This is a genomic window from Brevundimonas variabilis (assembly GCF_014199945.1).
Classification (GTDB): domain Bacteria; phylum Pseudomonadota; class Alphaproteobacteria; order Caulobacterales; family Caulobacteraceae; genus Brevundimonas; species Brevundimonas variabilis.
Map to the genome: position 1 here is coordinate 677,434 of NZ_JACHOR010000001.1, position 54,672 is coordinate 732,105.

The following is a 54,672-nucleotide window of genomic DNA, read 5'->3' on the forward strand; positions in this document are numbered from 1 at the left end:
TCCTCATAGGCTTCCTGGTAGGCGTCGACGGCATAGGCCAGCCCCCGGTCCTCGCGGGCGCTCTGGAACAGGCGAGAGGCCATGCCGCCCCCGAGGATTTCCGTGAACAGCCGCAGGCTCGACAGGCGCGGGTCCGTGGCCGACAGCGACGGCATCTGGAAGACCACATTGGCCTGTTCGATCCGGCGCGCCAGTTTCGCATCGCCACCCACGAATGTGGCAGGCTGCGCGGCATCGGCCGGCATGGCCACAGCGTCGCCGAACCAGCGCTCACTCAGGGCCAGCAACTCGTCCTCGTCGACCGAGCCGGAGACCGCGACCACCATCCGGTCCGGCGAATACAGGCGCGCGCGCCAGGCCTCGATAGAGGCGCGGTCGACCGGCTTCAGGCTCTCGACCGATCCCAGGATCGGCCGTCCCAGGGGCTGGCCGGTAAAGGCCCGGGTCTGGGCCATTTCGAAGACATGGTCGTCGGGGGTGTCGAAGGCCTCGGCGATCTCCTGGGCCACGACGTCCTTCTCGCGCTCGATCTCCGCGGGATCGAGCCGCGGCCGGAAGACGAGGTCGGAAACGACCTGCATCGCCAGCGGCAGCGACCCGTCGAGCGCGCGGACTTCATAGCTGGTACGCTCATAGCCGGTGGCGGCATTGATCGATCCGCCTTCGGCTTCGATCCGCTCGACGATATCGCGCGCACCCATGTCGCCCGCACCCTTGAACACCAGATGTTCCAGCAGGTGCGACCAGCCCGACTGGGCCTCGGTTTCCCATCGCGCCCCGCCACGCACGGCCACCGTCAGCGCCAGGGTGCGCAGACCGGGCATGGGATCGCAGACGACGCGGACGCCATTGGACAGGGTATGGAGACGCGCGGTCAGGGGATGTCCTTCTTCCCGGGGGCCGTACTGCCGGATCGTGAACTCGAACGGCTGCGGCCGAGCATCGCCACATAGACACCGACCAGGGCCAGCGCCAGTCCGAACCAGGTCAGCGCATAGCCCAGATGGTTGTTGGAAAAGCTGGCGGGTGGAGCAGACGGCCGCAGCGCGGCGAACCCGGGATTGGTCGAGACGGTGGCAAAGATCATCACGGGGCCCGCCGGTCCGGGCGCACCCAGTGCCTTGGCCATGGCGGCGGGCTCGGGCGCGTAGAAGGTCTTGCCGTCCGACGCCGGCGTCAGCCAGCTTGCGGCCGGGACCTGGCGAAGCTCACCCTCGATGGCCAGGGGGGTGTCCGAGACAGCCACCGGTGGACGCTCCGTGACATCATCGGCAACAAAACCCCGGTCGACCAGCAGAGGCGTCTTGATGCCCTCACTACGGCAGAGGGAGTAGAGGCGCACGCCCCCGTCGCCGTCGACGATAGAGCGCATCTCGACGAAAGGCGCGCTGGCCAGGCCGGCGCACTCCACGGTGATGCGACGAAACTCCAGGCTGGTACCGTCGCCATAGATGTCGAGGAGAGGGACGCGGGGCTGTGTCGCGGCGACGCCCGACCCGGCGATCAGACCGTTCTTCCAGGCCAGCCGCTGCAGCTGCCAGCTGCCGAGGCCGATCAGGACGGCCACGGCCGGGACCACCACCAGCGTGAGCCCCCACGGAAACCGTTTCATGGCTGATCCCTCTGATTGCGGAACTGGAGGGCCATCATCAGCCCCTTGCCCGGTCGCATGAGCCCCAGCGACAGAGCGGCGACCAGCGGGATCCAGACGATGAAATGCAGCCACATCGGGGGGCTGAAGGCGATCTCGACGTAGAGGGCGGAGAACCCCACCAGAAAGCCCGCGATCTGCATGATGAAGGTGGCCGGACCATCCCCTGTCTCGATGGTCATGCGGTCAAAGCCGCAGACCGGGCAGATCGGGATCACCTTGAGAAAGCCGGTGAACAGCGCGCCCTTGCCGCAGTTGGGACAGCGCGAACGCAGACCGGCCCGGATCGGATCGATCCGGACCGGCTCGGGCGGCTTGATCAGGGACTCTGGCACCCCGGCGAAAGCCGGGATCAGCCGAAGACGACGTAGACGAAGGCGAACAGGAACAGCCAGACCACGTCCACGAAATGCCAGTACCAGGCAGCCGCCTCGAACCCGAAATGCTTCTCGGGCGTGAACTGACCGGCCAGCAGGCGAACGAGGCAGACGATCAGGAAGATGGTGCCGAGCAGGACGTGGAAGCCGTGGAAGCCCGTGGCCATGAAGAAGATCGAACCATAGAGGCCCGAGTTGACGGCTTCCTCGTTAAAGAACAGATTTTCATGGACAATGTGGTAGTATTCGTAGGCCTGAACCGCCGTGAAGAGCAGACCCAGCGCAACCGTAATGCCAAGCGCCAGCTTGGCACCGGCGCGGTCGTTCACCTGCAGGGCATGGTGAGCCCAGGTCACCGTGGTTCCCGAAAGCAGCAGAATGACGGTGTTCAGAAGCGGAAGCTGCCAGGCCGACAGGACCTCGATGCCCTTGGGTGGCCAGGTCGACCAGGCCGATGCCGTATCCGCCCACATCGAGATCTCGGGGATATTGGCCCGGGCCTCGTTGAAGACCGCCATCTCGAAGAAGATCCAGAAGAAGGCGGCGAAGAACATGACCTCGGAGGCGATGAACAGCACCATGCCGTAACGCAGGCCGATCGAAACCACAGGCGTATGATCGCCCGCACGGCTCTCCTTGATGACGTCAGCCCACCAGCCGAATGCCGAATACAGAACCCCGGCCAGGCCGGCGAAGAACAGCCAGCTTGTCCCCTCGGGCAGGCCGAAGAGACCCTTCATCCACATCACCGCACCCACCATCATGACGGTGGCAGCCGCGGAGGACACCAGAGGCCAGGGGCTGGGATCAACCAGATGATAGTCGTGATGCGGAGTGGCGTGGGCGTCGGCCATTCTTGGGTCTCTCAGGCGGTCAGGCGTATGGACGGGGCTATAGCGTCGCTCAACCCGCCGCGCCAGTGGCAGCAGCAGAGGGATCGAAGCCTTTGGTCGGATAGAAGGTGTAGCTCAGGGTGATTTCGGTCACGCCCTTGCTCTCGGCATCGGTGGCGATCTCGGGGGCCACGAAATACTGGACTGGAAACTGCTTGGTCTCGCCCGGCGCGATTGTCTGCCCCGCAAAGCAGAAGCACTGCAGTTTCTGGAAGTAGGGACCTGCCCGTTCAGGAACCACATTATAGGCAGCGGTTGCGCCGATCGGCTGGTCCGACGTGTTGGTCACGTCGAAATAGGCAATGCCGGTCTCGCCGATCCGGACCCTCTGACTGACCTGTTCTGCGCGAAAGGTCATCGGCAGGCCCCGCACATTGGTGTCGAAACGCACCAGAACCGTCTGGTCAAGAACCGTGTCAGGCGCGGCCTCTGCCTTGCGGACCGTGCCGTCGAAGCCGGTGACCTGGCAGAACAGCTGATACAGAGGGACGGCAGCAAAGGCGGCACCGGTCATGAACATGACCCCGCCGGCACAGGCCAGGGCGATCAGATTCTTGCGGTTCATGGCCGGGCCTCCTGAGGCGCCGTCGGCAGATCGAGCGCGGTCGAACGCGCGAGGTTCGCTTCCCGGGCCATCTCGGCATTGTGCTGCATGCGAAGGAAGGTCGTCGAGAAGATCATCACGATGAAGCCGACGAGCGCGAGGGCAATCCAGAGATTGCGTCGGCTGCGGGCGGTCATCTGCGTGTCGGTCAGGCGGTTCATCCAGGCAGTCCCATCAGGGTCAGGTTTTCGACCAGCAGGGCCGCGAACAGGGCCATCAGGTACAGGATCGAAAAGGCAAACAGGTTGCGAGCCGGTTTGGCCTGTGCCCGCACGTCATACAATGCGGCCTCTCGCCCCACAGCATCAGCCTTGTCCGGCTCGTCGCCTGCCCGCGACCCCCACAAACGGGCTGCAAGCGCAAGGAACGCCAGTCCACCGATGATCGAGACACTGAGATAGACCGCCCCTCCCATGCCCAACAGCCCGGGCAGGATCGCAACAGGGACGAGGATCAGGCTGTAGACAAGGATCTGCAAACGGGTCGATTTCGCCCCCTTGGCCACGGGCATCATGGGGATGCCGGCCTTGGCGTAGTCCCCGGTCGAGTACAGGGCCAGGGCCCAGCTGTGAGGCGGCGTCCAGAGGAAGATGATGGCGAACAGCAGCCAGGCTTCCCAGGGCGCTGTTCCGGTTGCGGCAGCCCAGCCGATCACCGGCGGAAAGGCTCCGGCAGCGCCGCCGATGACGATGTTCTGCGGCGTCCGGCGCTTCAGCATCATCGTGTAGAAGGCGGCATAATAAACGATCGTCAGGGCGAGGAGACCCGCCGCGATCCAGTTGGTGTTCATCCCCAGAAGCATGACCGAAAAGATCGACAGGATGACCCCGAACGTCAGGGCATCATCCTTGTTGACCCGACCCGCGGCGACCGGCCGCCCGCGGGTCCGCCGCATCAGGGCGTCCGTCTCGCCCTCCAGCGCCATGTTCAACGCCCCGGCGGCACCCGCCCCGACGGCGATGCACAGGATGGCAATGGCGGCGACGAACGGATTGATCTCGCCGGGTGCGACGACCAGCCCGGTCACGGCTGTGAAGATCACCAGCGACATCACGCGCGGCTTCAGCAGCTGGAAGAAGTCTTCCGGCTGGGCCAGCGTGACGGCGGAGGGGGCTGTGGACTGGTCGGTCATCGGGACTCGAATGCCGTTTGAGGCGGCAGGTTTCAAAAAAGGCCGAGGCCGCTCCTTCGTCGTCGAAAGAGCGGCCCCGGTTCGGTCTGGCGTCGCGCGTGACGCGTCTAGTGGTGCTCGGCCTTGACCACCGGCAGTTCGTTGAACTGGTGGTGGGGCGGCGGCGAGGACAGGGTCCACTCCAGCGTCGTGGCGCCTTCACCCCAGGGATTGGCCACGCCAACGCGACGACGGATCGCCGCCTCGGCCAGCATGACCAGGAAGACGACAACGCCGACCGCCGTGATCACATAACCCCACGAGGAGACCTGGTTCCAGAGGGTATAGGCCTCGGGATAGTCGATGTAGCGGCGCGGCATGCCCTGGAGGCCAAGGAAGTGCTGCGGGAAGAAGATCACGTTCACGCCGACGAACATGATCCAGAAGTGAGCGCAACCGAGGAACTCGTTGTACTTCACGCCGAACATCTTCTCGAACCAGTAGTAGAAGCCCGCAAAGATCGCGAACACGGCTCCCAGCGACAGCACGTAGTGGAAGTGGGCCACGACGTAATAGGTGTCGTGCAGGCTGTAATCGATGGCGGCATTGGCCAGGACCACGCCGGTCACGCCGCCGACGGTGAACAGGAAGATGAAGCCCATGGCCCAGAGCATGGGCGTCTTGAAGTCCAGCGAGCCGCCCCACATCGTGGCGATCCAGCTGAAGATCTTCACCCCGGTCGGGACGGCGATGATCATCGTCGCGGCCACGAAATAGGCGCGCAGGTTGATGGTCATGCCCACGGTGTACATGTGGTGAGCCCAGACGATGAAGCCGATGAAGCCGATCGCGACCATGGCGTAGGCCATCGCGAGGTAACCGAACACGGGCTTCTTCGAGAAGGTCGAGACGATGTGGCTGATGATGCCGAAGCCTGGAAGGATGAGGATGTACACTTCCGGGTGACCGAAGAACCAGAACAGGTGCTGGAACATCACGGGATCGCCACCGCCGGCCGGGTCGAAGAAGCTGGTGCCGAAGTTGCGGTCCGTCAGCAGCATGGTGATGGCACCGGCGAGGACGGGCAGGCTCAGAAGCAGCAGGAAGGCGGTGATCAGGACAGACCATGCAAACAGCGGCATGCGGTGCAGCGTCATGCCAGGTGCGCGCATGTTGAAGATGGTCGTGATGAAGTTGATGGCACCCAGAATGGACGATGCCCCGGCGACGTGCAGCGAGAAGATCGCCAGATCCATGGCGGGTCCGGTGTGGCCGACGGTCGAAAGCGGCGGATAGATCGTCCAGCCTCCCCCGAACCCTCTGCCCGGTCCGCCATCGACGAACATCGACAGGCAGAGCAGGATCCAGGCCGCAACCAGCAGCCAGAAGGAGATGTTGTTCATGCGCGGGAACGCCATGTCCGGCGCACCGATCATGATCGGCACGAACCAGTTACCGAAGCCGCCGATCATCGCGGGCATGACCATGAAGAAGATCATGATCAGGGCGTGGGCGGTCACGGTGACGTTGTAGCCGTGCTTGGAGGCCTCGACGATGCCGAGCTGTTCGATCAGCCCGCCTTCGACGAAATACTGGATGCCGGGGGCGGCCAGTTCGAGACGGATCAGGCCGGACAGGGCCCCGCCCACGATGCCCGCCATGATGGCGAACAACAGGTACAGGGTCCCGATGTCCTTGTGATTGGTGGACAGGAACCAGCGGGTAAAGAAGCCCGGCTTGTGGTCATGTCCGGCGTGGTGCCCGTGGGCGTCTGCGGTCGGTGCGTGTGCCATGATCTCTCGGACTCGCGGATTACTGGGCGACTGGCGCGGCGGCAGCCGGCGCAGGAGCGGGTTGGACGGTGGGCGAGGCGGCGGCGCCGGCGGGCGCAGCAGCAACCCCCTCGGCCGCGGCCGGAACGGCAGCGTCAGTGACGGTCGGGGCGCCGGTGGTGCCGGCAGCGACCTGGGCAGCGGTTCCGCCCGGAGCCTCGGCGGCCGTGGCCGGGGTCATGGAACCACCGCGGGAGGCGACCCACGCCGCAAACTCGGCCTGGGTCACGACGTTGATCTGGATGGGCATGAAGGCATGGTCCGAGCCGCACAGCTCGGAGCACTGGCCATAGAAGATCCCGGTGCGGTCTGCCTTGAACCAGGTTTCATTCACCCGACCCGGGATGGCGTCGGTCTTGAGCCCAAAGGCCGGCAGGGCGAAGGAGTGGATCACGTCCGACGCCGTCACCAGCACGCGAACGGTCTGGCCAACCGGAACCACCAGGGGCTCGTCAGCGGCCAGGCGGTAAGGAACGTTGCGCGCCCGGGCCTCGTCCTCCGGCAGCATGTTGGAGATGTATTCCGACACGCCCTGGTCCGGATACTCATAGGCCCAGTTCCACTGGTTGCCCGTCGCCTTAACCGTCAGGTCGGGCTCCGGCATGTCGTGGTAGGCGAACAGCAGGCGGAACGAAAACAGCGAAATCCCGACCAGAACCATCACCGGCAGCACGGTCCACACCACTTCGACGAGGGTGTTGTGGCTCCACTTGGCGGGGGTCGGGTTGGACTTCTTGTTGTACTTGATCACGCACCAGGCCAGCAGGCCGAGCACCAGCAGGCTGATGATGATGCACATCGGCAGCAGGATGGCGTTGTGGAACCAGATCGCATCCGCCTTGAGGGGCGAGGCGGCGGGTTGCAGGTCGATGCCACCCGGCGTCGGTTGCCCCATCAGGTCCTGGGCCCAGGTCGGGGTGGCGGCCGCAAGAGCCAGTGTCGCAGCGAGACCGGAAGCGCTGATGGCGCCTGCGACGGTTCTCAGGGCTCGGATGCCCAGTCCCATACTCAAATCCTCTAAAATCTAGCGGCGGCGGATGCCTGCGATCGATTTGCAAACAGACGGCGGGCACAGGGGGAGCCACCGTCTTTCTTGAGCCGGTCCATATCGGGTCGTTTCGCGCTTGCCAAGCGAAGAGGCCGCGCCGTGTCGCCGCACGAGCCGCGCATTCGGCCGCTTATCCCGCGTTCAGGCAAATTTTACGGCCTGTAGGCTAGGGTCCGGGCATGGATCGTCGCGCCCTTCTTGCCCTTGCCCCTGCCGCCGTCGGCTTGCTGGCCACAACCGCCAGCGCGAGCCCCACCGGGGGCGGCGGGGCGTCGGCCGCGACCTATGTGCGGTATCCGACCATCACGGCGACCTCGGCACGGCCGGGCGGGCGCCGCGGCGTCATGACGGTCGAGACCGGTGTCGATGTTCCGGACGAGGCCCTGCGTCTGCGCGCAGAACAGTCAGCGCCACGCCTGCGGGCCGCCTATGCCGTCGTGGTTCAGCGCAATGCCAGCCAGCTTTTGCCCGGCGTGCCCCCGAACGTCGACCAGATCTCGCGCGAGCTTCAGGCGGCGACGGACCGGGTTCTGGGCCGGACCGGGGCCCGACTGCTGCTCGGAACCATCATGATCGTCTGACGGCATCGGGACTGGCGCCGCATCGATCCCGCGTGAAAAGTCCGGGTCAACGGGCCTTTGACCGTCTGCAGTTCGGTGTCCGGAAGACCATCATGATCTCCAGTTCCGCCACAGGTGCCTGATCCCGCTGGCTTGGGACCAGCGGGCGCTCAAGCCCCCGCCTTCAGCGCGAACTGCCAGGCGGCGCTCGACAGGGGCTCGACCTGCGCCGCCATCGACCGCGCCTGCGGGCTGGCGGCGGTTCCGTCCCGGACCCGTCCCGCTATGCCCTGGCAGATGGCGGCCAGCCGGAACAGATTGTAAGCGAACAGCCAGTCCAGGTTCTGCGGTGCCCCGGTGCCCGACTTTTCCGCATATCGGGCGACCGTTTCCTCGATCGAGGGAATGCCCAGCGCGTCCAGATCGGCTCCGCCCAGCCCGTTCCTGAGGCTGGCCGGAATGACCCAGCCTATCAGCATGTAGGAGAAATCGGCCATCGGATCGCCAAGCGTCGACAGTTCCCAGTCCAGAACGGCGCGCGCCGCCGGCCCCTGCGGATCGATGATGATGTTGTCCAGGCGGAAATCGCCGTGGACGATCCGCGTCGGGCCGTCGGCGGGCAGGCTGGTGGGCAGAAAATCGATCAGCCGATCCATCGCCGCGATCGGGGCGGTTTCGGAGGCGCGATACTGTTTCGTCCAGCGGCCAACCTGGCGGGCGAAATAGTTTCCGGGCTTGCCATACTCCCCAAGGCCGATGGCGGCCGGATCGAAACGGTGCAGCGCAGCGAGGGTGTCGGTCTGGGCCTCGTAGATCGCGCGCCGTTCGGCCGGTTCAAGCCCAGGCAGTTTCAGGTCCCAGAACACCCGTCCCTCGACCTTGTCCATGACATAGAACATGGATCCGAGGACGGTCTCGTCTGTGCACAGGGCGTGCGGCCGGGCGACCGGGAAGCCCTGGGCGTACAGGGCCGAAATCACCGTGAACTCGCGATCCACGGCGTGGGCCGAGGGCAGCAGCACGCCGGGCGGCTTGCGCCGCAGCACATAGGCCGCTCCGGGCGTGGTCAGTTCATAGGTCGGGTTCGACTGCCCCCCCTTGAACTGGCGAACGGTGAGCGGACCGACGTATCCCGATACGTTCTGTCCCATCCAGCGATCGAGCGCAGCGGCGTCGAGCGCGTACCGGGGGTCGACCTCCCGCGTTCCGGAGAAGGTCGCCTGGGGATCGGCAGCAACGTCTGTCATCAGGAATCCATGGAGGTCTGGGCCTGACATCTTACGCGGATGGATCGCTTGCGGTTAAGTGGCAAGATGACCGACCGCACCGCTTCCTTCGAAGGCGTCCTCGATGCCGCCCGCCAGATCGAGGGCGTTGCCGTCCGCACCCCCCTGATCGAATGTCCGGCACTGAATGAGGCCATGGGCGGCCGGGTCCTGCTGAAGGCCGAGACGCTGCAGGTGGCTGGTGCGTTCAAATTCCGCGGGGCCTACAATCGCATCAGCCGGCTGACGCCCGAGGAGCGGACGCGGGGTGTTGTCGCCTATTCCTCCGGCAATCACGCCCAGGGCGTCGCCGCCGCTGCCCGGATGGTCGGCACAACGGCCGTGATCGTGATGCCGGCCGACAGCCCGGCCATCAAGGTCGCGGGGGTTCGGGCGTTCGGCGGCGAGGTCCGGCTCTATGACCGCTGGACCGAAAGTCGCGAGGGCATCGGCCGCCAGATCGCCGACGAAAAGGGCTCCATCCTCGTCCCCCCGTTCGACGACCCCTTTGTCATCGAGGGTCAGGGGACGTCAGGGCTGGAACTGCTGGACCAGGCCGAGGCCCTCGGGGCCGGGCCGATCGACCAGTTGCTGTGCTGTTGTTCCGGCGGCGGGCTGATGGCCGGGATCAACCTCGTGTTCGAGGCGCGGAGCCCGCAAACCGCCATGTGGGCGGTCGAGCCGATCGCCTTTGACGATACCGCCCGCTCGCTGGCGGCCGGCGAACGGGTCGGCCATCCGGTCGCAGCCCCCTCGATCTGCGATGCGCTGCAGACCCCCGTGCCGGGCGTGCTGACGTTTCCGATCAACCAGCGCGTCCTGTCCGGAGCGTTCGGGATCTCCGATCAGGAGGCCGCTGCGGCCGTCCGCTATGCGTTCCATACCCTGAAGCTGGTGATCGAACCGGGTGGGGCGGCGGCGCTGGCGGCGCTGTTGGCGGGCAAGGTCGAGACCCGGGGCCGGACCACCGCCGTCATCCTGTCGGGTGGCAATATCGATCCCGCCCTGTTCGCCGAAATCATCGAAGACCGCTTTATCGGAGCCACTGCATGACCCGACCCGCCGACCTCGCCGCACTGATCGGCACGGAGATGGGCGTCAGCCGCTGGTTCGAGATCGATCAGGCCCGGATCGACGCCTTTGCCGAGGTGACCGAGGACCGTCAGTTCATCCATGTGGACCCCGAGGCGGCCAAGGCGACGCCTTTCGGCGGAACCATCGCGCACGGGTTCCTGACGCTAAGCCTCGCCTCGGCCATGACCTATGACGCCGTGCCCCCGCTGGACGGGGTGGTGATGGGGGTCAACTATGGCTTCGACAAATTGCGGTTCCTGGCCCCGGTGCCGGTGGGATCAAGGATTCGAGGCCGGTTCAGGCTGCTGTCCGCCGAGGACAAGGGCGGTGGACGCTGGCTGCTCAAGCACGAACTGACGGTCGAGATCGAAGGCTCCGAAAAGCCGGCCCTGATCGCCGAATGGCTGGGGATGCAGATGGTGGGCGGCTGAACCGGCCCTGCCTGCCGAAGGTCAGTTTCCGGCGGCGCTGAGGATTCGACGATCGGTCTTGGCCTGGACCATGACCACCACCGCTTCGCCCTCGGCGATGTCATCGGGCAACGAGAACAGCATCGGCTTGCCGCCCCAGTCCCCGAGCCTGGCGATTTCACGGACCACATTCATGTGCCGCACCGTCTGGCCGCGGTTGTCGCCGCCCTCGACCTCCACCTCCTGGGTGCCCGGGCGATAGACCACGGCCCAGACCTCGGCCCCGCCACGCGGGGCCCGGCCGGACCCGACGCCGACGGCCTCGCCGCTATCGCGGAACTCGATCTGGGGCGGGAAGACCAGCCGCGCGGCCTCCTCGGTCACGGCCGACTGGACCTCGGGCGCGCGGGCACCCGAGACCTGACGCCGGCCGTCGATCACGATCTGGGGGGTGTAGACATTGCGAAGCCGCATCGCCGACCGGTAGGCGCGCTGTCGCTGGGCGAACTCGGGCTTGGCGAAGGTATCGGGCCAGCCCCGATAGTCCCAGTAGTCGACCGCATAGGTCAGGGCGATGACCCCGGGATCGCCGGCCAGGGCCTCGACCACCCGATTGGCCTCCGGGCAGGAACCGCAGCCCTGGGCCGTGAACAGTTCGACCACCACCGGCTCGGTCGGTGTGGCGCGCACAGGAGCCCTCGCACCGGCCGGCTGGGCCGTGGAGCCCACCCCCAGTGTGCTGGCGGCCAGAACCGCGCCGACGATGAACAGTCCCTTCAGCCTCATGGCAGGACTCCTAACGCCGAAGCGTAACCGCCGCCCTTCATTTTCGCGTGAGCGAAGGCACCAATTTTGCGGACCTGCGTCCGTGACAGGGTGGAACGGATCAGGCACAAACCGCCGATGCCTGCTTCGGTCGCCCTCGCCTCTTCCGTTTCTTCCGACGACCTTGCGGCAGCGCGCGAGACCCTGGCCCGGGTCTGGGGCCATGACGATTTTCGCGGGCTCCAGGCCGATGTGGTCAGCGAGATCATGGCCGGGCGCGATGTGCTGGCGGTGCTGCCGACTGGCGGGGGCAAGAGCGTCTGCTACCAGATCCCGGCGATGCTGCGGCCCGGTCTGGGGCTGGTGGTCTCGCCCCTGATTGCCCTGATGACCGACCAGGTCGAGGCCCTGAAGCAGCAGGGCGTGGCGGCGGCCCGGCTCGATTCCGGCGTCTCGATGGACGAGCGGTCCGACATCTGGCGTCAGGCGCGGGCCGGGGAACTGGACCTGCTGTACGTCTCGCCCGAGGGGTTGGCCGCCGGAGCCATGCTGGACCGGCTGGCTGAACTGCCGCTGAGCCTGATCGCCATCGACGAAGCCCACTGCGTCAGCCAGTGGGGGCATGATTTCCGGCCGGACTATCGCAATCTGGGTCGCCTGGCCGAGATGTTCCCGGGTGTTCCCCGGATCGCAGTAACGGCAACGGCCGACGCGCGGACCCGCGACGACATCCTGCGCTCGCTGCGGCTGGAGGGCGCCAGAGTCTTTGTCGACAGCTTCGCCCGGCCCAATCTGCAACTGTCCGCCGTGCGCAAGGAGAACGGCTCGCGCGCCCGGACCGATGCCACGGTGATCGAACTGGTGCGGGCGCGGCGCGGCAAGTCGGGCGTGGTCTATTGCGGATCGCGCGACGGCTGCGAGCGTGTGGCCGATGCCCTGAAGGACGCCGGCACCAATGCCATCGCCTATCACGCCGGGATGGACGCCCGGCAGCGGGACCGGCTGCTGGGGCGGTTCCTGGCCGAGGACGGGGCCGTGATGGTCGCGACGATCGCCTTCGGCATGGGGGTGGACAAGGCCGATGTGCGCTTCGTCATCCATGCAGACCCGCCGGGGTCGCTGGAGGCCTACTGGCAGGAGATCGGCCGGGCCGGACGGGACGGGGAACCGGCCGAAGGCATTACCCTGTACGGACCGTCCGATATCGCCTGGACCCTGAGACGGCTCGAGGGGCGACCGATGGCCGAGGAGGTCAAGGCCGTCCAGACGCGCAAGGCCAGGCAACTGTTCGCCATGCTGGATGGCGCGACCTGTCGGCCCCAGGCCGTGCGCCGCTATTTCGGCGAGGTCAGTGCCGGGCCCTGTGGCGTCTGCGATGTCTGTGCCGATCCGCCGGCCCTGTATGACGCCACGGTCCAGGCCCAGAAGGCGCTGGCAGCGGTGCAGCGGCTGGGCGGTCGATTCGGCCGCACCCGGGTGATCGATCACCTGCTGGGCAAGACGAAGGACGTCCAGCCCTGGGAGAGCGACCTGTCGACCTGGGGCATCGGCAAGGACACCTCGCCCGGTGGGTGGCGCGACATCGTCGACCACCTGTTGTTCGAGGGCCTGCTGCTGGAAGACGCCAACGATGGCAAGCCGTTGGTGGGCCTGGGCGAGGCCGAGGCCGTGCGGGCGGTCTATCGCGGCGAGCGGGCCATTGAGGTGCGCCGTGTCCCGGCCGGCTTCGACGCCGCGACCCGCTCGGGCAATCCGCGCCGCCGGACGCGCGAGGGCAATGCTGCGGTCGAGGCCCTGGACGTCGACGTCCGGGCCCGATTCGAGATGCTGCGGGCCTGGCGGCGCGACCGGGCGGCCGAACAGCATGTCCCGCCCTATGTGATCTTCCAGGACAAGACCCTGCTGGAGATCGCCCAGCGCGAGCCCGGTTCGCTGGAGGCCCTGGCCGACATTTCGGGCGTCGGCCAGTCCAAGATCGATCGCTATGGCAAGGCGGTTCTGGCGGCCCTTCAGGGAGGTTGAGGGGGTGAACCTTTCGTCACTGGCGGGCTTGAGCTAGGCAGGAAAAAGGGAAGCCAAGGAAGCATGCGAATGAAGGTTCTGGTTCTGGGTGGTGACGGCTTCTGTGGCTGGCCGACGGCGCTGCATCTGTCCGCCCGCGGCTGGGACGTGACGGTCGTCGACAATCTGTCGCGGCGAAACATCGACAATGAGCTGGAAGTCCGGTCGCTGACGCCGATCCGCACCATGGGGGAGCGGATCGCTGCCTGGAAATCCATCAGCGGGCGCACGATCGACTTCGTCAACATGACCGTGGGCAAGGAGTTCGATCGCCTGGTCGCCCTGATCCGGGACCTGAAACCGGACAGCGTCGTCCATTTCGCCGAGCAGAGGGCGGCCCCCTATTCGATGAAGTCGGCGCGGCACAAGCTCTACACGGTCGACAACAACATCAATGCGACCCACCACCTGCTGGCGGCGATCGTCGAGAGCGGTCAGGACGTCCATCTGGCGCATCTGGGCACCATGGGGGTCTATGGCTATGGCACCGCCGGGCTGCGCATTCCCGAGGGCTATCTGAAGGTCACGGTCGACACGGACAATGGTCCCGCCGAGCAGGAGATCCTGTTCCCGCCCAATCCGGGCTCGATCTATCACATGACCAAGACCCAGGACGCGCTGCTATTCCAGTTCTATGCCCGAAACGACAGTCTGCGGATCACCGACCTGCACCAGGGCATCGTCTGGGGGACCCAGACCGAGGAGACCCGGCAGGACGAGCGGCTGATCAACCGGTTCGACTATGACGGCGACTATGGCACGGTGCTGAACCGGTTCCTGATGCAGGCCGCTGTCGGCTACCCCCTGACGGTGCACGGAACGGGCGGGCAGACGCGCGCCTTCATCCATATCCAGGACACGGTCCGCTGCGTCGAACTGGCGCTGAACAATCCACCCAGGGCCGGCGAGCGGGTCAAGATCCTGAACCAGATGACCGAAAGCCACCGCGTCCGCGACCTGGCGACCCTGATCGCGGATGTGACCGGGGCCGAAATCGCCCACGTCGCCAATCCGCGCCAGGAAGCCGACGAGAACGAACTGGTCGTCGCCAATGACCAGTTCCGGGACCTGGGCCTGAAGCCGATCACCCTGAAACAGGGGCTGATGGACGAGGTCACCGACATCGCCCGCCGCTATGCCGACCGGGTCGATCCGGCGCGGATCGCCTGTGTGTCCAGCTGGAATGCGCGCCGGGCCGAGGCCGTGGCCGCTGAAGCCGGCACGCAGCCTGCGCCGCCGCGTCCCGAGGCCCGGCCCAAGCCCCGGCTCGTTCGGCCGGCATGACGGAGCGGACGAACACGCCTTCGCTGCTGGTCTTCGGGGGTGGCTATGTCGGGGCGGCGACGGCCCGGGCTGCGATCGCCGGGGGTGGCACAGCCAGCGCCACCTCACGCGATCCCGCCCGTCGCGCAGCCTTGCAGGCCGAGGGAATCACCGCGATCGATCCGGCTGACCGCGACGCCCTGAACGCGGCCGTAAGCGGGGCCACGGCCATACTCATCACGGCCGCGCCCGATGCCGAGGGGTGTCCCGGAGCCCGCGCCCTGATTCCGGCCCTGAGTGCCGCCGAGGCCTGGCCGGACTGGATCGGCTATATTTCCTCGACGGCGGTCTATGGTGATCGCGATGGCGGATGGGTGTTCGAGGGCGATGCCCTGAATGCCGCCAGCGTCGAGGGGGCTCGCCGCGTCCGGGCCGAGTCCCACTGGCTGGATGCCGGTCAGGGCATGGGTCTGACGGTCCAGATCTTTCGCCTGCCGGGCATCTATGGTCCGGGCCGGTCGGCCGTGGACCGGTTGCGCGACGGAACGGCCCGGCTCGTGCGCAAGCCCGGCCAGGTGTTCAACCGCATCCATGTCGACGACATCGTCTCGGGCCTGTTCGCCTCGATGGCCCGGCCCCGGCCCGGCGGGATCTACAACCTGGCCGACGACGCCCCCGCCCCGGCCGACGAAGTGATCGAATGGGCCGCGGTGCGGATGGGCCTGCCCCTGCCGGAGGCCGTGGCCTGGACCGATCCGTCGGTCAGCGTGACGATGCGGCGGTTCTATCTGGACTCCAAGCGCGTCTCCAATGCCCGTGCCAAGGCCGAGCTGGGCTGGCGGCCCGCCTATCCGACCTGGCGCGAGGGGCTGGAGCCGCTGGTCTAGCTGCGGCGCTTGAGGGTCACATAGATGGCCCCGTCGCCGCCGTGGCGGCGGGCTGCTGCGGCAAAACCGGAGACCACGCCCCGAAGCCCCGGTCCCTGCAGCCATTCGTGAACCGAGGCGCGGATAACGCCGGTGCCACCGCGCCTCCCCTGTCCGGTGATGACGAGGACGGCGCGGTAATCGCGGGCCTGTGCGCCCATCAGGAAGGCCGTCAGCGCATCCTGGGCCTGGAAGCGGCCATAGCCATGCAGGTCGATCCGCGCCTCGATCGGATCGCGCTCCCGCGACAGGCGGCGCTGACGCCGGGGCTCAAGAACCTCCGGGATCGAGCGGGATGGGGTCTGGGGCGACGGCGCTGCGGCCCTGGTGAAAGAAGGCGGCACGGAGCCTGGCCGGGGCTTGGCGACGGGGGTCGTTTTCGGGGTCAGGGGCACAGCGGGATCGGCCGGGGTGGCCATGTCGAGCATGACGCGCGGGGCCTTGCGCGATTTCGGTGGGGTGACCGAGCCGGTGACCCGGGCCCAGATGCGACGATCGTCCGGCGAGAGGTCTCGGGGGGGCCGCGCCATTCTCAGCCTTCGACGCCGGGATCCTGGGGTCCGGGCTCCCAGACCAGAAGATCGCCGGGCTGGCAGTCCAGCTCGCGGCACAGGGCGTCCAGGGTGGTGAACCGCACGGCCCGCGCCTTGCCGGTCTTCAGGATCGACAGATTGGCCAGGGTCACGCCCACGCGATCGGCCAGCTCGGTCAGCGACATGCGCCGTTCGAGCAGGATACGGTCAAGCTGGACGCGAATGGCCATGACAGGGTCTCTAGACGGCCAGGCCGCGATCGAAAAGGTCGGGGCATTCGGCCTGACGGCCCCTGCCCGGCGCGCACGGTGAAACCTTCATATCGTCAGCTCGGCCTCATGACGAAGCCGCGCGCCCTCCTTGAAGACCTCGGCCAGGACGAAGACGACGAGAACGGAGAAGATCGGCGTCAGCATTTCGCTGAAGCCAGGATCGGGGATGGAAGGAATCAGGCCCTGGGCGACGGCGACACCGACAGTCACGACCGTCAGGGTCAGTCCGATCTGGCGCAGGCGGCGCACATTCTCGGGCCGGAAGGGGTCGCCCTGGGTCAGGGTCCGGAAGATCTGCCGCAGATTGCGCAGGATCAGCAGGAAGCCGCCAAAATAGGCCGAGGTCGCCCCCAGCCCGAACAGGATCAGGGTCCGGGTGATCGGCACCTCGCGCGCCGCATCGCCGGTGCCCTCGACATAGGTCTGGCCTTCCAGCGGTCCGGTCAGGGGGACGAAGATGGCCGCTACGAAGGCCAGCAGCAAAATGCCGGTGATGAGCATCAGAAGCACATAGGCCACATCCAGCGCGATCTTCAGCAGGCTGGAAACCGATCCGGGTCCAAGCGTGCGAAACAGCGGCACGGTCCGGAAGGGGGCGCTTATCCCGAGGGGCTTCAGGGTCGGGAGGCGCATGGGTCTCTCAGTTCAGGACCGGAAGGGGTCGGGACCGCGCGGGCATCAACGGGTGCCTCACGCAGTCCTATTCATCACCGTCTTAAGGCCCAAGGTCAAAGCTCCGGTTGAGGGGCGGTCGCGATAGTCTCGCTGCGACGCGGTCATCTTCGCCCGGATCATGGGCGACCGCGTCGCGAGCATCGTGCCCTTCAAATCAGAAGCCCTGGACCAGGATGGCGATCAGGGCGGTCGGGAGGGCGGCCAGAAGGGCAGCGTTGACCAGGGTCGTACCAACCTTGTCCATCCACATCGAGGCGTTCATCGTGTTCATCGTCGTTCTCCTGTTTGAGGGTCATTTATTGCCCTCTTGGTTATGGCCGCGATATGAAGATTGCGTTTAACCTGCGATCTCCTGAACGGTGCGACCCCCCGTTCTTGAGTTCATAGATAGGACGTGCTTGTCGCGAAATCACGTTACATATCGTTTAACGATATTAAACTTTTGCAACCAAATGAAACAGCGGTAAGGTAGCGGGATGAAACTCAGGCTGATCAAGGGGATGCGGCTTCTGGCGGCGACCCATAATCCGGGCAAGGCGCGCGAAATCGCCGCCCTCCTGGACGGGCATTTCGATGTCGTGAGCGCCGATTCCGTCGGCCTGCCGGAGCCGGACGAGACGGAAACCACCTTTACCGGCAACGCCATGCTGAAGGCACGCCATGCGGCGGACCGGTCAGGACTCGTATCTCTGGCCGACGATTCCGGGCTGTCGATCGCCGCGCTGGACGGGGCACCGGGCATCTTTTCCGCGCGCTGGGGCGGGCCGGACAAGGATTTCGGCCTCGCCATGAGCAAGGTCGAACAGCGATTGGAAGACATCGGCGCGACCGACCGGCGTGCCTGGTTCACCTCCGCCCTCGCTGTCGCCTGGCCGGACGGTCCCTGTGTGGTCGTCGAGGGTCAGGTCCATGGGTCCGTGACCTTCCCCCCGCGCGGCGATCGTGGCTTCGGCTATGATCCGATCTTCATCCCCGAGGGCGGACGCCTGACCTTTGGCGAGATGGACCCGGTCGAAAAGGACGCCATGAGCCACCGGGCCTGGGCGTTCGAGAAGCTGAAGGCTGCCCTGATTGACTGATCCGGAGGGCCTGGCCCCGGCGGACCCGCTCGATCCCGGCGGAGCGGTCGGGGTCTATGTCCACTGGCCCTATTGCGCGCGCATCTGCCCCTATTGCGACTTCAATGTCGTGCGCGATAGCGGCCGGACGCTTGAGCAGACCGCGCTCATCGAGGCCATCATCGCCGATCTGTATGCTCAGGCGCGGAGGATCGGGCCCAGACCGCTGGCCTCGATCTTTCTGGGCGGGGGAACGCCGTCTCTGATGCCGCCCGAGGCTGTCGCCCGCGTGATTGCGGCCATTCAGGATGCCTTTGTTGTTTCCGGCCCGGTCGAGATCACACTGGAGGCCAATCCGACCGATGCCGAGGCAGCCCATTTCTCGGCCCTGGCTGCGGCCGGGATCAACCGGCTGTCGCTGGGAGTGCAGTCTCTGGACGACGCCGCCCTGAAATTCCTGGGTCGCAATCATGACGGGGCGGAAGCGCGACGGGCCATCAGCCTGGCAGCCCGGTCTTTCACACGACTGTCGATCGATCTGATCTATGCCCGCCCCGACCAGACCGTGGCCGACTGGACGCAGGAACTTGAAGGTGCCGTCGATCTGGGGTTCGAGCACATCTCGCCCTACCAGCTGACCATCAATCCCGGAACGGCCTTCGGTCGCGCCGAAGCCCGAGGCACGCTGGTGCTGCCTGACGAGGACGGGGCCGCCGACCTGTACGAGACGACCCAGGGCGTGCTGGAGCAGGCCGGGTTCGACGCCTATGAGGTGTCCAACCATGCGCGAGGCGTGACGGCTCGCTCGGCGCACAATCTCCACGTCTGGCGCGGCGGCGACTATCTGGGTCTTGGTCCCGGCGCGCATGGGCGCCTGACGCTAGACGGTCACCGGACGGCGACCGTGGGACACCGGGCCATCAGGGACTATGTCGCAGGCGTTGCCGCCGGCACGCCCTGGTCGGAGCAGGAGCCGATGGATGCGACCGGTGCCGCCGAAGAGCGGATTCTGCTGGGCCTCCGTACCGTCGAAGGCGTGGCCAGCACAGTATTCCAGGCCCTGTCTTTGAGCCCCGACGATGGCCCGATGGCCGATCTGATCGATGAGGGCTTTCTGAGACTGGAGAAGGGGCGTGTAGTTGCAACCCCGCGCGGGCGACCGGTGCTGGATGCCGTGCTGGGTCGTCTACTGACCTGAGCGCGCCCGCATCGCAGCCTCAAGCCGGACCCAGTCCCGGCGAAGAACGGCGCGACGGACGGGCGTCAGCAGGACGTGATCCATGACGCGTGACACGGGGCCGCGCCGCATGGCCAAGAGAACCCTTTCACGAACGAAGGTCGGGTCGAAGCCAGCCCACTCTCCGGCAATGGACAGAAGATTGGAACCCAGGGCGGGCAGGACCTCGGTCTCGAGGATCGTCCGCGTCTCGGCCGGCGAGAAGCCGGCATTCATCGCGGTGCGGGCGATCCAGTCAAAGGTCTCCGGCTGGAGTTCCATATCCAGGAACAGATCACTCAGCGCCTGCCAGAGCGGCTCCCGGCGGGCGACGTCCGTCTCGGTCAGGGCTTCCCGGGACCCGGGCACGCGGGTCAGCCCCGGGCGAGGGCCGCGTCCACCGCCGCCTTCTGCATCACGAACAGATCCTGGCAGCCGCCGTGGGCCAGGGCGAACAGGCGGTCGAACTCATCGCGGCTGAAGCCCCGCTTCTCGCCGGTGGCCTGGATCTCGACGATGGTGCCCGAACCGGTCAGGACGAAATTGCTGTCGGCCTCGGCATTGGAGTCTTCCTCATAGTCGAGGTCGAGGACCGGGACGTCATTGAAGACGCCACATGACACCGCCGCCACCTGGTCGAGGATCGGGTCGGCTTTCAGAACGCCCTCGGCCCGCAGATAGCCGAAGGCCGAGGCCATCGCGACCCAGGCGCCGGTGATGGCGGCCGTACGGGTGCCGCCATCGGCCTGGATGACGTCGCAATCCAGCACCACCTGACGCTCGCCCAGGGCCTTCAGATCGACCACGGCGCGGAGCGAGCGGCCGATCAGCCGCTGGATTTCCTGTGTGCGCCCGGTCTGCTTGCCCGCTGCAGCCTCGCGCCGACCGCGTGTATGGGTCGCACGGGGCGGCATGCCGTATTCGGCGGTGACCCAGCCCTGACCCTTGCCACGCATCCAGCCGGGGACATTTTCCTCGACCGAAGCGGTGACCAGCACGCGCGTGTGGCCGAAGGACACAAGGCACGACCCCTCGGCATAGCGATTGATGCCGGTTTCCAGCGTAACGGCGCGGAGCTGTTCTGGGGTACGTTCGGAGGGGCGCATGATATGGTCCTTGGAGGCGGCAGGCGGGCTGCTTATCCTGAAACCATGGCCCTGTCCTCCATCCCGTCCGTATCCCTGCGCGCCGCAACCCTGATGGACGCAGCCCTGCTGGCCGAATGGGACCGTCAGCCGCACGTCATCGCCTGTTCAAGCGACGATCCCGAGACCGAGGTGGCCTTTGGCGGGATCGAATGGGCCGAAGAGATCACGGACTCGGCCCATGACAGTCACTATGTGATCGCCGAAGTGGATAGCCAGCCCGTCGGGGTGATGCAGGTCTGTGATCCCCATACCGAACCGACCCATTACTGGGGCGAGATTGAGCCGGGGCTGAGGGCCATTGACATCTGGATCGGACCGCCTGAATGGCTTGACCGCGGCGTCGGCACGCAGATGATGCGCCAGATGATCGACCGCTGTTTCGCCGAGGCCGGGGTCACCGCCATCGTGATCGACCCGCTCAACACCAATGTCCGTGCGCACCGGTTCTATCGGCGACTGGGCTTCAGGGTCATCGAGCGGCGGATGTTCGAGGACGACGATTGTCTGGTCATGCGGCTGGAGAAGACCGACTGGATCCCCGCGAAATGAGTTTGTTCGCCTCCCCCTCTGCACCCTTGTCCAGCCTCGACCAGCGCGCGCGCGACATCTTCCGCCGCATTGTCGAGACCTATCTGGAAACAGGCGAGCCCGTCGGCTCGCGCACCATTTCCAAGGGCGGAGTCCAGTTGTCGCCGGCCTCGATCCGCAACACGATGCAGGACCTGACCCTGGCCGGGCTGCTGGCGGCACCCCACACCTCGGCGGGGCGCATCCCGACCCATGCGGGTTTGCGGCTGTTCGTCGACGGCTTTCTCGAGATCGGTGACATCGGGACCGAGGAGCGCCGCGAGATCGACGCCCGGCTGGCTGGCAAGGGCCGGGGCTTCGACGAGGCGCTGGATGCCGCATCATCGCTGCTGTCCGGCCTGGCCGGCGGGGCCGGGATCGTGGCCTCGCCGGTCCGGGACGCGGGCGTCAAGCATGTCGAGTTCGTCGCGCTCGGAAATGATCAGGCCTTGGCCGTTCTGGTCGGGGATGATGGCACCGTCGAGAACCGGCTGATGCCGCTATCGGCGGGCGTGACACCCTCGACCCTGCAGGAGGCTTCGAACTTCCTCAATGCCCGGCTGAAGGGCCGCCCCCTGGCCGAGGCTCGCACCGAGATGCGGGCCGAACTGGATGCGGCGCGGCTGCAGTTGGACGCCGCTGCCGCGCGGCTGGTCGAGGACGGGCTGGCGGCCTGGTCCGGCGGACCGGATCGCGAGCGGTCGCTGATCGTCCGGGGCCGAGCCAATCTGCTGCAGAACCACGAGACGGCCGCCGATCTGGAGCTGGTGCGGGTGCTGTTCGACGATCTGGAGCAGAAGGAACAACTCATCGGCCTGCTCGACGGGGTCAACGCCGCCCAGGGCGTGCGCATCTTCATCGGCGCAGAAACACGGTTGTTTTCGTTATCGGGTTCCGCCGTGATCGCGGCGCCCTATATGAACGGTCGACAGCGGGTTCTGGGCGCCATCGGCGTCATAGGCCCCGCGCGACTGAACTATGCCCGCATCATTCCGTTGGTGGACTATACCGCCCGGGTGCTGGGGCGAATGCTGGACGGACAGGACCATTGAGCGACATTCACGATAGAGAACCCACCGACGCCGAGCTGAACGCCGAGGCCGGCCTCGACTCCGATCCCGACGATCTGGCTCCGCTGGATGCCATCATCGCCGAGCGCGACCAGTGGAAGGACCGGGCCTTGCGGGCGACGGCCGAGGCCGAGAACGTGCGCCGCCGCACCGAAACCCAGATGAACGACACGCGGGCCTTTGCCATCCAGCGGTTCGCGAAGGACCTGCTGGGCGTGGCCGACAATCTGGAAAGGGCCATTCAGGCCGCCCCCAAGGACGCCGATGGCGCAGCCGCGGGCCTGATCACCGGTCTGGAAATGACCCAGGGGTCGCTGCTCCGCGCCTTCGAGTCCAATGGACTGAAGCGGGTCGCCCCTGAGGCGGGCGAGACCTTCGATCCGCACCTGCATCAGGCCATGATGGAACAGCCGTCGGACACGGTTCCGGGCGGCAGCGTGCTCCAGACCATGCAGGCGGGCTATGAGCTGTTCGGGCGGACCGTCCGGCCAGCCATGGTCATCGTGGCCGCCAAGGGCTCGGGTGCACAGGCCGCCGGTCAGGCCTATGCGACGCCGGATGCCGCCAATGGTGGAGCCTACGACAGCAAGGCCTGAGGCCAGGCCTGTCCGATTATCCGAAGGACCCGGTCGCCACGGCGGCCGGGTCTTTTCATGTCCGGATCAGGCCGCGCGCCGGATTCCGCCCATCAGGATCGACAGGAGGGTGCCCAGCGTCGCCGGCAGATCGGCCCGCGAGACCACGCGATCGACCATGCCCTTTTCCTGAAGGTACTCGGCCCGCTGGAAGCCCGGCGGAAGCTTCTCGCGGATCGTGGTCTCGATCACGCGTGGCCCGGCAAAACCGATCAGGGCCCCCGGCTCGGCCAGGTGGATGTCGCCGAGCATGGCATAGCTGGCGGTCACCCCGCCCGTGGTCGGATCGGTCAGGACCACGACATAGGGCAGTTGTGCCCGTTTCAGTTCCTGGATGGCCAGGGTGGTGCGGGCCATCTGCATAAGGCTGAGCGCACCCTCCTGCATGCGGGCCCCTCCGGCTGCGGTGAAGCAGACCAGCGGAACGCCACGGGCGATGGCCTCGCGGGCCGCCTTCACGAAGGCTTCGCCGGCGGCCATGCCCAGCGAACCGCCCATGAAGCTGAAGTCCTGAACGATCACCACCGCCGCGGTGCCGCCCACATGACCATAGCCGATGGCCATGGTGTCCTTGCGCCCCGCCGCCTTGCGCGCCTGGGCCAGCCGTTCACGATAGGGCTTGCCGTCCGAGAATTTCAGCGGGTCCTCAGGCACGTCCGGCGTATCGATGGGCTCATACGCACTGCCGTCGAAGGTATACCCCAGCCGCTGGGGTGCGTTGATCCGCATGTGGCGGCCCGAGGGCGTGACCCACAGTGCCGTCTCGAGATCCGGGCGGTACAGCATCTCGCCGCTGTCGGGATCCTTGACCCACAGATTGTCGGGCGTGTCGCGACGGCTGACGATCTTGCGGACCCCGGGCGCAAAGCGGCTGAGCCAGCCACCCCGGCGTTCCTGGGGCTTGTCCGGAGTAGGTTTGTTCTTGTCGACCATGGCGACGCTCTAGACGGTTTCGGTGACCCGTGCACCCCGTACGGCATCGCCGAGTGCCTGGACCCGGGCCAGAACAGCGGTGACCGGCGAGGTCCCGGCCTCGAGCGCAGCGGCGACTTCGTCGACCAGAACCGACCCGGCAACGACCGCATCGGCGACCCGGGCGATCTCTGCGGCCCGTTCCGGCGTCTTGACGCCAAAGCCCACTGCGACCGGCAGGCCGGAGGCCTTGCGAACCCGCTCGACCGCCGGAGCGACCGAAGCCGACTGAGCCTCCTTGACCCCGGTCACACCCGCGACCGAGACGTAGTAGACAAAGCCCGAGGTCCGGCGCGCGATCAGCTCCAGCCGCGCATCGTCCGACGTCGGCGTCGCCAGCCGAATCAGCGAGACCTCGGCGGCATCGAGCGCGTCGGTCAGGGGATCGGCTTCCTCTGGCGGGCAGTCGACCACGATCACCCCGTCCACGCCCGCCGCTGCAGCGTCACGGGCGAAGGCCTCATGGCCATAGGACTCGATCGGATTCAGATAGCCCATCAGGATCAGGGGCGTGTCGGCATCGCCGTCGCGGAACGCGCGCGCGAGGTCCAGCGTGCCCTTCAACGTCAGACCGGCCTTGAGGCCACGAAGGGCCGCGCGCTGGATCGGCGGGCCCTCGGCCATCGGGTCGCTGAACGGAAAGCCCAGCTCGATGATGTCGGCCCCGGCGGCCGGCAGGCCTCGCAAAATCTCCAGCGCCTGGTCGCGCGTGGGGTCACCGGCCATGACATAGGCCACGAAGCCGGCCCGGCCCTCGGCCTTCAGGCTGGCGAAGCGGGCGTCGATACGGGCGGTGGTCATGGCGTCGGCGTCGCCGCAGCGCCTGCCGCAGCACAGACATTGCCCGGGATGGTGGCGAAGCCGAGATAGCCCGCCGCTTCCGGACCGGCCGGACGCGCGGTGTCATAGAAGGCCACCATCTGCAGGCCATCACAGCCCCCGCCCTCGCGGCGCTTGACGAAGACCACGCGGTTTTCCTCGCCAGCCGCCGCGAGCCAGCCCTGGCTTCGGAAATGTTCGCTGTAGGTGTCGGCCAGGGTCCCGATCCCGGCGAGGGGCGCGGTCAGGCAGTAGGCGCGGCCGGCCATCTGGTACAGGTTTCCGCAGTCAGTCGAGACCTGGGCATTGCCGAGGACCGGAATGTCCATTGGCGCGGGCACGTCGGGCTGCGTCGTCGGTGTCTGGCCCGCCAGGGCCGAGCCCGCCAGCAGGGTCGTGGCCGTCATGGCCAACAGGATGGTCCGGATCAAAGTTCGACTCCCAGATGCTGCGCCACGGCGAAGATATCCTTGTCGCCCCGTCCGCACATGTTCAGCACGACGTCGCCGCCCTTGCCGACCTCATGGGCGATCTCGCCGATGCGGGCCAGGGCATGGCTGGGCTCCAGCGCCGGAATGATCCCCTCCAGCTTCGAGCACAGCTGAAACGCCTCCAGAGCCTCGGCATCGGTCGCGGCGCGATATTCAGCCCGGCCAAGGTCCTTCAGCCAGGCGTGTTCCGGTCCGATACCCGGATAGTCCAGGCCGGCCGAGATCGAATGGCCCTCCAGGATCTGGCCGTCGTCGTCCTGAAGCAGATAGGTGCGGTTGCCATGCAGCACGCCCGGGCGGCCACCCTGCAGAGAGGCCGCGTGATCCGGGCCGTCCAGCCCGCGCCCGGCCGCCTCGATGCCGATCAGACGTACGCCCGCGTCCTCGATGAAGGGGTGGAACAGGCCGATGGCATTGGATCCGCCGCCGATCGCCGCGACGCAGGCGTCGGGCAGCTTTTCGCGACGGGCCAGCATCTGCACCCGGGTCTCGCGCCCGATCACGCTCTGGAAGTCGCGCACCATGGCCGGATAGGGATGGGGTCCGGCCGCCGTGCCGATCAGGTAATAGGTGTCCTCGACATTGGTGACCCAGTCCCGCATCGCCTCGTTCATGGCGTCCTTCAGGGTGCCACGCCCGCTGGTGACCGGGATGACCTCGGCGCCCAGCAGCTTCATCCTGAACACATTCGGCGACTGCCGCTGGACGTCCGCTGCACCCATGTAGACGACGCACTGGAGGCCGAAGCGGGCGCAGACGGTCGCCGTCGCCACGCCATGCTGACCGGCCCCGGTCTCGGCGATGATGCGCTTCTTGCCCATCCGCATGGCCAGCAGGATCTGGCCCATGCAGTTGTTGATCTTGTGCGCGCCGGTATGGTTCAGCTCGTCGCGCTTGAACCAGATATTGGCCGCCTCGTAGTGATCGGTCAGACGCTGGGCGAGATACAGCGGGCTGGGACGCCCCACATAGTGGGTCAGGTAATCGTCCAGTTCGGCCTGGAACGTCGGATCGGCCTTGCAGGCCTCATAGGCCTGGTTCAGCTCCAGCACGAGCGGCATCAGGGTCTCGGCGACGAACCGGCCCCCATAGGGGCCGAACCGGCCCTCGACGTCGGGCATGGCGTACTGGTTGGGGATGATGGCGTTCACGGGCAAAGGTCTCGCAAGCGGCGAAGGCGGAAATGCGTCCCGTCACATGGCCTGCAGGAACGCCGCGATCCGGGCGCTGTCCTTAACACCCGGCGCGCTTTCGACGCCAGAGGACACATCCAGCATCGGTGCGCCGCTGATCGCCGCAGCCCGGGCCGCGTTGTCGGGATTGAGGCCTCCGGCGAGGAACCAGGGGTTCCGGTAGCGGCGACCCTGCATCATGGCCCAGTCGAAACTGGCACCCACCCCGCCCGGGAGGTCAGAGCCCTCCGGCGGTCGGGCATCGAACATCAGGTTGTCGGCCACGTCCTCCCAGACGTCCGCCGCTGCAAGATCGTCCGGCGTCGAGACCGGCAGCGCCTTGATGATCCCCGCCCCTGTCAGTCGCCGGATCTCGATCGCCCGCTCGGGCGTCTCGCGACCGTGCAGCTGGATCAGGTCCGGTTTCAGGATCAGCGCGATCTCCGTCAGAAGCGCATCGTCCGCATCCACCGTCACCGCCACGATCCCCGCCCGGCCCCGCGCGCGTTCGAACAGGGTCGCGGCATGCAGCGGATCGATGTGGCGCGGGCTTTTGGAGAAGACCACCGCCCCGACAAAGGCCGCGCCATGTTCAAGCGCGGTGTCGAGGGTCTCCGGTGTGGTCAGGCCGCAGATTTTGGCCACGGTCATAGGTAGATCTCCACGCCCGCAGCCCGCGCAGTCCGCGTCTGACCAAGGTCGAATGTAGCCAGCGCCGCGCCAAGCCTCTGGGCGACGATGACATGCAGCGCATCAGGCGCACGGATCATTCCGTCCGTGATCACAAGCTGTCGTGTCCGGCGATGATCTTCAGCTGTCAGGGTCACCGTTCCGCCCAGTCTGGCAATGACGGCATTGAAGGACGCTTCGACGAAGCCCGTCTGACTGGTGTCGAGGTCCCCTCTCCGGGCCTTGATGCGAATGGCAGCACTGAATTCTGCGGCAGCCCAGTCGCTGATGATCCAGGACTCAGGGCGACCGAGCAATCGCGCGGCGTCGTCCGAGCGCGGCTCATCCGTCAGGGCTGCAACAAGGACGCTGGTGTCAAGGGAGACGATCAATACCGGTCGTCGTCCCGCATGGCACGGACGGTATCGACCCGTCCGGACGTCCCGGTCCTCGCGGCCTGACGCACGCTGTCCAGCCAGTCGAGATCGATCGCGAACGGCGCGGCGGCGTCCGTCAACTGCACGGGAACGATCCGGGCGACCGGCTTTCCGCGTCGTGTGATCGTCACCGTCTCGCCGTCCAGCATTCGGTCGATCAAACGCGGAAGCTGGTCCTTTGCGGTTGCTACCGAATAGTCGCTCATGAGATCAAAATAGCCATCCAGATGGCCATCGTCAATCAATCCACGGCATACAGGTCGGCATCAGGGTCCGCCTGTCCGCGGATCGCCGCAGAGACAATCTGGGAGGCGATCATCGAATAGGTGATGCCATTGCCGCCAAAGCCCATCACCGCAAAGGCGTGTTCCATGTCCGGGACGGGTGCGATGGAGGGCAGGCCCGTCGCGCTTTCTCCAAACGCGCCCGCCCAGGTGTAATCGATCTCGAATGTCATGCCGGGGACCAGGTCCTTGAGCCGCGCGGCAATGGTCGCAGATTTCCGCTTCAGGCGCGCGGGATCCTCGTGTGCTGCCGGATCGTCCTCGTCCTCGCCCCCCACGATGAGGCGACCCTCCTGGCAGGTCCTGAAATACAGGTACGGGTCCGACGCCTCCCAGACCAGCAGGTCCTCCAGCCAGGCGGGGTAGCGCGCATCGGGTTTCGAGGCCAGGGCCCATGTCGAGATGATACTGGCCCCCGGCGTCGGAACCCCTTGCGGAAACTCGTAGCCACAGCAGAAGACCACCGTCCGCGCACGCACTGCGTGGCCGGCATCGGTCAGCAGGGTGACGCCGTCGGGATCACTGGCCGCCTGGGTGACCTCGACCGGCGAATAGACAATCGCACCATCGGACGCGGCCCTCCGCAGCAGGCCTGCCGCGAGCCGGGCCGGATCGGCACTGGCAGAGCCCCGGGAGACGATGGCTCCGGTCCGGTCCAGTCCGAACCGGTCGCCGAGTTCCGCCCGCCCGACGAAAACGCTCTCCAGCCCCATCGCCGAGCGCGCCTCGGCCTCGGCTTCCAGGGCCCTCCAGCCATAGGCATCGCCCGCCAGATAGAGGCTGCCCTTGTCCTTGAGGCCGCAGCGGATGCCATCTTCGGCCACCAGCCGCTTGAGGGCGTCGACGGCCGACCGCGACCGCGCATAAGCCCGCCGCGCGTCGGTCTCACCGATCTTTCCTGCCAGCGCCGTCAGCGGCAGATCGATTTCCCACTGCAGCATGGCGGTCGAGGCGACCGTCGAGCCCATCAGGGGCGGTCGGCGATCCAGCACGGCCACGGACTGGTCCCGGCTCAGTTCGCGCGCCATGAAGGCCCCGCTGATGCCCGCGCCCACGATGGCGACATCGACCGATATCGCCTGCGTCAGGGGTCGGGTCGGCACGCCGATCCCGGAGCTGTCGGCCCACAGGGATCGACCGGTCCGAAGATCACGCTGGATTGTGGCTGCCATCTGAGACTCCGTGAAGCGGAGCCTTAAGCGTTCTGGCGTTACGCGGTTCCGTCAGACGAACAGGCTTTCGGTCTCGGCACCCGTGAGCAACCGCCAGGTTCCCGGCGCAAGGTCGTCCGGAAGGCTCAGCCCGCCGACCCGCTCGCGATGGAGGGCCTCGACATGATTGCCCACCGCAGCGAACATTCGCCGCACCATGTGATAGCGGCCCTCGGTCACCGTCAGCCGGGCTTCGGTTTCCGACAGCACCTCGAGCGCTGCCGGAGCCAGGGGCTTGGCCTCGCCCTCCAGCACCAGGCCGCCAGCGGCAAACAGATCGCCCTCGGTCCCGACCAAAGGACGCGCCAGGGTGGCGCGATAGACCTTGGCGACATGGCGTTTGGGCGAGATCACTCGGTGCAGCAGATCCCCGTCATCGGTCAGCAGCAGCAGGCCCGAGGTCTGCTTGTCCAGCCGCCCGATGGTCGAGATCGCCGGGTCCCGGCGGCGCCAGCGTTCGGGCAGGACTTCGTAGACGAGCGCCCCGTCCTCCTTGTGCGAACAGGTCATGCCGAGTGGCTTGTTGAGCATGATCACCAGCCCGGGGGGTGGGTCCAGCGGACGACCGTCGATCTCCATCCGCGTCGCCAGATCCGGCGTGATCGCGATCCGTTTCGACACATCCTTCAGATCGACTCCGTCGAGGACGATGCCCCCGACCTTGCCCAGACGCGCGATCTCGGACCGTGAGCCGTAACCCATCGACCCCAGAAGCTTGTCGACCCTCGCCGTCGGTGCGCCGCTCATCCGGCGTCCGGGACATTGGCATCAAGCTCGTCCAGCCAGACGCGGGCGTTGCCGTCGGACGGTGCACGCCAGTCGCCGCGCGGGGACAGCGACCCCCCCGTCACGACCTTGGGCCCGTTGGGCAGGGCCGACCGCTTGAACTGGCTGGTCTGGAAGAAGCGGATCAGGAATTTCCGCATCCAGCCCTTGATGGTGGCCAGGTCATATTCGACCTTTTCCGCCTCGGGCGTGTTTGCCGGCCAGTGGCCGGACCCGGCATCGGCCCAGGCCTGGTGGGCCAGATAGACGACCTTGGAGGGCTTCAGGCCAAAACGGCTGAGGTAGAACAGGAAGAAGTCGTTCAGCGCATAGGGGCCGACCGTCGCCTCGGTGGACTGGATCACCCCGTCGATGGCCGGGACCAGTTCGGGCGAGATCTCGGTGTCGATGATGGACAGAAGCGTCGGGGTCGCGTCCGGGCCGATCAGCTCGCGGCTCGCAACCCAGCGGATCAGATGCCGGATCAGGGTTTTCGCCACCCCGCCATTGACGTTGTAGTGGCTCATGTGGTCGCCCACGCCATAGGTGGCCCAGCCAAGCGCGAGTTCCGACAGATCGCCGGTCCCGAGAACGAAGGCCCCGTTCTGGTTGGCCAGCCTGAACAGATAATCGGTCCGCAGACCCGCCTGCACATTCTCGAAGGTGATGTCGTGGACCGGCTGGCCGGCGGCGAACGGATGGCCGATGTCGGCCAGCATCTGCAGGGCGGTCGGCTTGATGTCGATCTCGGCCCCGGTGACGCCGAGCGCCTTCATCAGGGCCCAGGCATTGGCCCTGGTGCGCTCGGACGTTGCGAAGCCCGGCATCGTAAAGCCGAGGATCTGGGAGCGGGGCAGATCCAGACGGTCAAAGGCCCGGCAGGCGACCAGCAGCGCCTGGGTCGAATCCAGGCCGCCCGAGACGCCGATGACCAGTTTCGTGGCCGCCGTGGCGGTCATCCGGCGCATCAGGCCCTGGACCTGGATGTTGAAGGCCTCGAAACAGTCCTGGTCCAGCCGCGACGCATCGTCTGGCACGAATGGGAAGCGGTCGAGCGGGCGAATCAGGTCGGTCGGCTCGATGTCTTCGCGCGCCTCGAAGGGCACCACCGTCGCGGCCTCGCCCTCCTGTCGGGCGCAGTCCGAAAAGGTGCCGTTGCGCAGCCGGTCCAGTCCGATCCGGTCCACATCGATGTCGGCGAGGGTCAGATGGCTGTCGAGGGCGAACCGCTCGCCCGCGGCGAGGCAGGCTCCCAGCTCATGGATGGTCGCCTGCCCGTCCCACGCCAGGTCGGTGGTGCTCTCGCCCCAGCCCGAGGCCGTGAAGACATAGGCCGACTGCGTCCGGGCGGACTGACTGGAGCACAGCATGGCCCGCTCGTCCGACTTGCCGATCACGATATTGGAGGCTGACAGGTTCAGCAGGATCCGGGCCCCCGCCAGGGCCGCCCGCGTCGATGGCGGCAAGGGTGCCCAGAAGTCCTCGCAGATCTCGACGGCAAAGACGAAGCCCGGCCGGTTGGCCGCCTCGAAGATCAGGCCGGGCGCAAAGGCGACGATCTCGCCGCTGATCTCGATCGTGTCCTCGGAACGGGATGCGGCCGGCGCAAACCAGCGTTTCTCGTAGTATTCCCGGTAGTTGGGCAGATAGGTCTTGGGCACGACACCCAGCACCTCGCCGCCTGCCATCACAACGGCCACATTGTACAGGGAGTCTCCGGACCGCAGGGGCGCGCCGACCACGGCGACAATCCCGCTCTGCGCCGTCGCCTCAGCCAGACTGGCGATCTGGCGCTCGACGGCCTCCAGCAGCGCGGCCTGCATGTGCAGGTCGTCGATGGCATAGGCACTCAGCGACAGTTCAGGAAAAACGATCAGATCGCATCCCTGGTCCGCCGCCTGTTCGATCAGTGCGATATGTTCTGCGGCATTGGCGACGGGATCGGCGATGTGCACCACCGGTGTCGCGGCCGCGACGCGGACGAAGCCATGAGTTCTGGCAGCGTGAAACGGGTGGGTGTCGGGCATGGTCAGAGTCCGCTTGCTCCAGGCGGGGCCGGAGATCAGGCTCTCGTAAGCCAAACTTGACGGGTTCGCCAACTCTGGCCCTGATGCCCTTGCCCGGAGTGTGCCTGCCGGCCGGCCGCAAAGCTTCCTTAAACCGTTAGCGGGTAAGGTTACCGCATGGCGTTGAGTGACGAAGACATTATCCGGCGCAAGCTCAGTCAGGTCGAGCTCAATGCCATCTGCATCAAGCATGATCGTCTTTGGCAGGCCAAGCCGGGGGGTGCTCGTGCCGTCTTCGCCTGGATGGACCTTTCGGGCCTCGATCTGCGCGGCCGCAACCTGTCGGATGCGGATTTTTCGGCGGCGAGGCTGCACGGATGCGACCTGACCGGGGCCAAGCTCGACAACGCCTCCTTCTTCGGCAGCGACATGCAGGACGCCATCTTCACCGACGCCAGCCTGCGCCGGGCCGACCTCCGGGGGGCCTGCCTGCGGGGGGCCGACCTGTCCGGTGCGGATCTGTTCGAGGCCGACCTGCGCGAGGGCACGCTGGCGGCTGCAGACCGCAAGACAGGCTTTCGGGTTGTGGATGCCCAAAGCCGGGCCGACACACAGGCCCAGGGAGCCATCCTCGCCGGAGCCAACCTGCAGCGCTCGCGCCTGTCCGGAATCATGGCCCAGGCAGCCGACTTCTCTGACGCGATCATGAAGGACTGCAAACTTGTTCGCGCCAATCTGAAACAGGCCAATTTCCGGGGGACCGACCTTGCAGGGGCCGATCTGTCGGGAGCCGATCTCAGCGGCGCAGACCTTCGCGATGCCATTCTGGTCGGGGTTACTTCGTCGATGTGGCGCACGGACGGGGCCAATATGGAGGGGGCCCTCACTGACGATCGGTCCGCCGGCGCACCCGTTGCCCGCATGCCTGCAGCCGACATGCTCCATGACCATGCGGTCTGGTGCGAAACCGGCGGGGCCGACGGCAAGCCCTCGGTGTTCGATGGCGTCGACCTGCGGGCCCTTGGGTCCATCACCGGACTGAACCTGACAGCCCTGTCCGCCAAGGGCGCCGTTTTCTATGGCCTGAACATGGAGGGGGTTCAGCTTCAGGGTGCCCATCTGGAAGGGGCTGATCTGCGGTCGACCAACCTGCGCCGCGCCGACCTGAGGGGGGCCCGGCTGAAGGGGGCACGACTTTCAGGCGCCGACATGCGCGAGGCCCAGCTCGGGCCCTTGATGCTCGGACCAGAGCGGCTCCTCTCAGCCGATCTGACGGGGGCTGCCCTGCGCGGCGTCGATCTGAGCGGAGCCGACCTCCGCCGCGCCGTGCTCAAGGACGCCGACCTCAGCCGATCCCGGCTGCATGGTGCCCAGATGCGCGGCGTCGACCTGACCGGTTCCAATCTGACCGGCGTCCGCGGCCTGGAGGCCGATGCCTGAGAGGCCCCTCTAGCGGACCGCCTTTACCGCCTCGACGACGTCGCCGATCACCGACCGGACCAGTCCCTCGTCATCGCCCTCGGCCATGACCCGGATCAGTTTCTCGGTTCCCGAGGGCCGGACAAGAAGTCGCCCCTGCCCCTTCAGCTGCGCATCGCCGGCTGCGATCGCCGCCTGGACGCCGGCGTTGTTCAGCGGCTTGCCGGACGTATAGCGGACATTCTCCAGGATCTGCGGCACCGGCTCGAATTGACGAGCCAGCTCGCTCATCGGCCGGCCGCTCTCGACCATCACCGCCAGCACCTGAAGGGCCGCCATCAGGCCATCTCCGGTCGTGGCAAAGTCGTGCAGGATCAGGTGCCCGGACTGCTCGCCACCGAGGTTGAAGCCGCCGCTGCGCATCCGCTCCATCACATATCGGTCCCCGACCGAGGTCCGCTCCAGCGTCAAGCCTTCGGCCTGCAGGGAGCGTTCCAGCCCAAGGTTGGACATCACCGTCGCCACGACACCGCCGCCCGCCAGCTTGCCGTGGCGGGCCCAGTCCTTCCCGATCAGGGCCATGATCTGGTCGCCGTCGACAATCTGGCCCTTCTCGTCGCAGACGATCAGCCGGTCGGCATCTCCGTCCAGCGCGATGCCGATGTCGGCCCGGTACTGTTTCACGGCCGCGGCCAGCGTTTCCGGATAGGTCGAGCCGCATTCGTCGTTGATATTGGTCCCGTTCGGGGAGACCCCCACGGCACAGACTTCTGCCCCCAGTTCGAACAGGGTCGTCGGCGCGACCTTGTAGGCCGCTCCGTTGGCGCAATCGACGGCGATGCGCAGACCCTGCAGGCTCAGGTGTTTGGGAAAGGCCGCCTTGGCCGCCTCGACATAGCGCCAGGGGGCCTCGTCGATGCGCTTGACCCGGCCGAGGCGGCTGGACGGGGCGAGACCCTCGTCCAGTGGCTCGTCCATCATGGCCTCGATCTTCAGCTCGGTCTTGTCCGAGAGCTTGTAGCCGTCCGGGCCGAAGAGCTTGATCCCGTTGTCGGCGTAGTCGTTGTGCGAGGCCGAGATCATGACACCCAGATCGGCACGCATCGAGCGCGTCATCATCGCCACGCCCGGGGTCGGGATCGGGCCGAAGGTGCGAACGTCCATCCCCACGGAGGCGAACCCGGCAACCAGGGCCGGCTCGAGCATATAGCCCGACAGCCGGGTATCCTTGCCGATGACGACCAGGTGGCGCCGGTCATCCGCGGACATGAACAGTCTCCCGGCGGCCAGTCCGACCCGCAGCGCGACTTCGGCTGTCATGGGTGAGGTATTGGCCGTCCCGCGAATGCCGTCGGTCCCGAAATATTTCCTGTCGCCCAAACCGCCATCCTCCGACGCGAAACCTTCCGAAACCGGTTATTAGGTGCCGATTCCCTACGCGTTCCCTAGAGCATGATCCGTGAAGGCCGTCATCATCGCGTGACAGGCAAGGCGGCAGACGGAGACCAGCAGAATGTGCGGCATCATTGGCATCGTCGGGACCAAACCGGTCGCCGAGCGCCTGATCGAGAGCCTGAAGCGGCTGGAGTACCGGGGCTATGACTCGGCCGGGATCGCGGCCCAGGTCAATGGCGTGCTGGAGCGCCGGCGCGCACCGGGCAAGCTGCGCGAACTTGAAGCCGTTCTGGCCGCCCACCCGCTGAACGCGACCACCGGAATCGGCCACACCCGCTGGGCCACCCACGGTGCCCCGACCGAGGCCAATGCTCACCCCCACATCGCAGGCCGCGTCGCCGTGGTCCACAATGGCATCATCGAGAACTTCGCCGAGCTGAAGGCCGAGCTGCAGGCCGCCGGACGGGTGTTCGAAAGCCAGACCGACACCGAGGTCGTCGCCCATCTGCTGGACCAGGCCCTGTCTACCGGCCTTGAGCCCCTGGAAGCGTTCGAGGCGACCCTGAAACGCCTGTCCGGCGCCTTTGCGCTGTGTGTCCTGATCTCGGGCGAGGACGACGTCATCCTCGCAGCCCGCAACGGACCGCCGCTCGCCGTCGGCTATGGTCAGGGCGAGATGTTCATCGGCTCGGACGGTCTGGCGCTAGGTCCCTTCACCAACCGCGTCAGCTATCTGGAAGATGGCGACCACGTCATCGCCACCCACGACAGGGCCCGCATCTTCAATGCCAGCGGCACCGAGGTGGTGCGCGAGATCAAGACGGTTCCTGCCTCTGCCGTTCTGATGGAGAAGGGCAACTATCGGCATTTCATGGAAAAGGAGATCCATGACCAGCCCGAGGGATGCCAGCGCACCATCGCAGCCTATGTCGATACCCTGACGGGACGGGCCACGATCGCCGGCGTCGATTTCTCGACCCTGGAGCGGATCCAGATCGTGGCCTGTGGCACCTCCTACATTGCCGGGATGATCGGCCGTTATCTGATCGAGCAACTGGCGGACCTGCCGGTGGACGTGGAGATCGCCTCGGAGTTCCGCTACCGCCAGCCCGCCCTGCGTCCCGGTGCCCTGGCCATCGCCATGTCCCAGTCGGGGGAGACGGCCGATACCCTTGCCGCCTTCCGCCACTGTGCAGCGGCCGGCATGAAGACCGCCGCCATCGTCAACGCCACCGAATCCACCATCGCCCGCGAGGCCGATGTCGTCTGGCCGATCCATTGCGGACCCGAGATCGGCGTCGCCTCGACCAAGGCCTTCACCGCGCAGGTCAGCGTGATGATCGCCATCGCCATCGCTGCCGCCCGCGACCGGAACCGGATCGATGCCGCCGAGGAGCAGCGTCTGGTCCGGGTCCTGATCGAAGCTCCGCGACTGATTGCCGAGGCCATCAATCTGGAAGGATCGATCAAGGACATCGCCGTCGAGATCGCCAAGGCCCGGGACGTCCTTTTCCTTGGCCGGGGCCCGATGTCGGCCCTCGCGCTCGAAGGCGCGCTGAAGCTGAAGGAGATCAGCTATATCCACGCCGAGGGCTATGCCGCCGGAGAGCTCAAGCACGGTCCGATCGCCCTGGTCGACGAGGCAACGCCGATCATCATCCTGGCCCCCTATGATTCGTGGTTCGAGAAATCGGCTTCCAACATGAGCGAAGTCATGGCGCGGGGCGGTCAGGTGGTCTTCATCACCGATCCGGACGGTGCCAAGCACGCACCCGCCGGCGCCCGCGTGGTCGTGACCGCCCCGGCGTCCGATCCGCTGGTCTCGGCCCTGGTCATGTCTGCTCCGATCCAGCTGCTCGCCTATCACGTGGCCGTGGTGAAGGGGGCCGATGTTGACCAGCCGCGCAATCTGGCCAAGTCCGTCACTGTGGAATGATTGTTCGCCCCATCGTGCCCCGATCCGGTGCATGAGGGGCAAATGCCGGTCTGCATTGGGGCATCGAACGTGATCAAAATGCGTTAGGCTTCGCACTCGCTGTTTCAGGATCTTTCATGTCGACCTCTCCCGCCCGCCTTCGCAAGGCCGTCCTTCCCGTGGCCGGTCTTGGCACCCGTGTCCTGCCAGGCACCAAGACCACGCCCAAGGAACTGCTGAACGTCGTCGACCGTCCGATCCTCAGCTACATCGTCGAGGAAGCCCGTGAAGCGGGGATCGAACACATCGTCTTCGTCACGGGCCGTGCCAAACAGGCGATCGAGGACTATTTCGACCACCAGATCGAGCTCGAGGCGCAACTCCTGGCCAAGGGCAAGCTGGAAATCCTTGCACAGATGGTCGCCGAACTGGCCACCGCCGGGGAGATGAGCTTCACCCGCCAGATGGAGCCCAAGGGCCTGGGTCATGCCGTCTGGTGCGCCCGCGACATCATCGGCCACGAGCCCTTTGCCGTCCTGCTGCCGGATGTGATCGTCGACTCGAAGCCCGGCGCCCTGAAACAGCTCGCAGAGCTCTATGCCGAGGTCGGCGGCAACATCATCGGCGTCGAATCCGTGCCCGAGGCCGACACGCACAAATACGGCATCGTCGATCCGGAAGGCCGCGGCGATGGTCGGCGTTTCGCCATGAAGGGCATGGTCGAGAAGCCGGCCCAGGGCACTGCCCCCTCCAACCTGTCGATCTCCGGGCGCTATATCCTGCAGCCCGAGATTTTCAGCATCCTGGAAAGCCAGGAGCGCGGTGCGGGCGGAGAGATTCAGCTGACCGACGGCATGGCCACGCTGATGAAATCGCAAGCCTTTACTGCCTTCGAGTACGAGGGCGTCACCCACGACTGCGGTGACAAGATCGGCCTGCTGCGCGCCAATGTGGCCCTGGCCCTGAAGCGCCCGGACCTTGGCGAGGCCGCGCGAACGGCCATCAGCGCCCTGCTCTAGACTGGCGCACAGAGAAAAGGCCGGAGCATCACGGCTCCGGCCTTTGTCACTTCAGGAGCAGATGTCCTACCAGAGGCGGACCCGGTCCGTCGGGGCCAGATAGTAGGCCTGGCCGGGCTGGACGTCGAAGGCGTCATACCAGGCGTCGACATTGCGCAGGGGACCGACGACCCGGAACTCGGCGGCGCTGTGCGGGTCGGTGGCGACCTGCTGCTTGGCAGCCTCCTCGCGCATCTTGGACTGCCAGACCTGCGCCCAGCCGTAGAAGACACGCTGGTCGCCCGTGGTGCCGTCGATCTCCGGCGACGGCTGGCCCGCCAGCGAGGCGCGGTAGCCTTCCAGACCCAGGGTGATGCCGGCCAGGTCGCCGATGTTCTCGCCCCGCGTCAGGCCGGGACGGATCTTGTAGCCGGGGACGGGCTCGTACTGGCCGTACTGTGTGTCCATGACATCGGTGCGGGCGGTGAAATTCGCCGCATCGGTCGGGGTCCACCAGTCGCGCAGCACGCCATCGCCATCCGACTTGCGGCCCTGGTCATCGAAGCCGTGGCCGATCTCGTGACCGATCACGCCGCCGATCGCCCCATAGTTGACGGCCGGGTCGGCTTCCGGATCGAAGAACGGCGGCTGCAGGATCGCCGCCGGGAAGACGATCTCGTTATTGGTCGAGTTGTAGTAGGCGTTCACGGTCTGGGGCGTCATGCCCCACTCTTCCTTGTCGACCGGACCGTCCATGCGCCCGAGCTGATAGTTCCAGCGGAAGACACTGGCGCGCTCGCCATTGCCGTACAGGTCGTCGGGACGGATCTCGAGTGCGGAATAATCGCGCCACTTGTTCGGGTAGCCGATCTTGACGGTGAATTTCTGCAGCTTGTCCTGGGCCTGGACCTTGGTCTCGGCCCCCATCCATTCCAGTCCCTCGATGCGGGCGGCCAGGGCGACGCGCAGGTTGGCGACCAGTTCGTCCATCTTGGCCTTGGACTCGGCGGGGAAGTATTCGGCCACATACTGGCGACCGACAGCCTCGCCCAGCGCACCCTCGGTGAAGGAGATGGCGCGCTTGTCGCGGCTGCGCTGCTCCGGCTGGCCGGACAGGTCGCGCGAGCGGAAGCCCCACTGGGCGTCCGAGAAACGCTTGGACAGACGCGGCGCAGAACGGTCGATCGTGTGGAAGGCCTGCCAGGCCTGCAGGGTTTCGATCGGGGTTTCGGCATAGATTGCCGCGATCTTCGGCACGGCCGTGTCCTGCGCCACGATCAGGCGCGGGATCTGGCCCAGGCCACCGGCCGCGAAATAGCCGGACCAGTCGAAGCCTGGCGCGGCCTCGGCCAGGCTGACCGGGGTGAACTCGTTGTAGGTCTCGTCACGATTGCGGTTCTGTTCCGGGGTCCAGTGCGCCTCGGCGATCCGGGTTTCAAGCGCAACGATGGCCGCTGCGCTCTCGACGGGGTTCGTCCAGCCCGCCATGCCCAGCATGTTGGCGACATAGGCCTGATACAGGCCCAGCTTGTCGGCATAGAGGGGCGACAGATAGTAGTCGCGGTTCGGCAGGCCGAGGCCCGACTGACCGACCTGTGTGACATACCGGTTGGGCGACTTGGCGTCGGTGCCGATGCCGGTCCCGAAGAAGGACGCGTTCGTGCGGTCCTTGCGACCCATGTAGGCCGCCATGGCCTCGCGGCTGTCCAGCGCACGGATGTCGGCGAGGTAGGGATCGATCGGAGCGTGATCCAGCTGCTCGATGCGGGCCTCGTCCATATAGGCGCGGTAGCCGTCGGCGATCTTCTGCTCGTCCGACCCGGGTGTCAGGTCGTTGCGGGCCAGAAGCCCCTCCACCATGGCCTTGACCCGGTTGTCCGACAGCTCGCGCAGCAGGGCGAAGGACCCGAAGGAGGTGCGGTCTGAAGGAATCTCGATCTTGTCCAGGGCCGTGCCGTTGGCATAGCGGAAGAAATTGTCGCCGGGAGACACCGAGGTGTCGCGACCGGCCAGGTCAAAACCCCAGGTTCCGTATTTCGGTGCAACCGTGCCCTGGTAGCCGCCGACGCTGCCGCCGGCCTGTGCCGGAGCCTGGAACAGTTCAACGATGGTGCAGGCTTCATCGACACAGCCGTGGTCATGCCCGTCTTGGGCGAAGGCAGCGGCGGGGAGAAGCAGGGCACCGAGTGCGGCACCAACAAGCAGTCTTTTCATGGGGTTTCCTCGTATCCGGACACGCAGGCGCAAGAGCCTTTCCTTGGCTGCGGGGACCCTAGACCCGGAAGGGCACCTGTCGCCTTAAAAAAAGTTCATGATCCGGATGCGGCACACGTGTCCCGGGGCGCTATAGGTCGGAGCAGCACGACAGGGGAGTGGCATGGCAGTCGGGCATGGTGGCGGCGAGTACAAGGATCTGGTGGTCTTCCTGGCCGCAGCGGGCGTGGTCGTGCCGCTGTTCAGCCGCCTCAAGATCAGCCCTGTGCTCGGCTTTCTCGCTGCCGGCGTGCTTCTGGGGCCTGACGGTCTGGCGCGGCTCGCCGATCAGGCCCCCTGGCTGTCCTGGTTCACCATAGACGACCCGACCCAGATCGCCCAGCTGGCCGAGCTGGGGGTGGCCTTCCTGCTGTTCATGATCGGACTGGAGCTGTCGTGGGAGCGGCTCAAGGCCATGCGCAAACTGGTGTTCGGTCTGGGCATGCTGCAGATCGCGGCCTGCACCGTGGTGCTGGCGGGCGGCTTCATGCTGCTGGGCCAGCCGTTTGCGAGTGCCGCCGTCCTGGGCATGGGACTGGCCCTGTCCTCCACGGCCGTGGTCATGCCGGTCATGGCCGAGCGTGGTCGGCTGCGGGGCGTCGTCGGGCGCTCGACCTTTGCCATCCTGCTGGCCCAGGACCTAGCCGTCGCCCCTATTCTGATTACGGTGACTGTTGTGGCGACAGTGGCCCAGTCCGGAGCAGCGGGCGGTGACCTCGACCCCGCGATACTGGGTCGCACCCTCCTGACCCTGGCCCCCGCCGCAATCGGGCTGGCTTTGCTGGTCGTCCTGGGACGGGTCGTTCTGCGCCCCCTGTTCCGCTCGGTGGCCAAGAGCCGCAAGGGCAGTGGCGGGGGCAGTCAGGAACTGTTCGTCGCCCTGTGTCTGCTGGTCGTGGTGGGTGCGGGCGTCGCTGCGCAAGCGGCAGGATTGTCGATGAGTCTGGGAGCACTGATCGCTGGCCTGCTGATCGCAGAGACCGAGTATCGCCGCGAGGTCGAGATCAATATCGAGCCGTTCAAGGGCCTGTTGCTGGGTGTCTTTTTCGTCGGCGTCGGGATCGGGCTGGATCTGGATGCCGTCGCAGCCAACCCCGGCGGCGTGATCGGCCTCGCCGTTGCCATCACGGCGATCAAGGCCGCGATCATCTTTGGCCTCGCGCGCCTCTGGGGGCTCAGCAGCCGCGCAGCCATCGAAACCGCGCTGGTACTCGGCCCGGCGGGCGAGTTCGCCTTCGTCGTTCTGGCCACGGGCCTCGTGGAAGGGGTGGCCGACCCGGCCTTCACCCAGAGCATCATCCTGTCGGCGACCATCAGCATGTTCACGGTCCCTTTCATGGCCATGCTGGGCCAGAGGATTTCGCGCAAGGGGCTCAAGCCCGACCCGGCCCTGCCCGAACTGCCTGTCGCGCCCGACGAGGAGGAGGCGCGCGATGGAGCCGTGCTGATCGTGGGCTTTGGCCGTGTCGGCCGTCTTGTGGGCGAGATGCTGGCCGAGCACGGCCAGAGCTTCATCGCCCTCGACACCGACCCGTCCTCGGTGGCCTCAGCCCGGGCCGAGGGCTTTGACATCTATTATGGCGATGCCGGTCGAGCGGACATGCTGCGGCGATGTGGCATCGAACGGGCCAGTGCCCTGGTCGTCACGATGGATGCACCGACCAAGGTGGACGAGGTGGTGATCGCGGCTCGTGCGCTTCGGGCCGACATGACGATCATCGCCCGGGCCAGGGATGACCGGCATGCCGTTCGACTGTACGCCCTGGGCGTGACCGATGCCGTGCCGGAAACGACGGAAGCCAGCCTCCAGCTGGCCGAGAACACCCTGGTCGACCTCGGCGTACCGATGGGTCTGGTGCTGGCTTCGATCCATGAACGCCGGGATCAGTTCAGGGCCGTCTTTGCCGACGCCGCCCCCGAGGATCGAAAAGGGCGGCCGACCCGGGCGTTGCGCGGATCGCTCCGGAACGCTCCCATCAGTGGCGGATGAGGCCCTGAGCCCCCTCGAAATCGCGGCGCATTAACACCCACGACCCATTTTGGTCATCGTTGGGTGATGAAAGCCTCGACTTCGCTGGGCTGTGCAATCAACGTTTACCGAACAGCGCGTCTTTCCATTTGACGCGGGAACGGGAATCGCAGCCGATGTATTATAACCCACCGATCCTGCCGGACGATCAGCCGGTCGGGACCCCTGTGACCGAGTAGTTGTATCATGCGCGAGTCTGCCCATCTGTCGCCCGCCCCCACGCTGAATGGCACCGAGCCCCGAATCAACCGGAGGCAGGCTGCAAAGGTTCGCACCCGCCAGAAGGTCCTCGAGGCCGCCCGTGACCTGTTCGCCGAGCGTGGTTACGAGCCGGCCACCATCCGCGATATCGCCAAGGGCGCCGGGATGTCCACCGGCGCCGTGTTCGCCAATTTCCAGGACAAGGCCGAGCTGTTCGAAGCGGTCCTGACCGAAGACATGACCAGCCTTGCCGAGACGCTCAAGGGTGGCGCTGGCAAGGGTTCGGTCCAGGAGCGCCTCAACAGTGCCCTGGCCGCCGGCTATCACGGCTCGCTCGACCAACTGCCCCTGTTCCAGGCCATCGTCGCCCGCTCCTGGTTCCAGCCCCTGGCTGCCGAGACCCGCGCACGGGCGGTCAGTGCCCAGGTGACGAGCGTGATCTCCGAGATCCTGCGTGACGGGATCGGCACCAACGAGATCAAGCAGGACGCCGACATCACCCTTCTCACCGAGATGGTGTGGGACGCCTATCTGTCGAACTATCGCCGCGCCGCCTATGATGGCTGGTCGCTGGAAACCCTGTCCGGCCATCTCGACAAGCAGCTCAAGGTCATCCTGGCGGGTGCCGTCGCCCGTTGATTTGAAGATCTGCCGTTCGACAAAGGCCCGTCGTTCCAATCCGGAGCGGCGGGCCTTTTCCGTTCAGAACTGACGCCAGCTGTCTCCCGGGTCGCTTTCGCCCGGATCGACCGATTGCTGTCCCCACGCGATCACCATCAGGACCTTGTGACTGCGGATCCGGTATTCCCCGATCATCGGTGCAACCGCCCCGAGCGGCGTGCCCGTCCTGCCGTCATAGACAAAGCCCGAGAATTCCGCGACGCCGACCCGGTCGCGGCGGCTGTAGATCGAGAGTTCCGGGATGGAAACGACATTGAAGCTCTCGTTGATCGGGACCGCCAGCGGCGGGAGCCCGACCACCCGGCGCATCTGCTCCAGCGACAGCGCGCCGGCCCTCAGCTCGAATACGGCCTCGGCCGAGTTGCGGTCGTTGGCCAGGGCATAGCCGGCGACCGACAGGGCGTTACGGATCGCGCTGACGGCATAGCTCGCGTTCTCGGCACGAAAGAAGGCATCGTCGACGAAGACCCGCGTGCCGTCCGGTACCGGCAGACGCAGACCTTCGACCGCCTTGTCCGCAGCACGTGCGATCAGAAGCTGCTCGGTCGCCGTTCGGGAGGGATTGGTTTCTGACGTGGACGCGCAGGCGGCCAGCAGACTGGCCAGAACGAGGACGATAGCAGACCGCAAACCTACCATTCTCCGGTATTGGGCATGGACAACCAGGGTTCGACCGGCGTCAGGGGCTCACCCTCCTGAAGCAGCTCGATCGAGATGCCGTCTGGCGATCGCACGAATGCCATATGCCCGTCACGCGGCGGGCGGTTGATCGTGACGCCGCCGTCAGCCAGCCGCTGGCAGATGGCGTGGATATCATCGACCCGGTACGCCAGATGCCCGAAATTCCGTCCGCCCGAATAGGTCTCGGGGTCCCAGTTGTAGGTCAGCTCCACCTCGGGCGACCGCTCGGCGGCCGACCGGCCCAGATCCTTGGGGGCGGCGAGAAAAATCAGTGTGAACCGGCCCTTCTCGTTTTCCATCCGCCGAACCTCGGTCAAGCCCAGCAGGTCGCGCCAGAACCTCAGCGAGGCGTCGATGTCCGTGACCCGGACCATGGTGTGGAGATAGCGCATCAGGGGCCTTTTGAACGAGTTCAGACGGCAGCGTCAAACAGGGCGTCGCGGGCGACATCGGGCTTCAGCATGGGAAAGAAGTGGTTGCCCCCGGGAATGGTTCGCACCGTCACCCCCGGCCGGTCCTGCGAAAGGCTGCAGGTCGAACCGTGCTCGGCCTTCAGCACCGTGACCGGACGCTCGAGACGCTTCAGCGCCGCCCAGGGGTCATGGCCCTGTGACGAAAAGTTGGAGGCTTCCCAAACGGGCGTGCAGGCAAGGGAGACGCCGGCTCCGGCATCGAGGAACCCCTCGCTGACGTAATCGGCCAGCATCATGTCCGGCCAACCCTTGAAGGCCCCGCGACCGCGATAGGCGTCAAGCGCCTGCTTGCGATCGTCAAACCGGTCGCGCCGCCGCAGCGCCGCCTTCACCAGCGGCATTCCACGGGTCATGTGGCGCAGCAGCGGCAGGCCCAGGGCAATGGTCATTGGCCGGCTGAGGATGACCGGGTCCAGCATCACCAGCCGGGACACGCGCGCCGGACGCGCGGCGGCTGCCAGAAGCGCCGAAGTCCCGCCCATCGAGTGACCGGCCAGGGCGACCGGAGGTCCTTCCAGTGTTTCAAGCAGGGCGATCAGATCGTCGCGATAGTCGCCCCAGCCGCGGCGGCCCTGAATCTGCGTGGGCAGTCGCGAGAGGCCATGGCCGCGCAGATCGGGAGCCATCACGCGCAGCGAGGACGACAACGGGGCCAGCAGCGAGCGATAGGTCGCCGCATTCAGGCCGTTGCCGTGCACAAAGACCAGATCGACCGGACGTTTGGGATCGCCAAAGTCCATCACCGCCATCTCGCCCGCACCCCATCGGTTGCGGATCGGGACCATCATTCGGCGCGGGGGCATGAGGAGGGCTGCGTCCATGGGTCAGAAATGGGGACGGAGCGGGTTCGGTGCCACCACCTTCAAGAGGCTCATGCCGCAACCCGGCAGGCCGGGCATCGACCATGTCCCTCGATCGTGGTGCGCTCGATCACATAGCCTGCAGCTTCAGCGGCCAGGGCAAAGCTGTCACCCCGGGCGGGATGAACCTCCTGGGTCGCACCGCAGCAGTCGCAGATCAGAAAGGCCGCGGCATGGGCCGGGCCGCCCCCTGTACAGGCCACATAGGCACTGATCGAGGCGATGCGGTGCACCATCCCCTGGCGTTCCAGAAACTCGAGCGCCCGATAGACCGTGGGTGGCTTGGCGGCCTGACCGTCGGTGCCGAAACGGGCGATCAGGTCATAGGCCTTGACCGGTTCCCCGGCGCCCAGAAGCAGCTCGAGGACCCGGCGCCGCGGCCCGGTCATTCGCTCGCCATCCTCTTGGCAACGGCCTTCCGCCGCGACGAGTGCACGGTCGATGTCGGCGGGGCTTCTGCCATCCTCGATGTGGTCATGTGCACAGTGCGAACCCATGTCCCACAGCTAGTCGGTGTACCCGGTCCCCGCAACCGTCCGGCCTGCCGCACGTCGCCGCTGACCCCCGATACACTCGCGAAGGGAGGACCCGGACGAGATCGACGCCCCGGCCCTTGACGACTTGTGATGTTATCTCATAACACCATTGGACTTTCTGCCTCCCGGAGTTCCTTCATGCGCGCCTCTTTCCCACTGCGAACGACCCTGCTGGCGGCAACGGCAACCCTGGCCCTGACCAATACCGCCCGGGCCCAGTCGCAGGAGGTACCGTCCCGTGCCGTTGATCTCGGCGAGATTGTCGTCACCGCGGCCCCGTTCGGCATCAGCGCCGACGCGACCACCATCGCCGTTGATGTTCTCGACGAGGAGACCCTGCTGAGTGCGCCATCCCAGTCGCTGGGCGACATTCTGAACGGCCTGCCGGGCGTGCGGTCGACCAGTTTTTCTGCCGGTGCAAGCCGGCCGGTGATCCGGGGCCTGTCGGGTCCGCGGGTCCAGGTCCTGACCAATGGCCTCGGCCTGATCGACGCCTCCAGCCTCTCGCCGGACCACCAGGTGGCGGCCGACCCGGGTGAAGCGGTCAGGATCGAGGTCCTGCGCGGCCCCCAGACCCTTGCCTTCGGCGGCTCGGCCATCGGCGGCGTGGTCAATGTCATCGACGGAAGGGTCGCCGAAGAGGCACCGGTCGATGGCCTGGACGGACGGATCACGGCCCAGGGCTCCAGCGTCGATGACGGTTATTCTGTAGGCGCGCGCCTGGCCGCGGCGGCAGGGCCCCTGGTCTTCACCCTCGACGGGCTCAAGCGCGACTCTGGCGACTACGACATTCCGGTTCCGGCTGAATCGCGACGTCAGGTCTTGGCAGAGGGCGAGGTCTTCGAGGACACGGGCGGCACCACGGTCGAGAACAGCTTTCTCGAGCTGGAGGCCTATGGGGCCGGGCTGTCCTACATCGGCGAGCGGGGCTTCATCGGGGCCTCGGTCAAGCACACCGAGACCGCCTACGGCGTGCCGGGCCACGCTCATGAGGAAGACGACGGCGCCGAGGAGGAATCGGTCACCATCGGGCTGGAACAGACCCGTTATGACGTGCGGGGTGAGTACCGGCTTGATGACGGCCTGTTCTCCCGCGTGCGTGGCGCACTGGGCTATGCCGACTATACCCACACCGAGTTCGAGGGCGGTGCCGTCGGCACGGTCTTTGCCTCGCAAGGCTACGAGGGTCGGCTGGAGCTGATCCAGCGCAAGGCCAACGGCCTGGACGGGGCCATCGGGGTCCAGTTTCTCGACCGCAATCTGGATGCCATTGGCGACGAGGCCTATGTTCCCCGGACCGATGTGAAGGAACTGGCCGCCTACACCCTGCAGCGCCTCGACATGGGCGACCAGGGCTTTGGCGAGTGGGGTCTGGAGGGCGGGCTGCGTGTTGATCGCCGCGAACTCGACAGCGTCGTCGGTCGGCGTGACTTCTCCAATGTGTCGGGATCGGTCGGCGCCTTCTGGAAGCCCGCCGGGCCGTTGTTCCTCGGCCTGTCGATTGCCCGCAACGGCCGGGCCCCCACGGAGGCCGAGCTGTTTGCACAAGGGCCGCACGTCGCAACCCGCGCCTTCGAGGTCGGGAACCCCGACCTGACATCGGAGCGTGTGACATCGATCGAGGCCACAGGACATCTGGAGCGGGGCCGTTTCGACGCTGACCTGCATCTGTTCCATGCCGACTACGACGGCTTCGTCGACCTGATCCCGACCGGAGCCGAAGAAGACGGCCTGCCGGTCTTCACATATGTCCAGGGCGACGCCACCTTCCACGGCCTCGAAGCCGAGGTCGGCTATCAGGCCTGGGAAAGCGGTTCCGACGGGCTGCGGTTCGAGGCGAGCTATGACACCGTCCGGGGCACCACCGACTTCGGGCCGCCCGCCCGCATCCCGCCATGGTCCGTGACCGGGCGCGCCATCCTCGACCTCGGACCCTGGACGCTGAAGGTGCAGGGCCGCCATGTCGGCGAGCAGGATCGCGTCGCCGGCTTCGAATTGCCGACCGACAGTTATACGACACTGGACGGCTATGTCGGCTGGAGTCCTGCGGAAGACGATGGCCTGCTGCTGTATGCCGAGGTGCGCAACGCGACGGACGAAGAGGTCCGCGAACACGCCTCCTTCCTGAAGGACCTGACACCCCAGCCGGGCCGCAACCTCCGCATCGGGGCCGCCTACAGATTTTAGGGCGCTAACGGCCTTCGGCCTGCTTGAGCGCATGTTCTAGGGCGCTAACGGCCTTCGGCCTGCTTGAGCGCGGCATGAACGGCGTCACCACCACGCCATCGTGCCGTTTGCCGCCGTCACGCCTCTGGGCTAGAAGGCGCGCCTTCCTTCCATTCCCCAGAGCCCAGCGCCCATGACCGACACCACCCAAGCCAATGGCCAGCTGGCCGGCACTGTCCTGTTCTACAACCAGCCCGAGCCGCTGTCGGTGGACCTGCACGGTGCCCTGGGCGTGAATGCGGTCGAGAAACCCTATGCCTTCGTGGCGGCCAGCCACATCGTGCCGCTGACCGTGACCGAGTTCGCCCCCGGCGCCCTGTCCTATCCGGTCGTCTTCCTGGGCGACAACAAGCAGCCCTGTGCTGTCATGGGCCTGCGTCAGGGCGAGAACCTCTACATCGACATGGCCGGCGATTTCCGGCCCGAGGCCTATATCCCGGCCTATGTCCGTCGCTATCCCTTCGTCTTCGCCAATGACGACACCCAGAACCGCATGATCCTGTGCGTCGATCGCGCCGCGCCCTTCCTCGTCGAAGGCGGTGAAGTGCCGCTGTTCGAGAACGGCCAGCCCAGCGCCTACGTCAATCAGGCCATGGAATTCTGCAATAATTTCGAGCAGGAACGTGCGCGCACCGACAGCTTCGTCAAATTGCTGACCGACCTCGACCTGTTCGAGACCCGCGAGGCCAATTTCACGCCCCGCAACCCGGACGGTACGGCCGGAGCGCCCCAGAAGCTGGCTGAATACTTCGCAGTGTCGGAAGAGAAGCTGAAGGCCCTGCCTGCCGACAAACTGGTCGAACTGCGCGACAATGGTGCCCTGGGCCAGATCTATGCCCATCTGGTGTCGCTGCTGGGCTGGGACCGCCTGATCGCCCTGGCCTTCCAGCGCGCCGCCCAGATGCCGACGGCCGCCAACGCCTGAGGGTAACGCCATAAGTGAGCGGGCACGGGGATCGAGCGGGCATTGCCCGGTCCCCGTTCCGGGTGCCCTGTCCCGCCGCTAGCGGCGCGCGAATACGCCCCGGGTCAGGCACGAGAAGACCAGCCGACCCCCTTCATCCAGCAGGTCGTGCTGCGAGATGACGATGCCCTTGTCGTCCCCGACCGGGTCCTTGCCCATGATGGTCATCCGCCCTCGCAGAAGTTCTCCCGCCGGCGGGTTGCGCATGAAGCGCAGACCGTCGACGGCCAGGACCTTGGTCTGGGCCCAGCCTGCCGACTTCTCGGCCGCCAGACGGCTCCACAAGGCATAGACCATGGCGTCCGGGGCCCCGTAGGCGATGTCCCAGCCAGGCGCGAAACGCTCGACGAAGATCTCCATGTCCGCGTCCTGAACGGCGCAAGCCCCCAGTTGCAGGACCTGCCCGACCTCGATGTCCTCGAAATGGGCGTGAAGCGGATCGCTCATCCTGCCGGCTCCTCGGACACGCGCACCAGAAGCTTGCCGTCATGATCTCCGGTGAAGAGACGGTTCAGCGAGTTCAGCGCGCCCTCGAGGCCATCGTCCACGTGGACCTTCCACTTGACCCTGCCGTCCGCCAGCCAGGGCCCCATCTCGGCGACCATCTCTCGGGCGCGAGGGGCGTAATCCATCACAAGGAAACCCTGGACATTCAGCCTGTGGGTGATGATCCGGCTGAAGTTCGGTGACGGCGGCATTTTCGTCGCGTTATAGGCCGAGATCAGGCCGCACACCGCCATCCGGGCATGGACATTGAGCCGGTTCCACACCGCGATCATGATGTCGCCGCCGACATTCTCGAAATTCAGGTCGATGCCATCCGGTGCCAGCCGGTCCAGCGCCGCGCCCACGTCCTCGTTCTTGTAGTCGATGGCCCCGTCGAACCCGAGTTCCTCGGTCAGCCAGCGGCATTTGTCTGGCCCGCCCGCGATGCCGATGACCCTGGCGCCCCGCTGTTTGGCGACCTGACCGGCGATCGAGCCCACCGCTCCGGCTGCGGCCGAAATCACCAGCGTCTCGCCCGGCTGTGGCTTGAGCACATCGGTGACGCCGAAATAGGCGGTCAGCCCGGTCATGCCCAGAACCGAGGCGCTGGCCGTCAGCGGAAGACCGGGAAAACGATGGACGGCACGAAGGCCGTCCTCGCCAACCACCGCATAGTCGGCCCAGCCCCCGGACATCGGGCTGACGACATCGCCGACCTTGAAGCGGTCCGACCGAGACTGCTCGACCACCCCAAGGGTCAAGCCCCGCATCACCTCGCCCAACCCGACCGGCGGCAGATAGCCCTCGGCATCATTCATCCAGGTGCGATTGGTCGGATCCAGCGAAAGATAGACCGTACGGACCAGAACCTCGGTCTCCTTGAGGTCCGGAATCGGGCTTTCCACCAGTTCCAGGTCCCCCGGCTGGATCAGCCCGCGGGGGCGCTGGCGAAGAATCCACTGGCGATTGGAGGTAGCCATGACATCGTCTCCCGATCCGTTTCTTTTGGATACGGGCATTCTGACGAACCCGCCTGCCCGGGTCGAGAGGCAAAGAAAAAGGCGGCCCTTGCGGGCCGCCTTGAAGTGGCATCATCGAGAATGAGGCGCGGGGGCGACAGACCGGATTGCTCCGGTCCTGGTCGGGGGGCGTCGCCGCCCCCGCACAGTGAAGAATGCCGGCATCGAACAGGCGTTCCCATCAAACGCAAAAATACATGAGTCAGGGCCTGTCGGAACAGCCAAGCCTGCCCGGGCGTTTCCCCCGTTCAAGGAGATCGAGATGACCGACAAGAATCCCAACAGCCCACACAGCGCCGACGACGACATTCAGGTCGTTGACGTACGGGACGCTCGCGGAGCCGCACCCGGGCGTCGCATCGTCTGGATTCTTGCCCTGTCAGCCGGGGCTGCCGCCATCCTGCTGCTCGGCATGTGGGCGCTCTCGAACGGCGGTTTCGCCGCACAGAACGCCAATGAAGGACAACAGTCCGTCGATGCCGCTGCCTTCTCGAACAACGCCGGCGCGATCCCGTCGGCAGACGCGCCGACTACGGCCACGGGCGAGCCGACGTCGCCACCCACGGGTGAAGCCCCGAACGTCAATGCGCCCACGGTATCGGCTGCCCCCTCGGGACAGTAGGTGTCACTGCGTCAGTCGAGCGCGCAGATGTCAGGTAAACCCCGCAGCGTCCCGGCGTGATCGAGGCCGTAACCGACCAGAAACCGGTTCGGCGCCTCCCAGCCGACGAAATCCGGCTCGACTGCACGCGGTTCCGGCCAGGGCTTCCGGGCAAACACGCAGGTCAAGACGTCCGCAGCCCCCGCCTCGCGGGTGATCCTGACCGCCTCGGCCAGTGACAGCCCGGTATCGAAGACGTCATCCAGGATCAGGACCCGGCGTCCGGCGATCGGACGCTGATAGGGCGCATGAACATCGATGCGCCCCCGGCTCGACTGACCGTCGCCATAGGATGCCAGCCACAGAGCGTCGAAGCGGACTTGCCGGCCAACCCGCGAGAGCGCGCGGGTAAGGTCCGCCGCAAACCAAAGTCCGCCGGTCAGAAGCACAACGGCCACGGTCTCGTCATCGATCACAGGCGCGATGCGATGCGCCAGATCGGCAACGACCCGCTGGATCTCGACGTCGGACAGCAGGACGGTGGGCGTGGTCGGGTCAGCCATGTCCGGCGGATACAGGCCCTGCATGGGCCTTGTCGAGCGTGGACGCGTGATCATCCGCAACGGGGCGGGCCTCGATGGGCGTGGCGTGACCGTCCGCAGCACCGATCGGGGCCAGGGCGGATCGCATCGGCACATCGTGAGCCTCGGGTTGCGGCGGCCGCCTGACCGCGGGCGTTGCATGGCCGTCCGCAGCATGACCCGCAGTGGCAGCAGGGGCAGATGAATGCGGCTCTTCGCCGTGGTCATTGCCGTGGGCCTTCGCACCCTCCGCCTTGCCCGCATGTTCGCCAGATGGCGTATCACCCGTCACGAAGTCGACGCCGACACCGGCAGCATGACCACCCGGGTCCGGAATCAGGGCAGCGAACCCCTGGACGCTGCCGGGCAGGACGGGGGCAGAATCGATGGCGACGATCTTGAACCCGATCTCGGCGCCGTGGTCATCCAGCAGCGCGAGCCGCACGGAAGGGGATACGACCTCGCGATCCCGCACATTGCGCAGAGCTCCGGAGACAAGAACCTGGTCCGGGGCGTTCGGGGACGTCTTCGCACTGATGGCCTCGAACTCCAGGCCGGTCGGATTGACCGGCAGACCGACGGCGGCATAGGCGGCCCCGGCGCGCGGGAAAAAGTCGACGATCTCGATGCGAAACAGCCAGGCGGCCGCGATCAGGCCGATGAAGACGCTGGCAAGCCCGGCCCACACCGCGCCGTGCGTAGCGGCGCGGCGCAAGCGACGCTGCTGCTCGGCGCGCGCGCGGAACGCCTTGGGAAGTTCGGGCGCGGGTGTTTCGGAAAGGTCGGCATCAGCCTCGTCACGCTTGCCGAATCCTGCCTGGGCGGGAGCCGGGTCCGGCGCAGGGGTTGGCGGTGCTGGCACGGGAACCGCAGACGTCAGCTCCAGCGGCGCGTCATGGGTGGCATGCCAGACATGGGCACAGGACTGGCAACGCACGCGCCGACCGTTCGCGCCTACGGCTTCGTCAGGCGTGAAATAGCTTGTCGCACAGGACGGGCATGTCAGAATCATGGTCGCTGACTGCGAGGCCTGTTAAGCCCCCTCCTGTCGCAGCAAAGGCGGCAACGCCGTCTTGCCCGATCGATTCGAAAACCTGATGCCACTCTCACCCCGTCGTGCCGCCGTTCCGCTCGCCTCGTCCGAACCCGTTCGCCTCGAGGGCGTGGGTTTCGGTTATGCCAACCGGCCCGACGTTCTGCGGGACATTAACCTCGTTCTGACACGGGGCTCTTTCCACTTCCTTACCGGGCCGTCCGGAGCCGGAAAGACTTCGTTGCTGCGCCTGCTGACGCTCGCGGAGCGGCCGACGGCGGGAAGACTGTCCCTGTTCGGCTCCGATGTCACGGGTATCGCCGATCAGGAGGTGCCCCTGCTGCGCCGCCGGATGGGAATGGTGTTTCAGGATTTTCGCCTGCTGGATCATCTCGACGCCTTCGAGAACGCGGCCCTGCCCCTGCGGCTCGCCGGTCGGCGTCGTGCGGAGTATGCGGACGATGTGCGCGAGATGCTGAACTGGGTCGGGCTCGGCGACCGGATCACCGCCCGTCCGCAAGCCCTGTCCGGCGGCGAGCAGCAACGGCTGGCCATCGCCCGCGCGGTCATGGCGGGCCCGGACCTGATCATCGCCGACGAACCGACCGGCAGCGTCGATCCGGCCATGGCGGACAGGCTGATGGTCCTGTTCCAGTCACTCAATCGCCAGGGGACGACGGTGCTGATCGCCAGCCACGACGAGAACATCGCCGCGCGGTCAGGGGCCACGGTGCTTCGTCTCTCTGGCGGCTTTCTGCGCGAGGGGCTCGGCTGATGCGCCTTTTCCCACGCTCGGACACGGATCTTCTGCCGCGCGAGGCCGCCGGCGAAACCTGGCTTGCCGCAGTCATTGCGGTGCTCTGCTTCATCGCCTGTCTCGCTGCGGTGGGAGCGGCGTCCGCCGATCGGGCCGCGCAGGGCTGGGCACGCCAGCTTCGCGCAGAAGCCACCGTTCAGGTTCGCCCTCGTGTGGGTGAGACAGGGGCGACCGCCGCAGCCCGGGCCGCCGAAACCCTGGCCGGAACAGATGGCGTGGCAGAGGCGGTCGCCCTCGATCGAAAGGCCGCGGAGGACCTTCTGAGGCCCTGGCTGGGAGAGGCCGTCCTCCCGGACATGCCCCTGCCCTTCCTCGTCACCGTGCGGCTGGATCCGGACGCTCCGGCCAGTGCCGTCACCCTCAGCCGCGCACTGGCGACCGCCGGTCTGGATGCCAGCGTTGATGACCATGCCCAATGGCGCGGCGATGTGGAGCGGTCGGCCGCCCTGATCACGCTCATGGCGGGCTTCGCCTTCCTCCTGACGGCAGGCGCGGCCGGGGCTGCGATCGTCTACGCCACCCGGGCCGGGCTGATGGCACGCCGGTCCGTCATCGAGACCCTGAGCCTGGCCGGGGCCAGTGATTCGGCCATAGCGTGGCTGTTCCAGAGGCGCTTCGGCCTTCTGGCCGCGGGTGCGGGAGCGGTTGGCATGGCCCTGGCCCTGCTGGTGATCGGCAGCGTCCGCTTCCTGGGCGGCAGTGATGGCCTGGTCGCGGCCCTGCCCCTGACCTGGGGCGACGCCCTGATCATCCTGCCCTGCCCACTGATCGCCGCCGGTGTTGCCGTGGTCTCGGCCCGTCTGGCGGCGCTCTCGAGACTGTCGGGCCCGGCCAGACGCCGGAAACGACTGGCCTGATGCCGCCCGAAAACCGCTTACACTTTCCCGGATCAGGCCTTAGGGAATCGGGATGAAATTCCTGACGCTCGTCAGCATCCTTGCCCTGATCTGGGTCATCGGCCTGTTCGCCTTCGCGGACCGTGTCCGGAGCCTGACGCCGGCCGCTGAGCCCGCTCGGGCCGACGCCATCGTCGCCCTGACAGGCCCGTCGGCCGAACGCGTCAACACGGCCATCCGTCTGCTGGAGCAGGACAAGGGCGACCGCGTGCTGATCTCCGGCGTCAATCGCGAAGTCCGCCGCCAGGAACTCCGGGCCCTGACGCCCGGCTCCAGCCGCCTGTTCAACTGCTGTGTGGATCTCGGTTTCGAGGCCGAGGACACGATCGGCAATGCCCAGGAAATCTCGAACTGGGCGCGATCCAAGGGCTATGACGACCTGATCGTCGTCACCTCGGACTACCACATGCCGCGCGCCCTCCTGGAAATCCGGGGCATGGCGCCGGACGTGAAGCTGACGCCCTATGCCGTACAGACGCCGTCGCTGGACGACTCCCGCTGGTGGCGGGCCGCCGTGACGGCCCGGCGCATGACGCTGGAGTATCTGAAATACCTTGCCGTGCTGGGACGCGAAGGCGTGCGACGGATCAGCGGGGACCAAGGCGGATCCGCAGAACCGGTCGCCGCTCAGGAGCCCGCATGATGGTCACGATCCGGTCGCTGATCTTCGTCGTCTGGCTGTATCTGTCGCTGGCCATCTTTGCGGTCGGGATGTCGCCGGCACTGCTGATGCCCCACCGCTATGCCCTTGGGGTGGTCAAGCTCTGG

59 protein-coding genes (2 of these 59 cut by a window edge) are annotated in these 54,672 nt (G+C 66.6%); 23 read left to right on the forward strand and 36 right to left on the reverse strand.

Annotation, left to right across the window (positions count from 1 at the left end):
• The 9 genes from GGR13_RS03265 to coxB all read right to left on the reverse strand — a co-directional run.
• A protein-coding gene (locus GGR13_RS03265; RefSeq protein WP_183212006.1) for a M16 family metallopeptidase crosses the window boundary here: on the reverse strand, positions 1-824 show its 5' portion. 394 nt of this gene lie to the left of the window's left edge; only the first 824 of its 1,218 coding nucleotides appear in the window; the start codon lies at positions 822-824; its stop codon lies beyond the left edge, outside the window.
• A gap of 50 nt (positions 825-874) precedes the next feature.
• Positions 875-1,612 carry an SURF1 family protein gene (locus GGR13_RS03270; RefSeq protein WP_183212007.1) on the reverse strand — a complete coding sequence of 246 codons (738 nt, stop codon included), beginning with the start codon at positions 1,610-1,612 and terminating at the stop codon, positions 875-877.
• The gene (locus GGR13_RS03275; RefSeq protein WP_183212008.1) at positions 1,609-1,986 is read right to left on the reverse strand and encodes a DUF983 domain-containing protein; all 378 of its coding nucleotides are present in this window, start codon (positions 1,984-1,986) and stop codon (positions 1,609-1,611) included. The genes GGR13_RS03270 and GGR13_RS03275 overlap by 4 nt, the downstream gene beginning before the upstream one ends.
• A 17-nt stretch (positions 1,987-2,003) precedes the next feature.
• The gene (locus tag GGR13_RS03280) at positions 2,004-2,882 is read right to left on the reverse strand and encodes a cytochrome c oxidase subunit 3 (RefSeq protein WP_183212009.1); all 879 of its coding nucleotides are present in this window, start codon (positions 2,880-2,882) and stop codon (positions 2,004-2,006) included.
• A 49-nt stretch (positions 2,883-2,931) separates the two neighbouring features.
• Positions 2,932-3,486: a cytochrome c oxidase assembly protein gene (locus tag GGR13_RS03285; RefSeq protein ID WP_183212010.1), complete on the reverse strand. Its 555-nt coding sequence runs from the start codon at positions 3,484-3,486 to the stop codon at positions 2,932-2,934.
• Positions 3,483-3,686, reverse strand: coding sequence for a hypothetical protein (locus GGR13_RS03290; RefSeq protein ID WP_183212011.1), 204 nt, complete (start codon positions 3,684-3,686; stop codon positions 3,483-3,485). Before GGR13_RS03290 ends, GGR13_RS03285 begins: the two co-directional genes overlap by 4 nt.
• A complete protein-coding gene (cyoE, locus tag GGR13_RS03295; protein ID WP_183212012.1) occupies positions 3,683-4,657 on the reverse strand; it encodes a heme o synthase in 975 nt (324 codons plus the stop codon). Before cyoE ends, GGR13_RS03290 begins: the two co-directional genes overlap by 4 nt.
• Before the next feature lie 107 nt (positions 4,658-4,764).
• Positions 4,765-6,429 (reverse strand): cytochrome c oxidase subunit I, encoded by a 1,665-nt coding sequence (ctaD, locus tag GGR13_RS03300; RefSeq protein WP_183212013.1) that lies wholly within the window; start codon positions 6,427-6,429, stop codon positions 4,765-4,767.
• Between the two features lie 19 nt (positions 6,430-6,448).
• Positions 6,449-7,474, reverse strand: coding sequence for a cytochrome c oxidase subunit II (gene coxB / locus GGR13_RS03305; RefSeq protein WP_183212014.1), 1,026 nt, complete (start codon positions 7,472-7,474; stop codon positions 6,449-6,451).
• Between the two features lie 221 nt (positions 7,475-7,695).
• Between coxB and GGR13_RS03310 the strand changes: the two genes are divergently transcribed.
• The gene (locus GGR13_RS03310; protein ID WP_183212015.1) at positions 7,696-8,097 is read left to right on the forward strand and encodes a Tat pathway signal protein; all 402 of its coding nucleotides are present in this window, start codon (positions 7,696-7,698) and stop codon (positions 8,095-8,097) included.
• A gap of 149 nt (positions 8,098-8,246) precedes the next feature.
• Here the strand turns inward: GGR13_RS03310 and GGR13_RS03315 are convergent, their stop codons facing one another.
• The gene (locus tag GGR13_RS03315) at positions 8,247-9,323 is read right to left on the reverse strand and encodes a phosphotransferase family protein (RefSeq protein ID WP_183212016.1); all 1,077 of its coding nucleotides are present in this window, start codon (positions 9,321-9,323) and stop codon (positions 8,247-8,249) included.
• Positions 9,324-9,389: 66 nt separating this feature from the next.
• Here GGR13_RS03315 and GGR13_RS03320 point away from each other — a divergent pair, with 66 nt between their 5' ends.
• Both GGR13_RS03320 and GGR13_RS03325 read left to right on the forward strand, forming a co-directional pair.
• A complete protein-coding gene (locus GGR13_RS03320; RefSeq protein WP_183212017.1) occupies positions 9,390-10,394 on the forward strand; it encodes a threonine ammonia-lyase in 1,005 nt (334 codons plus the stop codon).
• On the forward strand, positions 10,391-10,846 hold the full coding sequence (locus tag GGR13_RS03325; protein WP_183212018.1) for a MaoC family dehydratase: 456 nt from the start codon (positions 10,391-10,393) through the stop codon (positions 10,844-10,846). Before GGR13_RS03320 ends, GGR13_RS03325 begins: the two co-directional genes overlap by 4 nt.
• A gap of 21 nt (positions 10,847-10,867) precedes the next feature.
• Here GGR13_RS03325 and GGR13_RS03330 read toward each other — a convergent pair whose 3' ends face one another.
• Complete coding sequence (locus GGR13_RS03330; protein WP_183212019.1) at positions 10,868-11,611, reverse strand: DUF1223 domain-containing protein; 744 nt, start codon at positions 11,609-11,611, stop codon at positions 10,868-10,870.
• Positions 11,612-11,728: 117 nt separating this feature from the next.
• On the opposite strand from GGR13_RS03330, the gene recQ reads away from it, so the two are divergent.
• The 3 genes from recQ (at position 11,729) to GGR13_RS03345 (ending at position 15,801) form a co-directional block, all read left to right on the forward strand.
• Positions 11,729-13,612, forward strand: a complete 1,884-nt coding sequence (recQ, locus tag GGR13_RS03335) for a DNA helicase RecQ (protein ID WP_183212020.1) — start codon at positions 11,729-11,731, stop codon at positions 13,610-13,612.
• A gap of 69 nt (positions 13,613-13,681) precedes the next feature.
• Positions 13,682-14,935 (forward strand): NAD-dependent epimerase/dehydratase family protein, encoded by a 1,254-nt coding sequence (locus GGR13_RS03340; protein ID WP_183212021.1) that lies wholly within the window; start codon positions 13,682-13,684, stop codon positions 14,933-14,935.
• Positions 14,932-15,801 (forward strand): NAD-dependent epimerase/dehydratase family protein, encoded by an 870-nt coding sequence (locus GGR13_RS03345; protein ID WP_183212022.1) that lies wholly within the window; start codon positions 14,932-14,934, stop codon positions 15,799-15,801. Before GGR13_RS03340 ends, GGR13_RS03345 begins: the two co-directional genes overlap by 4 nt.
• Here the strand turns inward: GGR13_RS03345 and GGR13_RS03350 are convergent.
• The 3 genes from GGR13_RS03350 to GGR13_RS03360 all read right to left on the reverse strand — a co-directional run bounded on the left by GGR13_RS03350 (position 15,798) and on the right by GGR13_RS03360 (position 17,278).
• Positions 15,798-16,370 carry a Smr/MutS family protein gene (locus GGR13_RS03350; RefSeq protein ID WP_183212023.1) on the reverse strand — a complete coding sequence of 191 codons (573 nt, stop codon included), beginning with the start codon at positions 16,368-16,370 and terminating at the stop codon, positions 15,798-15,800. The two genes, GGR13_RS03345 and GGR13_RS03350, sit on opposite strands and share 4 nt — an antisense overlap.
• Before the next feature lie 2 nt (positions 16,371-16,372).
• Positions 16,373-16,603, reverse strand: a complete 231-nt coding sequence (locus tag GGR13_RS03355) for a helix-turn-helix domain-containing protein (protein WP_183212024.1) — start codon at positions 16,601-16,603, stop codon at positions 16,373-16,375.
• Positions 16,604-16,690: 87 nt separating this feature from the next.
• Positions 16,691-17,278 (reverse strand): DUF2975 domain-containing protein, encoded by a 588-nt coding sequence (locus GGR13_RS03360; RefSeq protein WP_183212025.1) that lies wholly within the window; start codon positions 17,276-17,278, stop codon positions 16,691-16,693.
• A gap of 518 nt (positions 17,279-17,796) precedes the next feature.
• Between GGR13_RS03360 and rdgB the strand changes: the two genes are divergently transcribed.
• Positions 17,797-18,399, forward strand: coding sequence for an RdgB/HAM1 family non-canonical purine NTP pyrophosphatase (gene rdgB / locus GGR13_RS03365; RefSeq protein WP_183212026.1), 603 nt, complete (start codon positions 17,797-17,799; stop codon positions 18,397-18,399).
• Positions 18,392-19,576 carry a radical SAM family heme chaperone HemW gene (gene hemW, locus GGR13_RS03370; protein ID WP_246347648.1) on the forward strand — a complete coding sequence of 395 codons (1,185 nt, stop codon included), beginning with the start codon at positions 18,392-18,394 and terminating at the stop codon, positions 19,574-19,576. Before rdgB ends, hemW begins: the two co-directional genes overlap by 8 nt.
• On the opposite strand, the gene GGR13_RS03375 is transcribed toward hemW, so the two are convergent.
• Both GGR13_RS03375 and rph read right to left on the reverse strand, forming a co-directional pair.
• A complete protein-coding gene (locus GGR13_RS03375; protein ID WP_183212027.1) occupies positions 19,565-19,963 on the reverse strand; it encodes a DUF7079 family protein in 399 nt (132 codons plus the stop codon). The two genes, hemW and GGR13_RS03375, sit on opposite strands and share 12 nt — an antisense overlap.
• 5 nt (positions 19,964-19,968) lie before the next feature.
• Positions 19,969-20,700 carry a ribonuclease PH gene (rph, locus tag GGR13_RS03380; RefSeq protein WP_183212028.1) on the reverse strand — a complete coding sequence of 244 codons (732 nt, stop codon included), beginning with the start codon at positions 20,698-20,700 and terminating at the stop codon, positions 19,969-19,971.
• 45 nt (positions 20,701-20,745) lie between these two features.
• Between rph and GGR13_RS03385 the strand changes: the two genes are divergently transcribed.
• Genes GGR13_RS03385 through grpE form a run of 3 tightly spaced genes read left to right on the forward strand, consistent with a single transcriptional unit; the run spans position 20,746 to position 22,975 of the window.
• Positions 20,746-21,291, forward strand: coding sequence for a GNAT family N-acetyltransferase (locus GGR13_RS03385; RefSeq protein ID WP_183212029.1), 546 nt, complete (start codon positions 20,746-20,748; stop codon positions 21,289-21,291).
• Positions 21,288-22,361, forward strand: a complete 1,074-nt coding sequence (hrcA, locus tag GGR13_RS03390) for a heat-inducible transcriptional repressor HrcA (protein WP_183212030.1) — start codon at positions 21,288-21,290, stop codon at positions 22,359-22,361. The genes GGR13_RS03385 and hrcA overlap by 4 nt, the downstream gene beginning before the upstream one ends.
• The gene (gene grpE, locus GGR13_RS03395; protein ID WP_281380534.1) at positions 22,358-22,975 is read left to right on the forward strand and encodes a nucleotide exchange factor GrpE; all 618 of its coding nucleotides are present in this window, start codon (positions 22,358-22,360) and stop codon (positions 22,973-22,975) included. The genes hrcA and grpE overlap by 4 nt, the downstream gene beginning before the upstream one ends.
• A gap of 66 nt (positions 22,976-23,041) precedes the next feature.
• Here grpE and GGR13_RS03400 read toward each other — a convergent pair whose 3' ends face one another.
• The 10 genes from GGR13_RS03400 to GGR13_RS03445 form a co-directional block, all read right to left on the reverse strand.
• A complete protein-coding gene (locus GGR13_RS03400; protein WP_183212031.1) occupies positions 23,042-23,947 on the reverse strand; it encodes an acetyl-CoA carboxylase carboxyltransferase subunit beta in 906 nt (301 codons plus the stop codon).
• 9 nt (positions 23,948-23,956) lie between these two features.
• Positions 23,957-24,787 (reverse strand): tryptophan synthase subunit alpha, encoded by an 831-nt coding sequence (gene trpA / locus GGR13_RS03405; RefSeq protein WP_183212032.1) that lies wholly within the window; start codon positions 24,785-24,787, stop codon positions 23,957-23,959.
• On the reverse strand, positions 24,784-25,236 hold the full coding sequence (locus GGR13_RS03410) for a hypothetical protein (protein ID WP_183212033.1): 453 nt from the start codon (positions 25,234-25,236) through the stop codon (positions 24,784-24,786). Before GGR13_RS03410 ends, trpA begins: the two co-directional genes overlap by 4 nt.
• The gene (gene trpB, locus GGR13_RS03415; RefSeq protein WP_221230427.1) at positions 25,233-26,417 is read right to left on the reverse strand and encodes a tryptophan synthase subunit beta; all 1,185 of its coding nucleotides are present in this window, start codon (positions 26,415-26,417) and stop codon (positions 25,233-25,235) included. Before trpB ends, GGR13_RS03410 begins: the two co-directional genes overlap by 4 nt.
• Positions 26,418-26,489: 72 nt before the next feature.
• On the reverse strand, positions 26,490-27,119 hold the full coding sequence (locus GGR13_RS03420; protein ID WP_183212035.1) for a phosphoribosylanthranilate isomerase: 630 nt from the start codon (positions 27,117-27,119) through the stop codon (positions 26,490-26,492).
• On the reverse strand, positions 27,116-27,529 hold the full coding sequence (locus tag GGR13_RS03425; RefSeq protein WP_183212036.1) for a type II toxin-antitoxin system VapC family toxin: 414 nt from the start codon (positions 27,527-27,529) through the stop codon (positions 27,116-27,118). The genes GGR13_RS03420 and GGR13_RS03425 overlap by 4 nt, the downstream gene beginning before the upstream one ends.
• Positions 27,526-27,819, reverse strand: coding sequence for a type II toxin-antitoxin system Phd/YefM family antitoxin (locus GGR13_RS03430; protein ID WP_221230379.1), 294 nt, complete (start codon positions 27,817-27,819; stop codon positions 27,526-27,528). The genes GGR13_RS03425 and GGR13_RS03430 overlap by 4 nt, the downstream gene beginning before the upstream one ends.
• Complete coding sequence (locus GGR13_RS03435) at positions 27,816-29,030, reverse strand: NAD(P)/FAD-dependent oxidoreductase (protein ID WP_183212037.1); 1,215 nt, start codon at positions 29,028-29,030, stop codon at positions 27,816-27,818. Before GGR13_RS03435 ends, GGR13_RS03430 begins: the two co-directional genes overlap by 4 nt.
• Positions 29,031-29,081: 51 nt before the next feature.
• Positions 29,082-29,816 carry a pseudouridine synthase gene (locus tag GGR13_RS03440; RefSeq protein ID WP_183212038.1) on the reverse strand — a complete coding sequence of 245 codons (735 nt, stop codon included), beginning with the start codon at positions 29,814-29,816 and terminating at the stop codon, positions 29,082-29,084.
• Positions 29,813-31,861 (reverse strand): NAD(+) synthase, encoded by a 2,049-nt coding sequence (locus GGR13_RS03445; RefSeq protein WP_183212039.1) that lies wholly within the window; start codon positions 31,859-31,861, stop codon positions 29,813-29,815. The genes GGR13_RS03440 and GGR13_RS03445 overlap by 4 nt, the downstream gene beginning before the upstream one ends.
• Positions 31,862-32,023: 162 nt before the next feature.
• Between GGR13_RS03445 and GGR13_RS03450 the strand changes: the two genes are divergently transcribed.
• Positions 32,024-33,280: a pentapeptide repeat-containing protein gene (locus tag GGR13_RS03450; RefSeq protein WP_246347649.1), complete on the forward strand. Its 1,257-nt coding sequence runs from the start codon at positions 32,024-32,026 to the stop codon at positions 33,278-33,280.
• A 9-nt stretch (positions 33,281-33,289) separates the two neighbouring features.
• Here the strand turns inward: GGR13_RS03450 and glmM are convergent, their stop codons facing one another.
• Positions 33,290-34,639: a phosphoglucosamine mutase gene (gene glmM / locus GGR13_RS03455; protein WP_183212041.1), complete on the reverse strand. Its 1,350-nt coding sequence runs from the start codon at positions 34,637-34,639 to the stop codon at positions 33,290-33,292.
• A 133-nt stretch (positions 34,640-34,772) separates the two neighbouring features.
• On the opposite strand from glmM, the gene glmS reads away from it, so the two are divergent.
• Together glmS and galU are read left to right on the forward strand one after the other, a co-directional pair.
• A complete protein-coding gene (gene glmS, locus GGR13_RS03460) occupies positions 34,773-36,590 on the forward strand; it encodes a glutamine--fructose-6-phosphate transaminase (isomerizing) (protein ID WP_183212042.1) in 1,818 nt (605 codons plus the stop codon).
• Positions 36,591-36,706: 116 nt separating this feature from the next.
• Positions 36,707-37,588 carry a UTP--glucose-1-phosphate uridylyltransferase GalU gene (galU, locus tag GGR13_RS03465; RefSeq protein WP_183212043.1) on the forward strand — a complete coding sequence of 294 codons (882 nt, stop codon included), beginning with the start codon at positions 36,707-36,709 and terminating at the stop codon, positions 37,586-37,588.
• A gap of 66 nt (positions 37,589-37,654) precedes the next feature.
• Here the strand turns inward: galU and GGR13_RS03470 are convergent, their stop codons facing one another.
• A complete protein-coding gene (locus GGR13_RS03470; RefSeq protein WP_183212044.1) occupies positions 37,655-39,781 on the reverse strand; it encodes a M13 family metallopeptidase in 2,127 nt (708 codons plus the stop codon).
• Positions 39,782-39,944: 163 nt separating this feature from the next.
• Between GGR13_RS03470 and GGR13_RS03475 the strand changes: the two genes are divergently transcribed.
• Positions 39,945-41,810 carry a cation:proton antiporter domain-containing protein gene (locus GGR13_RS03475; RefSeq protein WP_183212045.1) on the forward strand — a complete coding sequence of 622 codons (1,866 nt, stop codon included), beginning with the start codon at positions 39,945-39,947 and terminating at the stop codon, positions 41,808-41,810.
• Between the two features lie 225 nt (positions 41,811-42,035).
• Positions 42,036-42,689 (forward strand): TetR/AcrR family transcriptional regulator, encoded by a 654-nt coding sequence (locus GGR13_RS03480; protein ID WP_183212046.1) that lies wholly within the window; start codon positions 42,036-42,038, stop codon positions 42,687-42,689.
• 63 nt (positions 42,690-42,752) lie between these two features.
• On the opposite strand, the gene GGR13_RS03485 is transcribed toward GGR13_RS03480, so the two are convergent.
• Genes GGR13_RS03485 through GGR13_RS03500 form a run of 4 tightly spaced genes read right to left on the reverse strand, consistent with a single transcriptional unit; the run spans position 42,753 to position 45,242 of the window.
• Positions 42,753-43,370 (reverse strand): DUF6655 family protein, encoded by a 618-nt coding sequence (locus GGR13_RS03485; RefSeq protein ID WP_183212047.1) that lies wholly within the window; start codon positions 43,368-43,370, stop codon positions 42,753-42,755.
• A complete protein-coding gene (locus GGR13_RS03490) occupies positions 43,364-43,804 on the reverse strand; it encodes a VOC family protein (RefSeq protein ID WP_183212048.1) in 441 nt (146 codons plus the stop codon). The genes GGR13_RS03485 and GGR13_RS03490 overlap by 7 nt, the downstream gene beginning before the upstream one ends.
• Positions 43,805-43,824: 20 nt before the next feature.
• On the reverse strand, positions 43,825-44,706 hold the full coding sequence (locus tag GGR13_RS03495; protein ID WP_183212049.1) for an alpha/beta fold hydrolase: 882 nt from the start codon (positions 44,704-44,706) through the stop codon (positions 43,825-43,827).
• A 50-nt stretch (positions 44,707-44,756) separates the two neighbouring features.
• Positions 44,757-45,242, reverse strand: coding sequence for a Fur family transcriptional regulator (locus tag GGR13_RS03500; RefSeq protein ID WP_183212050.1), 486 nt, complete (start codon positions 45,240-45,242; stop codon positions 44,757-44,759).
• 177 nt (positions 45,243-45,419) lie between these two features.
• On the opposite strand from GGR13_RS03500, the gene GGR13_RS03505 reads away from it, so the two are divergent.
• Entirely contained in the window at positions 45,420-47,468 is a 2,049-nt protein-coding gene (locus GGR13_RS03505; protein WP_183212051.1) for a TonB-dependent receptor, read from the forward strand.
• Positions 47,469-47,640: 172 nt separating this feature from the next.
• Entirely contained in the window at positions 47,641-48,432 is a 792-nt protein-coding gene (locus GGR13_RS03510) for a SapC family protein (RefSeq protein WP_183212052.1), read from the forward strand.
• A 78-nt stretch (positions 48,433-48,510) separates the two neighbouring features.
• Here GGR13_RS03510 and GGR13_RS03515 read toward each other — a convergent pair whose 3' ends face one another.
• Both GGR13_RS03515 and GGR13_RS03520 read right to left on the reverse strand, forming a co-directional pair.
• Positions 48,511-48,918: a hotdog family protein gene (locus tag GGR13_RS03515; protein WP_183212053.1), complete on the reverse strand. Its 408-nt coding sequence runs from the start codon at positions 48,916-48,918 to the stop codon at positions 48,511-48,513.
• Positions 48,915-49,937 carry an NADP-dependent oxidoreductase gene (locus GGR13_RS03520; protein WP_183212054.1) on the reverse strand — a complete coding sequence of 341 codons (1,023 nt, stop codon included), beginning with the start codon at positions 49,935-49,937 and terminating at the stop codon, positions 48,915-48,917. Before GGR13_RS03520 ends, GGR13_RS03515 begins: the two co-directional genes overlap by 4 nt.
• Positions 49,938-50,238: 301 nt before the next feature.
• On the opposite strand from GGR13_RS03520, the gene GGR13_RS03525 reads away from it, so the two are divergent.
• Complete coding sequence (locus tag GGR13_RS03525; protein ID WP_183212055.1) at positions 50,239-50,598, forward strand: hypothetical protein; 360 nt, start codon at positions 50,239-50,241, stop codon at positions 50,596-50,598.
• Positions 50,599-50,609: 11 nt separating this feature from the next.
• Here GGR13_RS03525 and GGR13_RS03530 read toward each other — a convergent pair whose 3' ends face one another.
• Together GGR13_RS03530 and GGR13_RS03535 are read right to left on the reverse strand one after the other, a co-directional pair.
• Positions 50,610-51,140 carry a phosphoribosyltransferase gene (locus GGR13_RS03530; protein ID WP_183212056.1) on the reverse strand — a complete coding sequence of 177 codons (531 nt, stop codon included), beginning with the start codon at positions 51,138-51,140 and terminating at the stop codon, positions 50,610-50,612.
• Positions 51,133-52,170, reverse strand: coding sequence for an MJ0042-type zinc finger domain-containing protein (locus GGR13_RS03535; protein WP_183212057.1), 1,038 nt, complete (start codon positions 52,168-52,170; stop codon positions 51,133-51,135). Before GGR13_RS03535 ends, GGR13_RS03530 begins: the two co-directional genes overlap by 8 nt.
• Before the next feature lie 85 nt (positions 52,171-52,255).
• Between GGR13_RS03535 and GGR13_RS03540 the strand changes: the two genes are divergently transcribed.
• The 4 genes in view from GGR13_RS03540 to GGR13_RS03555 are tightly spaced (at most 52 nt apart) and all read left to right on the forward strand, a layout consistent with a single transcriptional unit that may run on beyond the window.
• Complete coding sequence (locus tag GGR13_RS03540; RefSeq protein ID WP_183212058.1) at positions 52,256-52,966, forward strand: cell division ATP-binding protein FtsE; 711 nt, start codon at positions 52,256-52,258, stop codon at positions 52,964-52,966.
• On the forward strand, positions 52,966-53,865 hold the full coding sequence (locus GGR13_RS03545) for a cell division protein FtsX (protein ID WP_183212059.1): 900 nt from the start codon (positions 52,966-52,968) through the stop codon (positions 53,863-53,865). The genes GGR13_RS03540 and GGR13_RS03545 overlap by 1 nt, the downstream gene beginning before the upstream one ends.
• Before the next feature lie 52 nt (positions 53,866-53,917).
• Positions 53,918-54,547, forward strand: coding sequence for a YdcF family protein (locus GGR13_RS03550; RefSeq protein WP_183212060.1), 630 nt, complete (start codon positions 53,918-53,920; stop codon positions 54,545-54,547).
• Positions 54,547-54,672 carry the 5' end (the start) of a lysophospholipid acyltransferase family protein gene (locus GGR13_RS03555; protein ID WP_183212294.1) on the forward strand. It continues 588 nt past the right edge of the window, so the window shows 126 of its 714 coding nt (coding positions 1-126); the start codon lies at positions 54,547-54,549; the stop codon falls past the right edge of the window. Before GGR13_RS03550 ends, GGR13_RS03555 begins: the two co-directional genes overlap by 1 nt.

Coding starts and splice junctions, on each gene's coding strand:
- GGR13_RS03270 (WP_183212007.1), bottom strand. CDS start 1,612: ATGAAACGGTTTCCGTGGGGGCTCACGCTGGTGGTGGTCCCGGCCGTG.
- GGR13_RS03280 (WP_183212009.1), bottom strand. CDS start 2,882: ATGGCCGACGCCCACGCCACTCCGCATCACGACTATCATCTGGTTGAT.
- GGR13_RS03285 (WP_183212010.1), bottom strand. CDS start 3,486: ATGAACCGCAAGAATCTGATCGCCCTGGCCTGTGCCGGCGGGGTCATG.
- GGR13_RS03290 (WP_183212011.1), bottom strand. CDS start 3,686: ATGAACCGCCTGACCGACACGCAGATGACCGCCCGCAGCCGACGCAAT.
- cyoE (WP_183212012.1), bottom strand. CDS start 4,657: ATGACCGACCAGTCCACAGCCCCCTCCGCCGTCACGCTGGCCCAGCCG.
- ctaD (WP_183212013.1), bottom strand. CDS start 6,429: ATGGCACACGCACCGACCGCAGACGCCCACGGGCACCACGCCGGACAT.
- coxB (WP_183212014.1), bottom strand. CDS start 7,474: ATGGGACTGGGCATCCGAGCCCTGAGAACCGTCGCAGGCGCCATCAGC.
- GGR13_RS03310 (WP_183212015.1), top strand. CDS start 7,696: ATGGATCGTCGCGCCCTTCTTGCCCTTGCCCCTGCCGCCGTCGGCTTG.
- GGR13_RS03315 (WP_183212016.1), bottom strand. CDS start 9,323: ATGACAGACGTTGCTGCCGATCCCCAGGCGACCTTCTCCGGAACGCGG.
- GGR13_RS03320 (WP_183212017.1), top strand. CDS start 9,390: ATGACCGACCGCACCGCTTCCTTCGAAGGCGTCCTCGATGCCGCCCGC.
- GGR13_RS03325 (WP_183212018.1), top strand. CDS start 10,391: ATGACCCGACCCGCCGACCTCGCCGCACTGATCGGCACGGAGATGGGC.
- GGR13_RS03330 (WP_183212019.1), bottom strand. CDS start 11,611: ATGAGGCTGAAGGGACTGTTCATCGTCGGCGCGGTTCTGGCCGCCAGC.
- recQ (WP_183212020.1), top strand. CDS start 11,729: ATGCCTGCTTCGGTCGCCCTCGCCTCTTCCGTTTCTTCCGACGACCTT.
- GGR13_RS03340 (WP_183212021.1), top strand. CDS start 13,682: ATGAAGGTTCTGGTTCTGGGTGGTGACGGCTTCTGTGGCTGGCCGACG.
- GGR13_RS03345 (WP_183212022.1), top strand. CDS start 14,932: ATGACGGAGCGGACGAACACGCCTTCGCTGCTGGTCTTCGGGGGTGGC.
- GGR13_RS03350 (WP_183212023.1), bottom strand. CDS start 16,370: ATGGCGCGGCCCCCCCGAGACCTCTCGCCGGACGATCGTCGCATCTGG.
- GGR13_RS03355 (WP_183212024.1), bottom strand. CDS start 16,603: ATGGCCATTCGCGTCCAGCTTGACCGTATCCTGCTCGAACGGCGCATG.
- GGR13_RS03360 (WP_183212025.1), bottom strand. CDS start 17,278: ATGCGCCTCCCGACCCTGAAGCCCCTCGGGATAAGCGCCCCCTTCCGG.
- rdgB (WP_183212026.1), top strand. CDS start 17,797: ATGAAACTCAGGCTGATCAAGGGGATGCGGCTTCTGGCGGCGACCCAT.
- rph (WP_183212028.1), bottom strand. CDS start 20,700: ATGCGCCCCTCCGAACGTACCCCAGAACAGCTCCGCGCCGTTACGCTG.
- GGR13_RS03385 (WP_183212029.1), top strand. CDS start 20,746: ATGGCCCTGTCCTCCATCCCGTCCGTATCCCTGCGCGCCGCAACCCTG.
- hrcA (WP_183212030.1), top strand. CDS start 21,288: ATGAGTTTGTTCGCCTCCCCCTCTGCACCCTTGTCCAGCCTCGACCAG.
- GGR13_RS03400 (WP_183212031.1), bottom strand. CDS start 23,947: ATGGTCGACAAGAACAAACCTACTCCGGACAAGCCCCAGGAACGCCGG.
- trpA (WP_183212032.1), bottom strand. CDS start 24,787: ATGACCACCGCCCGTATCGACGCCCGCTTCGCCAGCCTGAAGGCCGAG.
- trpB (WP_221230427.1), bottom strand. CDS start 26,417: ATGCCCGACGTCGAGGGCCGGTTCGGCCCCTATGGGGGCCGGTTCGTC.
- GGR13_RS03420 (WP_183212035.1), bottom strand. CDS start 27,119: ATGACCGTGGCCAAAATCTGCGGCCTGACCACACCGGAGACCCTCGAC.
- GGR13_RS03435 (WP_183212037.1), bottom strand. CDS start 29,030: ATGGCAGCCACAATCCAGCGTGATCTTCGGACCGGTCGATCCCTGTGG.
- GGR13_RS03440 (WP_183212038.1), bottom strand. CDS start 29,816: ATGAGCGGCGCACCGACGGCGAGGGTCGACAAGCTTCTGGGGTCGATG.
- GGR13_RS03445 (WP_183212039.1), bottom strand. CDS start 31,861: ATGCCCGACACCCACCCGTTTCACGCTGCCAGAACTCATGGCTTCGTC.
- glmS (WP_183212042.1), top strand. CDS start 34,773: ATGTGCGGCATCATTGGCATCGTCGGGACCAAACCGGTCGCCGAGCGC.
- galU (WP_183212043.1), top strand. CDS start 36,707: ATGTCGACCTCTCCCGCCCGCCTTCGCAAGGCCGTCCTTCCCGTGGCC.
- GGR13_RS03470 (WP_183212044.1), bottom strand. CDS start 39,781: ATGAAAAGACTGCTTGTTGGTGCCGCACTCGGTGCCCTGCTTCTCCCC.
- GGR13_RS03475 (WP_183212045.1), top strand. CDS start 39,945: ATGGCAGTCGGGCATGGTGGCGGCGAGTACAAGGATCTGGTGGTCTTC.
- GGR13_RS03480 (WP_183212046.1), top strand. CDS start 42,036: ATGCGCGAGTCTGCCCATCTGTCGCCCGCCCCCACGCTGAATGGCACC.
- GGR13_RS03485 (WP_183212047.1), bottom strand. CDS start 43,370: ATGGTAGGTTTGCGGTCTGCTATCGTCCTCGTTCTGGCCAGTCTGCTG.
- GGR13_RS03490 (WP_183212048.1), bottom strand. CDS start 43,804: ATGCGCTATCTCCACACCATGGTCCGGGTCACGGACATCGACGCCTCG.
- GGR13_RS03495 (WP_183212049.1), bottom strand. CDS start 44,706: ATGGACGCAGCCCTCCTCATGCCCCCGCGCCGAATGATGGTCCCGATC.
- GGR13_RS03500 (WP_183212050.1), bottom strand. CDS start 45,242: ATGGGTTCGCACTGTGCACATGACCACATCGAGGATGGCAGAAGCCCC.
- GGR13_RS03505 (WP_183212051.1), top strand. CDS start 45,420: ATGCGCGCCTCTTTCCCACTGCGAACGACCCTGCTGGCGGCAACGGCA.
- GGR13_RS03510 (WP_183212052.1), top strand. CDS start 47,641: ATGACCGACACCACCCAAGCCAATGGCCAGCTGGCCGGCACTGTCCTG.
- GGR13_RS03515 (WP_183212053.1), bottom strand. CDS start 48,918: ATGAGCGATCCGCTTCACGCCCATTTCGAGGACATCGAGGTCGGGCAG.
- GGR13_RS03520 (WP_183212054.1), bottom strand. CDS start 49,937: ATGGCTACCTCCAATCGCCAGTGGATTCTTCGCCAGCGCCCCCGCGGG.
- GGR13_RS03525 (WP_183212055.1), top strand. CDS start 50,239: ATGACCGACAAGAATCCCAACAGCCCACACAGCGCCGACGACGACATT.
- GGR13_RS03530 (WP_183212056.1), bottom strand. CDS start 51,140: ATGGCTGACCCGACCACGCCCACCGTCCTGCTGTCCGACGTCGAGATC.
- GGR13_RS03535 (WP_183212057.1), bottom strand. CDS start 52,170: ATGATTCTGACATGCCCGTCCTGTGCGACAAGCTATTTCACGCCTGAC.
- GGR13_RS03540 (WP_183212058.1), top strand. CDS start 52,256: ATGCCACTCTCACCCCGTCGTGCCGCCGTTCCGCTCGCCTCGTCCGAA.
- GGR13_RS03545 (WP_183212059.1), top strand. CDS start 52,966: ATGCGCCTTTTCCCACGCTCGGACACGGATCTTCTGCCGCGCGAGGCC.
- GGR13_RS03550 (WP_183212060.1), top strand. CDS start 53,918: ATGAAATTCCTGACGCTCGTCAGCATCCTTGCCCTGATCTGGGTCATC.